Source organism: Cytobacillus sp. Bac17 (assembly GCF_024519925.1).
Taxonomy (GTDB): domain Bacteria; phylum Bacillota; class Bacilli; order Bacillales; family Cytobacillaceae; genus Cytobacillus; species Cytobacillus pseudoceanisediminis.
The window spans coordinates 1-55,892 of sequence record NZ_JALJRC010000028.1 but is presented as its reverse complement, the minus strand read 5'-3'; the positions used below and the strand labels follow the sequence as shown (position 1 = coordinate 55,892).

Below are 55,892 nucleotides of genomic sequence, written 5' to 3'. Positions count from 1 at the left end.
TCTAATAATGATATAAATGACTTTTTATTGGGATCAGACTTGCTCATTTTCTTTAATGGATCCTGAAGAGACATAACCCTAGCGCCTGCTTTGGCGATTCTTACATCAGGAATGGTGAAGATATCGTTGTATTTCTTATTGAATCTTTCTGCAAGATCGCGAGTTAATTCCAGGTGCTGCTTTTGATCCTCTCCAACCGGAACCAAGTCAGTATTGTATAGAAGGATATCGGCAGCCATCAAAGGGGGATAGGTCAGCAGTCCTGCAGATACGGCATCTTTACCTTCTGATTTGTCTTTGAATTGGGTCATGCGTTCGAGCTCACCGATGTAAGAAACACATTGCATCATCCATCCTGCCTGAGCATGGGCCGGAACTTCCGACTGAATGAATAGGGTGGATTTCTCAGGATCAATCCCAACAGCCAAATATAGTGCAGCAAGGCTTCGGATGTTTTTTCTTAATTCCAGTCTGTCCTGGGGTACTGTTATTGCGTGCTGGTCAACAATGCAAAAATAGCAATTGTAGTCATTCTGCAGTTCAACAAATTGTTTCATGGCACCGATGTAATTCCCAAGGGTAATTGTACCGCTGGGCTGGATGCCGGAAAATATAGTTTTCATGTTTTTCCTCCTTTAATCGGCTTAAAAGATCATGAATTGACAGGCGGTGAAGGGAAATTTTTGTGCTATAAGCATAAAAAAGCATAAAAAAGAACCATTCATCCCTATAAAATAGGGACGAATGGTCCGCGTTGCCACCCTAATTACTCAAATACTGAGTCACTCTGCCCTATGCAGAATAATGCATAGGTCCCCGATAACGCAGGGAAGCGCCTGGAAAATTCAGAAGCTCAAAAGTCCATTCGATTTACCGGGCTGCCTGTTTGCACCTGCCACAGACTCTCTGTTAAACCCTCAGTAAATGTACTACTCTTTTTTCATTGCCGACTAGATAATTAATTTTTATTTGTATTATATAATAAGTTAAACTATCCGGATACAAAAATCAAGTTAATAAAGGGAAAAATAAAAGTAAGCGATAGCCTCTATTTCAAGGCTGCATTTGACAATATATGGGTGATGATTCCTATTAAAATAGCAAAAAATCTTAAAAAGAAAAATTTTTTTAAATCTCAAAAATTCTTAATTTATAAGACTTTTTGACGAAAAATGTCATACTCGATTGGATTGCATGTACAAAAAGCCACTTGCAATAAGTTTTTAAACTATTTATAATAAACGTAACAAACATAATCTTTACGTTTTTGTTACATTTACAACAAAACTATATCACTCCAGATAGCGAGAGTATGGTGCATAATGAGTAAGTTTATAGCTTACATCTTATAGATTACTCCTTTTAATCTGAATTACCAGAATATAAGGATAATCTATCTTTAAGAGAATATAAACTTGCTTTTTTTGTTGCCTTCTAAATAGTCTGCAAATTTTTTAAATTGAATTAACAGACTATTTGAGCAATATATCTGGGGCGCACAGTTGTGTTTTTTGTGAAAGGCAAGCGTAAGGATATTGTTTGAGGAAATTTAATAGGGGGTTATACCGTGAACAAAAGATTATCGATCTTTTTTAGCATGCTGCTTGTGCTAAGCATGTTCCTTGCTGCATGTAACGGCGGCGGAGACAATGCTAACGGCGGCGAAAAAGGCGGAGACGACGGCGGAAAGTCTGATGTACCGCAGGAGTTAAGAGTAAACATCAACACTGAACCACCATCATTAAATCCAGGACTTGCAGAAGATTCGACTTCTGGAACTGTACTTCGTAACGTGTTAGAAGGTCTTACTCGCATCAATCAAGATGGTAAGCCTGAAAAAGCAATGGCAGAAGACATTAAAGTTTCTGAAGACGGAAAAACTTATACATTCACAATTCGCGATGCGAAATGGTCAAATGGCGATCCTGTAATCGCTCAAGACTTTGAATATGCTTGGAAATGGGCATTAGATCCTGCCAACAACTCAACTTATGCATACCAGCTTTACTACCTTGAAGGCGCTGAAGCATTCAACACGGGCAAAGGTGAAAAGGATGCAGTTGGTGTTAAAGCTATCGATGAGAAAACACTAGAAGTTAAATTAGTAAATCCAACGCCATATTTTGAAGAATTAACAGCTTTCTATACTTATCTGCCAGTCAACAGCAAGATTGCTGAAGCCAACCCAGATTGGGCAACTGACGCTGGTGAAAATTTCACTACTAACGGTCCTTTCCATTTAGTTGAATGGGCTCACAGTGACAAGATCGTTCTTGAAAAGAGCGAAACATACTGGGATGCTGAAACAGTTAAGCTGGACAGCATTGAAATGATCATGATCAATGATCCTAATACTGAATTATCAATGTTTGACAACGGTGAACTAGATTGGGCTGGAGCTCCAACAGGTGCCCTTCCAACTGACGCTATGCAGGCTCTTAAAGACGAAGGCCGCTTAGTTACTCAGCCAATCGCAGGTATTTACAATTACAAGTTTAATACAACTGTAGAACCATTTAATAATGTCAATATCCGTAAGGCTTTTGCACATGCTCTCAACCGTCAGGAGCTTATTGATAACATCCTTCAGGGTGAACAGCTTCCTGCAATGGCAATTGTTCCACCTTCAATGTTTGAAGAAAACGAAAAGGGTTATTTCCCTGATAACGATGTAGAAAAAGCTAAAGAATATTTACAAAAAGGTCTTGAAGAGCTTGGATTGAAAGATGCTTCTGAACTACCAGCAGTAACTCTTTCTTACAATACTTCAGAGGCACACCAAAAGATTGCTCAGGCAATCCAGGATATGTGGAAGCAGAACCTTGGCGTAGAAGTAACACTTGATAACGCTGAGTGGAATGTATTCCTTGATAATGTAAACCAAATGGATTACCAGGTAGCGCGTATGGGCTGGTTGGGTGACTTTAACGATGCAATCAACTTCTTAGAAATGTACCGTGACGCTGATGGCGGTAACAACAATACTGGATGGGAAAGCAAAGAGTTCCAGGATCTGCTTGCTAAATCTGCAACAGAAACTGACCCTGAAGCTCGCCAGCAGTTATTGAAGGATGCTGAAGCAATCTTCATGGAAGATATGCCAGTAGCTCCAATCTATTTCTATACTAACAACTGGGTACAGGCTGAGAACCTTAAAGATGTTGCAGTATCCGGTCTAGGTGATGTCCAATATAAGTGGGCATACTTCGAATAAACATAGCTAAACTTTACGAAAGGTATATGGGATGCTCAATCCCATATACCTTCGTTTCTGATTAAGGCATTGTAATAAATTGGAGGTGTTTGACAATGGCGAAATATATTGGAAAACGCTTGGTGTACATGCTTCTGTCTCTTTGGATGATTGTTACAGCAACGTTTTTCTTCATGCGCATTGCACCCGGAAACCCTTTTGCATCTGAGAAAAAACTTCCTCCCGAAATTGAAGCAAACCTGAATGCCCACTTTGGGCTGGACAAGCCATGGTATGCACAGTATTGGGAGTATCTCGTTCGAATTGTCAACTGGGATTTTGGACCATCATTTAAATATAAAAGCCAAACTGTAAACGACCTGATTAATGAAGGTTTCCCTGTTTCATTTCTTCTCGGAATGGAAGCCATTTTTATCGCCGTTGCAGTAGGAGTTCTATTAGGAATCATTGCGGCATTAAAACACAATAGATGGCCGGATTACACAGCGATGATTGTTGCTGTATTAGGTATCTCTGTTCCTTCCTTTATCATGGCATCATTCCTGCAATATTTCCTGGCAATAAAAATGGGTATTTTCCCTGTAGCACGATGGGAATCATTTATGCACAGCGTTCTTCCAGCCGTTGCACTGGCTTCCACACCGATGGCATTTATAGCCCGGTTAACTCGTTCCAGCATGCTTGAAGTTCTGGCGAATGATTATATTAAGACTGCTAAATCAAAAGGTTTAAGCAGGGGAGTAATTACAGTAAAACATACGATCCGTAATGCACTATTGCCTGTTGTAACTTATATGGGACCATTAACGGCAGGTATTTTAACTGGAAGTTTCGTTATTGAAAGAATCTTCGGTATTCCTGGACTTGGTGCACACTTTGTAACAAGTATCAACAATCGTGACTATACGGTAATTATGGGTGTAACAGTTTTCTACAGTATTCTGTTGCTTGTATCTATTCTCCTTGTTGACATTGCATACGGAATCATCGACCCACGCATCAAACTTGCTGGCGGGAAGAAAGGAGAGTAATTATGCAGATTTCGAAAGATAAGTTCAAATTAGTCGGAACACAGCTTGGTGAAGCTGAAAAAATTTCAAAACCCAGTCTTTCTTTCTGGAAAGATGTATTTATTCGATTTCGAAAAAACAAGCTTGCCCTGTTTGGATTAGTATTATTAGGACTGCTAATCTTCATGGCAATCTTTGGACCATATATGACTCCATATGATTATGCATCAAATGATCTGAGCAACAAGAACCAGCCGCCTTCTTCTGAACATTGGTTTGGTACAGATGATCTTGGCCGTGATGTATTTGCCCGTACATGGGAAGGTGCACGAATTTCCATCTTCATTGGAGTTGCTGCAGCTGTAATTGATTTAATTATTGGTGTGCTTTGGGGCGGTATTGCCGGTTATAAGGGCGGACGCACAGACGAGGGTATGATGCGCTTTGCCGATATTTTATATGGTGTACCGTACTTATTATTAGTAATCTTGTTAATGGTTGTGCTTGGACAGGGATTGTCTACTATGATCATTGCAATGTCTATTACAGGATGGATCAATATGTCCCGTATTGTACGCGGTCAGGTGTTATCTCTTAAAAATCAGGAATATGTACTGGCAGCCAAAACACTTGGTGCAAATACAAGCAGAATTATGGGCAAACACTTAATTCCAAATTCAATGGGACCTATACTAGTCACAATGACGCTAACGATCCCTTCTGCTATTTTTACTGAAGCATTCTTAAGCTTTATTGGACTTGGTTTAACACCGCCTATAGCGAGCTGGGGAACAATGGCCAATGATGGATTGCCGGCTATGCGTTACTACCCATGGCGCTTATTCTTCCCTGCTACGTTTATCTGTTTAACGATTTTTGCTTTTAACGTAGTTGGCGATGGCCTGCGTGATGCACTAGATCCAAGAATGCGTAAATAAAGGAGTGAGAACATGGAAAAATTACTTGAAGTAAAAAATTTAGAAGTCTCATTCCAAACATATGGAGGTACAGTAAAAGCAGTCCGGGGAGTCAGCTTTGACCTTCATAAGGGAGAGACGCTTGCGATTGTTGGTGAATCAGGTTCAGGCAAAAGTGTTACTTCCCAGTCTATTATGAAGTTAATACCTATGCCGCCAGGCCGAATTTCAGGCGGGCAAATCCTGTTAAATGGTGAAGACATCGTACCAAAAACAGAAAAACAAATGGAAAAAATCCGCGGCAAGGAAATCAGTATGATTTTCCAGGATCCGATGACGTCATTGAATCCAACGATGAGAGTTGGAAATCAGATAATGGAAGTGCTGATTAAACATCAAAATATGACGAAGACTGATGGCAAAAACAGAGCAATTGAATTACTGAGACTTGTTGGTATTCCGATGCCTGAGAAAAGAGTTAATCAATATCCTCATGAATTCTCCGGCGGTATGAGACAGCGTGCAATGATTGCGATTGCTCTTGCAGCCAATCCAAAGCTGCTTATCGCTGATGAGCCGACAACAGCTCTTGACGTTACTATTCAGGCGCAAATCCTGGAGCTTATGAAAGATCTTCAAAATAAAATGGATACATCCATTATCTTTATCACGCACGACCTGGGTGTTGTTGCAAATGTTGCGGACCGTGTAGCTGTAATGTATGCTGGCCAGATTGTTGAAATGGGCACTGTGGATGAAATTTTCTATGACCCTCGTCATCCTTATACATGGGGATTGCTGGCATCAATGCCAAGCTTAGAAAATGATGATAAAGCTGAATTAGCTGCGATACCTGGAACTCCTCCGGATCTGACAAATCCACCAAAGGGAGACGCATTTGCCGCCAGAAATCAATATGCACTTGCAATTGACTTTGAAGAAGAGCCGCCGATGTTCCAGATTTCAGAAACACATTTTGCAAAAACCTGGCTTCTTCACCCGGATGCTCCACAGGTTGAGCCGCCGGAAGCAGTAAAAAGACGTATGCGCCAATTATCCTCCACATTTGAAAAGCCTGTATTAGTGAAGGAGGGAAAATAATATGGCAGAAAAATTGCTTGAAATTAAAAATTTAAAACAGCATTTTAATGTAGGCCGTCCCAATATGGTGAAAGCAGTTGATGGAATTACTTTTGATATTTATAAGGGAGAGACCCTTGGACTTGTAGGTGAGTCTGGCTGCGGTAAATCAACTACTGGTCGAACCATTATCAGGTTATACGATGCAACAGACGGTCAAGTTCTTTTTGAAGGTGAAGATGTTCATGGTAAAAAGTCTGCAAAAGAACTAAAAAAGTTTAACCGGAAAATGCAAATGATTTTCCAGGATCCTTATGCTTCCTTAAATCCGCGTATGACTGTTGCCGATATTATTGCTGAAGGCATCGATATTCACGGTTTGGCAAAGAGCAAAAAGGAACGTATGGAGCGGGTTTATGAGCTTTTGGAAACAGTTGGTCTGAACAAAGAGCATGCTAACCGTTACCCTCATGAATTCTCTGGCGGACAGAGACAGCGTATCGGGATTGCCCGCGCGCTTGCGGTTGACCCTGATTTCATTATTGCCGATGAGCCAATTTCTGCATTGGACGTTTCTATCCAGGCTCAGGTAGTAAACCTTATGAAAAAACTGCAGCGTGAAAAAGGATTGACATACTTGTTTATCGCTCATGACTTATCGATGGTTAAGTACATCAGTGATCGTATTGGTGTAATGTATTTCGGTAAACTGGTAGAGCTTGCGCCAGCAGAAGATTTATATAAAAACCCGATGCACCCTTACACTCAATCACTGCTGTCAGCTATTCCGCTTCCTGATCCGGAAACGGAACGTTCCCGCAGAAGAAAATCATATGATACAGCAGTTCACAATTATGCTGACAATGAAAAGCTGGAAATGCGTGAAATTACTCCGGGACATTTTGTTTACTGTTCTGAAAAAGAGTATAACGAATTAAAAGCTCAATATGCCAAATAACAAAAAACGATCTCAACTGAGATCGTTTTTTACATCCTGGAAAAGTCAGTGTTTGCTAAACTTATGTTAATCCTTTTTTTTAGTAAAAAGGAGTTACCAAGATGTAAATGGCTCAGTCATATATGTAGATATTGGAAATATCTCTTTAACACGTTTATTCGCTAACGTAAGCTTTAGTATATAATACAACATTTTCTAGAATATTACTATTAGAATTTTCGATTATTTATATTTTTCCGTCAATTCATTTAACTATACTGTATTTTAATATTTTTTAAATATTATTGGTTTAAAGAACAGTTATTAAGATAATTTAGTATATAGATAGTTCTTAATTCATTGAAATAATTTTATAATGGGTAACAACAAGCAGAACTTAAATAAAGGGGGCATCACACATTTGAAAAAGCCAGTACATTTAGCTGCTGCCTTAATGTTAGTATCAGGTCTATTCATTTCTGCCCAGCCGGGGGAGGCAAAAGAACAGGAACACCAGGAACCAGGCCGAAACCCGCAAAGGGAACATGTTTCGCTTGTAAAGGCATTGCCAGAAAAAATAAGCCGATTCCAATTTGATTCCGGCTATCATTTTCAATATCCTGATGCTGTTAGGGGGATATATGTCACCGGACATTCTGCAGGCGGCACAAAGTTTAATACCTTGGTGAAATTGATGGAAGATACCGATTTGAATGCGATGGTAATCGATATTAAGGATGATTGGGGAAATCTTACTTATATTCCTGAAGACAGTTCACCATATAAAGAGATTGGAAAACCTTACATAAAGGATACAAAAAAAATCATGAAAGTCATGGAAGAGAAGCAAATTTATCCGATTGCCCGGGTAGTTGTTTTCAAAGATTCTGTCCTTGCAAATAAAAAGCCGGAATGGTCTTATAAAGAAGGAAATACAGTATGGAAGAATGGCAGAGGTGAATCATTTGTAAATCCATTTTTAAAAGAAGTTTGGGATTACAATGTGGGAATTGCAATTGAAGCTGCAAAAATGGGATTTCAGGAAATTCAATTTGATTATGTCCGGTTTCCTGAAGGCTTTGAACACCGCGACAGCTCTTTGAAATACAGTATGGGTGAATATGAAGATCTTAAGATTGAAAATGTTCAAAAGCGTGTAAGCGCGGTTACAGACTTTGTTGAGTATGCAAGGAAGCAGCTTGAGCCATATGGAGTAAAGGTATCAGTTGATATTTTTGGTTACACGGCTACCCTTCCTGAAGCTCCGGGAATTGGTCAGAATTTTTCTAAAATCTCAGAACATGTAGACGTAATTTCTTCTATGATTTATCCAAGCCACTGGACTTCCTATTTCGGAATTGCCAAACCAGATCTGGAACCTTATAAGCTGGTTTCTGAATATGCAAAACTTGAGAATAGGAAGTTGGAAGAGTTGGATAGTCCACCTGTTTCAAGACCGTGGCTGCAGGATTTTACTGCTTCATATTTAGGAGCCGGAAATTATAAGAAGTATGGAAGGGCCGAGGTTGAAGCTCAAATAAAGGCACTGAACGAACAGGGAATTAATGAATTCCTTTTATGGAATGCGGGTAATTCGTATACACCAAAAGTGGATTATACACCATAAAAGCCAGAAAGAGGCCGATTTTTTTGGCCTCCTTCTGGCTTTGTTTATCAATTAATTAAGTTACATATCATTTGACACCATTCTTGAATACGGTATCATAGTATAGAGGCATAGGTTACCGCTTTTTCTTTCCGCCTACGCTTTTCCATCCAGTCTGCACCCTTGCAGATTGATCCACGAATTCGGATTTATTTTTACCGCCAAATACCTTTTCTCCAATACCATTAGTTAGTACACCTAATAAGGCAGTAAATCCAATTATGAGCAGCGCAACAATTGTTAAATCAGTTATGTAACCAACCATGATAAACCTCCATCTTTCTTTTCACAGTTTCCTGTGATTAGTGTATAAACATCCCTAATCTTATTTTATTCGAAATTTTCCAGTATTAAAAGGGGTAATTCCACAAATACTTTATCTGATTGGAAATAGTATATAAGGCTTAAACTTAGAAGTGAGTGGAAAAGAAAGCTGGGAGCTTATCATGCTGGAATAAATATTCATGCTCTATTAACGGTTTATCGTTTGTGAGCAAAAAAAGGAGAAGATCCATGCATTGGTATGAAAAACTGAATCAATATTTCCCTATTGAAGAAATGAAATCCAGAGAACACATGGAAACCTTATTAAAGGAACGGTCAGACATTTATCATAAAGACGAAGGTCCATACCATGTTCTTATGTATGTGGAACTGGATAACTTTGTGTTTATTGATTATCTGTTTGTTTCGAAGGAATCCAGAGGACAGGGACTTGGCCATAAATTACTTCAAAAGCTGAAGGATAAAGGCAAGCCGATCATTTTGGAAGTTGAGCCGGTTGATTATGAAGACACGGATACAGAAAAGCGCCTTCGGTTCTATAAAAGGGAAGGGTTTGAGCATGCGCAATCAATTGGATACAGCCGCCGGTCTCTTGCAACCAATGAAATCAATTCAATGGAAATTCTATATTGGTCTCCTGAGAATGAAAGTGAAGAAATGATTTATGAAGCCATGAAGAAAACATATGAAATGATACACACATACAGAGATGCACATTTCTATGGGAAGTCCTATCAGCCTGTAGAAGAGGTCCTGACCTTTGAGGAAAATAAAAATGGGACGGATGTATTGGAGGATCTTTAAGAATTGGGAAAACACAGCCATTTTTGTAAATGGCTGTGTTTTCATTTTCATTTATTAATTGAGAAAATAATATTATCTATTTTAGGTTTAATCAAAATTCATATGGGTAAATATAGAATAATTTAGTATAAATAAAAGAATTTAATACATAAAATTCCCTTGAGCTAAATGCTTAAGAAACTTTATGGAAGAAATTATAGCAAAAATAATATAAAAAAATGAAACTTTTTGCTTGTTCATTCGTCTTATTAAGTAGATTCTAATTCTTAATCCATTTGTTTAATAAATGTTTAATACTTTTATCATATTTATAAAAAGTTATACCAAATAGATATTGTTTGGTGTATAATAAATAATATAAATTCCTTGATTAAAGTAATTTTAATCTAGAAGACTCTAGAAATATTTGATTAAACAAATATAAATCTCAGATTGTTTCATATATGTCTAATTTAAGGAGTGTGAATTTGTAAAATGGTCACATTATACACTTCACCAAGTTGTACATCTTGCAGGAAAGCTAAGTCATGGTTAGAAGAACATGAGATTGCCTATAAAGAAAGAAATATCTTTTCAGAACCGCTATCAATTGATGAAATTAAAGAAATTCTGCGCATGACTGAAGATGGAACCGATGAAATTATTTCTACTCGCTCAAAGACATTTCAAAAGCTTGATGTAAACCTTGAATCAATGCCTCTCCAAGACTTATTTGAGTTGATCAAGGAAAACCCTGGGCTGCTTCGCCGTCCGATCATTCTTGATGAAAAACGTTTGCAGGTTGGATATAATGAAGACGAAATAAGACGTTTCCTTCCAAGAAAAGTTCGGACCTACCAGTTGCGAGAAGCACAGCGCATGGTTAACTAAAACTGGTTTGATTTAAAACTGAACATTAGCTCAAGACCAGATTGTTAATGAACAAACTCACTCAATTATACTTATAATTAAGAGGCCTTCTTTCTGTTAACAGAAGAAGGTCTTTTTGTCTGTTATGTGAAAAAGAACAAGGAAAATGGATATAATAAGAGAATATATAGTTACAGTCAGATTAGATAAGAATGAAACCTTGCGACAATATAGGCATTTAACGGTTTTTCTAAACATACGACTTTTTAATTCCCTTTATGCTCAATTTGTCATAAAATAAAAGTACAAGGTACAAAATACAGTTTACCTTCAATTAAATCGGGGATTAACCAATTGGTTTACGGGTAAATGGATAACACATGACTGCTGGGGGTATTTAGTCCCTTCAATCATAGCCAGAAGGGAGAGTTGCTGCATGGAAATCGAACGTATTAATGATCATACAGTTAAATTTTATATTTCTTATCTTGATATAGAAGAAAGAGGCTTTGACCGTGAAGAGATTTGGTACAATCGTGAGCGGAGTGAGGAACTCTTTTGGGAAATGATGGATGAAGTCCATCAGGAGGAAGAATTTCTTGTTGAAGGACCTTTATGGATTCAGGTTCAGGCATTGGATAAGGGTCTGGAGGTTCTTGTAACAAAGGCCCAGCTTTCAAAGGATGGTCAGAAGTTTGAACTTCCTGTCCCGGATGAAAAAGTGAAAGATTTGCCTGTGGATGAACATATTGAGGAAATGCTCGATCATCATTTCCGTAAATCCGATGAAGATGAGCCTGGATATGAAGGCGATCTTGAGTTCTTATTATCATTTAAAGATTTTGAAGACGTTATTTCATTATCAAAGCGGTCAATTCTTGATTCCATTACTACAAAGTTATATTCCTTTGAGGGGAAGTATTATTTATTCGCAGAGTTCCCTGAAGAGCTTTTTGAAGAGGATGACATAGATAATATGCTAAGCATTCTTCTGGAGTACGGGCACGAAACGAGCACAACTATTCACCGTGTAATGGAGTACGGTAAATTGATTATAGAAAATGATGTTTTTGAAAATCTTAGAAAACACTTTAAATAGTAAAGCAAAGCCGATTTCATTTTTGAAATCGGCTTTAATTTGTTTAAGCGTTCGTGTCTGACACTGTTTTATTGCAGCGATGAACATAGGCATTTGGCTGCACAAAAAATCTCAAAAAGAATTTCAGTGTTATAAAGGAATTTAGCAATTTAATAAAGAACATTTAGCATAGAAAGGAGATGATCATTTGTTAGTTGCTGCAACAGAGAAAGGGATTCAAATAAGTCTTTTAGGTTCACAGAGTATCCCGGATTTACAACAGTATAGGGAAAAGCACACTTTTTTTTGCCCAGAATGCAAAGAGGAAGTAATTATGAAGATCGGTAATAAGAGAATCCCGCATTTTAGCCACAAAAAGGGTTCTGAATGTCCAGAAAGCTATGAAAGGGAGTCTGAATACCATATTTCTGGAAAGCTGCTTTTGTTTCAATGGCTAAAGAAAAAAGGGTTAGATCCAATTCTGGAGCCATACTATCCGGACATTTGCCAGCGGCCAGATATAGGTGTCCATTATGAAGGTGTAAATTATGCTCTTGAATATCAATGTTCAATCATCTCAGAGGAGTTATTTAAAAAACGGTCAGAAGCATATTTTCAGTCAGGTATAGTTCCAATATGGATACTTGCAGGAAAAAATATTAAGCGCATTGGGAAAACAAAAATTTCTTTATCTGGCTTCCAGTACTTTTTTCTTCGGCAAACCCCTTCTGGCAAATGGGTAATCCCTTCATTTTGCCCCAATACAAAGTCCTTTATCAATGTCAGCCAAATCCATCCCCTAACTGTCAGAAATGCCTATGCGCATTACGATGTGAAAACAATCTTCCATACTGATCCAGATTTTTTATTTGATCCGTATTTTAAAAATGAATTTAACATAAGTGAATGGAAAAAGGAAATTCGAAAAGTAAAGAATTTCCTGGCTCAAAGCAGCAGTGCTTATAAAAATATCTTTCTTCAGGATTTATACTCCCGCTCAATTGCTCCTGCTTCACTCCCACCTGAAATCGGCCTTCCTGTCCGTCATTCTCCTTTTATAGAGACGCCGCCCATACAGTGGCAAACATACTTGTACATGGATGTCATCGGCAAAGAAAGACCTTTTTCTCATGATCGGATGGTTGCAGCCTTTCGCAATAGGGTAAAGAATAATGATATTAGGGTCAGGTCTATTCCACTCATTCAAACCGGATCCGAAGTCTTGGCAGTTAAAGAATATCTGGATATCCTTATTAACCTCAACATTGTTAAACAGACAGGAAACGGTCTATATAAAAGAACTGCGTCATGTGGAGAGCCTGATAATTGCTTCTGTCTTCTCCAAAGAGAGGAGGATTTTTATAGGAGTATCACGCAAAGCACTTTGCAGGTCAATTAATGAAAATGATCTATTTAACATAAAATAATCTAAGATTTGCACATTCGCTATTTGAAAAGAAGGAATTTGTTTCTTGAAAGAGAAGATAGTGTAATGGGACTTTTGAATGGAGGATGAATGAATGGCTAATGAGACTACTGTGAAGAAACTGCCGGCAAGGAATGAGATTTCACCAGAAGATACCTGGCGTTTGGAGGATATTTTTCCTTCTGATGAAGATTGGGACAAGGAATATAATGAAGTGCAAAAGCTAATCCCTAATGCAGGCAAGTATCAAGGCAGGCTTGGGGAAAGTGCTGAAACATTATATGAAGCGCTGCAGTTTCAGGATCATATACTCTCGCGCCTTGGGAAGCTTTATACATATGCCCATATGCGTTATGACCAGGATACAACAAACTCATTTTATCAGAGCATGGATGACAAAATTAAAAATTTATATTCAGAAGCTGCAAGTGTTCTCGCGTATATTGTTCCTGAATTGCTTGCTGAGGATGAAGCGAAGATTGCAGGTTTTTTAGAGGAAAAAACGGAGCTGCAATTATATAAGCACTCCCTTGAGGAAATTAATCTCCAAAGGCCTCATGTATTATCTGCTGAGCAGGAATCCCTCCTTGCCCAGGCTTCCGAGGTGCTTGGGGCTTCAAGCAATACATTTGGCATGCTGAATAATGCTGATTTGGAGTTTCCGTCCATTAAGGATGAAAATGGCGAAGATGTTGAAATTACTCATGGAAGATTCATCCGTTTTCTCGAAAGTGATGAGCAGCGTGTCCGTCATGATGCATTCAAAGCGGTATATGAGACTTATGGGAAGTTCCGCAATACTTTCGCAAGCACTCTAAGCGGAAATATTAAAAAGGATAATTTCAATGCAAAGATCCGCAATTATGAATCTGCAAGACATGCTGCTCTTGCTGCGAACAATATTCCTGAAAGTGTTTATGAAAATTTAGTCAATACCATTAACGATAACCTGCACTTACTTCACCGATATGTCAAACTCCGTAAAAAGGTTCTTGGGGTCGAGGAGCTTCATATGTATGATCTTTACACTCCTTTGGTGAAGGAAGTAAAAATGGAAATCCCATACAAAGAAGCAAAAGATCTAATCTTAAAAGGACTAAAGCCGCTTGGTGGGGACTACTTAAATATTCTAAAAGAGGGCTTTGAAAATCGCTGGGTAGATGTTCATGAGAATAAGGGCAAAAGAAGCGGTGCTTATTCATCGGGAACATATGGCACAAATCCATATATACTGATGAACTGGCAGGACAATGTAAACAATCTATTTACACTTGCTCACGAGTTTGGGCATTCTGTTCACAGCTATTACACAAGAAAATATCAGCCATATCCATATGGAAATTATTCAATTTTTGTTGCAGAGGTTGCATCCACATGTAATGAAGCCCTCTTAAATGATTATCTGCTCAAAACAATAGATGATGATAAGAAGCGTTTGTATCTTCTGAATCATTATCTTGAAGGCTTTAGGGGAACTGTTTTCCGCCAGACAATGTTTGCAGAGTTTGAACATCTCATCCATAAAAAGGCGCAAAACAATGAAGCTTTAACCGCAGATTCATTGACAAAAGAATATTATGAGCTCAATAAGAAGTATTTTGGGGAAGAAGACATCGTTATTGATGAAGAAATCGGCCTGGAATGGTCCAGAATCCCGCATTTCTACTATAATTATTATGTTTATCAGTATGCAACAGGCTTCAGTGCGGCAACTGCATTAAGCAAGCAAATTCTTCAGGAAGGTCAGCCTGCAGTTGACAGATACATTGAATTCCTGAAATCCGGCAGCTCAGATTATCCAATAGAGGTGCTTAAGAAAGCTGGTGTTGATATGACGAGCAGCAAGCCGATTGAAGATGCCTGCAAAGTATTTGAGGAAAAGCTTAACGAAATGGAAAGCTTGCTTTCTTAGATAAGCGAAAGTGCCTTGCCCCAGGCACCTCGAGGGGCAGGCTGCGTGCTAAGAAGCAGTTCATAAAAAGGTGCCAGGCGTTTGTCTGGCACCTTTTAAGTATTGTTCAAAATCCCTTAAATCGCCTTCGGTCATTCAAATATAAAAATAGAATCAGGAGAGAAATAAAAAGAATAGGTGAAGTGATGAAAATGGGGATAAGCTTCATCAATCCGAAAATATTTAAAATAAAGGAGAGCAAGATGAGCATCAGCATTAATAATACAGGCAGTTTTTTCATATTGCATTCTCCTCCTTGGCAAGATTTCATCCCTATTATTTTATGCGGTTGTCCAGACAGTCATGACTTGATTTTGACAATATTGTGAAATAAGGCACAAACTTATTGTCATTTTCTGTTACCTCATGATATATTACAGATGTGAAGTTAATCACATACAAACATTTACCCCTTTTGTTTGTGACGTGAAAAATTTCTCCCATCCCCTTTGTTCGTATAAAACCCGAAAAAGCCGTGCGTATGAAATGCATGGTTTTTTCATTGAAAAAAATAAAGCTGTGCATTTTGCACAGCTTTACATTACCCTGAATATCTCCAGAAATTACCGTATTTTGCAGGTACATATTCAGCTATTTGCTTTAGCTGAAGCTTTTTCATTTCCCTGTTCACTTCGCTGTCTGACATATTATATACAACGGAGATTTCCTTGCTGGCCACTAGCTTAAAGTATTTTAAGAAATATTCCAGTGGCGGCAAAGCAGCACGCTCAGGTTTAGCAGGAAGCATTTCCTCCAAAATCTGTTCATAAATTTCATAGGGATAATAACCGGTGACTTTGATGCCTTCATCTTCTATATTTTCATTAAAAAAGACAAGAGTGGGTATTTCTTGAACATCCATTTCAGAAGTGATTTTTAAATCACATTGGAAAGCCTTTGCTGCACTATCTGAATGAATATCAGAAACAAATTCTACGACATCCAGGCCGACTTCCTTAGCACAATCCTTTAATACTTCAAAATTAGACACATTCTGCTTTTCAAGAAATAAGACCTCCTGAAGCTTGCGTAAAAATCTGATGCCTGCTTTTCTCCCTTGCAATTCAGCGGCTTTAATGGCAACTGAAGCCAAGTGGGGAGAAGAAATCGGATTTTCGAACCAGACGTTCCCGTCACAGGACATTCCAGAGCGGCTTGCTGTTTTCTCCCACAAATCAGCAATGTTTTCGTAGTTTTGCCTTTTACCCATATTTAACGTTGCCAGCCTGCCGCTTAATACGTGCTTTATGGAAAAATAGCGGCCATATTCAATCAGGAGCTTTTTTAAAATTGGCTCCAAAGCCCAGCATTCTGGGCAAAGGGGATCAACAAACATATAGACTTCTATTGGCTTTTTTTCACTGCCGTGGCAATGTGGAGATGTAAGCTTGTTTGCATTCGATTCTGGCTTATTCACGAGCTTTCACCTTTCACGCCGTTTTCAGGTGTATTGATCATATGCTGGGCTGTGAGCACAAGCCTTGCAAAAAAGTCTTCCCTCAAGTGCCCATCCAGCCTAATTTCGTCCATTGCTTCATTCATGCATGAAAGCCAGGCCTTTGCCCGTGTTTCCGTTATGGGAAAAGGCATGTGCCGAGCACGAAGCATCGGATGTCCGTGTTCTGAAGTATATAAAGGAGGTCCCCCTAAATACTGGGTCATAAACTGCTTTTGTATTCTGGCTGTCTCTGTCAGGTCATCTGGAAAAATAGGAACGAGATCAGGATGTTGTCCTACGCGCCGGTAAAAAGCGTCAATTAGCTGGTGAAGCTTTTCCTCACCAATAGCGTCGAAGGGAGTGTGCATTTTCTCGGCCATATTTAAAACTCCTTTTATGAGTTAATTCGTTTGAAAAAAACTTCCTATTTAATATTGAGTGATGTGATCTCTTTATATTCTATCAATGAGGGATTTATATCTCAAACAAATAGCTTACTGAGCCCTTTCGCCCGCTCTTTGATTCTTTTTTTAAAAAGAAAATGTTAAATTCTTAAGCAGATAACTGTCTGGAGCAATCAGCCTGCCACCTCGAGGTGAGGCACCCAGGATGGGGGTCATGCAGACGTTGCCACAGGACAGGTAAGCTGTGGCAGCGATAATCGTATGACTGAAAGCAGTAGCTTTTGGTAGAACGTGGCGTTCTTAGTCTGCGTTCCTTCATGGGCAAGGCGCTTGCGCTTTTCTTATAGTATGGATTAAGCACATGCCGTCAATCCGAAACATTCACAGAAAAGGATATGAAAAAGCCGCCCGGTAAATTCGGGCGGCGGAAATTAGCCTTAAGCCATAAAGGAAGAGGTCACTTTCTTTATGTAATTCAGTGTTTCTCTAAAAGGGGGGACTCCCCCGTATTTATCTACATTTCCAGGTCCGGCATTATAGGCAGCCAGTGCAAGTTCAACATTTTCACCATACCTGTCCATCATTTGCCGTAAATATTTGACTCCGGCAAAAATGTTCTCTTCAGGGTCGAAGATATTTTCAACGCCAAGCCCCTTGGCTGTATCGGGCATCAGCTGCATAAGCCCGGAAGCACCTGCATGACTGACTGCATTCGGATTAAAATTTGATTCCTGTTTAATGACTGACTTAATCAGGTTAACAGGTACATTAAACAAATCTGAGGCTTTTTGAATCAAATCATCAAAATCACTTTTGGAAGTTTCGGCAAATTTGGTTAGTTTAAGGGGTGGAAGAGCTGCAGCTGCAAGGGTATCTGTTTGTAAAGAACTAATATAAGGTTCCAGAGACGCAATTGCTCCTAGTCCTCCTGTGACTTGATGTGATGAACCGGGACTTTCCGTAACTAACCCGGCCAATAGCTCTTGAAACAGAGGGTTTGAAGTATTCGTTTGCGTAGAACTATTAAAACCTTGCAGTGCCTGCAGCTCCATTAATATTTTTAACTGATTTACGTTCATTGTATTGCTCCTTGGCAAAAGGTGTACTTCTGTTAATCCTTTTGCTGTCTGTATTTTTCGTTATAAAACCTCTTAATTTTATTTTCGGTCTTCCTGACAGGAATGTTAAGCTGTTTGAGCAAATTAAGAAATGTCAATTCACCTTCATTCCTGTTATCCACTTCATATTCTAACTCAAAATCTTCCTTATTTAAATATCGGCTGTGATCAAGAACAGCCAATCCTTTCATGTATTCCTTTTCGGCACGTTTTGTTGCGAGAGTGCCAAAGTATTGAAGTTTATCTGTCTCTATGCCCAGCTCTTTTATGGATCTTATTATCAGCTCAGCCGGGATTTTCCCAGTCCGGATCATCTCTGCAGCTTCGGACTCAGTAAGATTCTCATTGGTTTCCAATAGCCCTTCAGGGTGAGGCTGTTTAAGAGTCAATTCAAATGAGCCGTTTTTCTCCCTAATCCTTAAGGCACTTCCTTTAGCCTTCAATAAAAAATCCGGTGTATCGAAGTAATGATTCTCCTGTTCGGAAAAATCCTCGCTTCTTATATTAAAAAAATCTATTAATGAGGAAAATTCTTCTCTGTTGACCATGTTTTTAAATTCAATTTCAATATTTTTGTTAGACAAGCCACTACACCTCAGCTATAAGTAATTTCCTGTATTATCTCCTTAATCAGCATGGACTTCAATCTTTGAAGTTTTTTTTATTATTGTGATAAAGTCATCAGGGGAGTTTGCATGTTTAACTGAACTTTCGGGGTGCAGGACTGTGGGCAGTGAAAATTGAATCAGGGGTTTTACTGTCCATAAAATCTGCGATAGAATAGGTAGTGACAATGGAGGTAGAAAAATGAAACAGAAACTTACAGTTGTAAATGCAGAATGGATTGAAAATGAATTAATTTTGGGGATAGAAGCTGGAACAGTCTCAGGCTTAACTGCCATGCAGCAAATATTGGCTGATTCCGACAACCTTTCATTTATTTACATAGCAGAACAAAATGATGATTATACATATATATCGCTTCCGGAAATAGTCTGGCCGGAACTAAAAAAGGCACTGGATGGCCAGATGCGTGTATTTGCTTCAGATCGTAATCATGCTCGCATTGAACTGGCAGGCTTTCATGAGGAATTAGGAGATTTAGTAGAAAATATCCGTGGGAACAGCAATTATGGAAATGAAATGGTAGAAAAAGTAGAGAACTTATTTTAATTAAATGTTTCAATAACGAAAAACTTGGATAAAGAGATAGGCTGTGTTGCCCCCTCTCGAAGTCGGGGGTGAACGAGGCGCTTGCGCTTTTCTAACTTCGGATATTTGGTGGTGTTGCAGGTGAAGCATTGGGATTTATTTTTGGCGCCATATAAACAGGCCGTCGAAGAATTAAAAATAAAGCTAAAAGGCATGAGAAGCCAATTTGAAATGGATTCTACTCATTCCCCGATTGAATTTGTTACTGGGAGGGTAAAGCCTATTGCAAGCATTCTTGATAAGGCAAACCAAAAAGGCATTCCTCTCGACAAATTGGAATCTGAAATGCAGGATATTGCCGGTGTTAGAATGATGTGCCAATTTGTAGATGATATTAAGAGAGTGGTTGAACTATTAAGACAAAGAAATGATTTTGAAATAGTTGAAGAAAGAGATTACATATCTCATAAAAAAGCAAGCGGTTACCGCTCTTACCATGTCGTGATCCGATATCCTGTTCAGACAATAAAAGGAGAGAAGAAAATCCTGGCAGAGATTCAAATTAGAACGCTTGCCATGAATTTCTGGGCCACGGTTGAACATTCCTTAAATTATAAGTATAAGGGCCAATTCCCTGAAGATATCCAGATGAGGCTCCAGAGAGCGGCAGAGGCTGCTTTCAGGCTTGATGAAGAAATGTCACTCATTCGCGGTGAGATTCAGGATGCCCAGGCATTCTTTACAAGGAAAAAGGAAAAACAGCAAAAGGGAGAAAACTAACGTATAAAAGAGGAGCTTGGATAAGATGAAATTTGCCATTACCTCAAAAGGAGATTCAAAATCTAATACACTCATGCACAAAATGAGAACCTATTTATTGGACTTCGAGCTTACATATGATGAAGAAGAGCCTGATATAGTCATATCGGTAGGCGGGGATGGCACCTTGCTTTATGCCTTTCACCGATACAGCAGCCGTCTGGACAAGACCGCGTTTGTGGGTATACATACAGGGCATCTCGGGTTTTATGCAGACTGGGTTCCGGAGGAAATCGAAAAGCTTGTCATTGCAATTGCCAAAACCCCGTATCAGGTGATTGAATATCCGCTCCTGGAAGTGATTATCCGCTACCAGCATGGAGGCAAAGAAACCCGTTATCTTGCATTGAATGAATCGACAGTCAAAGCGGTGGAAGGTACATTAGTAATGGATGTGGAAATACGCGGCCAGCATTTTGAACGGTTCCGGGGAGATGGTCTTTGTGTTTCTACTCCATCAGGGAGTACAGCTTATAATAAGGCGCTGGGGGGTGCCATTCTGCATCCTTCCTTGCCTGCCATCCAGCTTGCTGAAATGGCTTCCATTAATAACAAGGTATTCCGTACAGTGGGCTCTCCGCTCGTACTGCCGGCACACCATACATGCATGCTGAAGCCTGTGAACGAGCCGGATTTTCAAATTACTATTGATCATTTGACTCTTCTTCATAAAGATGTAAAATCAATACAATTCAGAGTGGCGGATGAAAAAATCCGTTTTGCCAGGTTCAGGCCATTCCCATTCTGGAAAAGGGTACACGATTCCTTTGTTGCTGATTGAAAAAGAAACCCTGCAGTATTTAGAATCGCTTATTTTAATAAGCCCGTTACTTCTAACAGAACAGGAGCCTATAGCTCATGGCGCGTTTTGAATTACAATGGAAAATTACTGCCCCGCAGGCGGGCTCGTTAATCAGGGGATTTTTAAAAGAAAATGATATTTCTAAAACTGCACTCACTGACATAAAATTTGCCGGGGGCTTCATTAAAGTGAACAATCAGGAAGTCAATGTCCGCTATGAGCTAAAGGAAGGAGATATTCTTCAGGTTGGTTTCCCTGAAGAAGTTCCCAGTAAAGGTATGAAGGGGGAAGACTTGCCCCTTGATATTCTTTACGAAGATGCTTATCTTCTTATAGTAAATAAACCGGCAGGTGTGAGTACCATTCCTTCCAGAGAACATCCTTCGGGAAGTTTGGCTAATCGGCTGATTGGATACTATCAGCGAATAGACTTAAAGTCTGCTGCGCATATCGTGACTCGACTCGATCGAGATACTTCTGGCTTGGTTTTAATTGCGAAACACAGGCACGTGCATCATTTGTTTAGCCAGCAGCAGCGCTTCCGTAAAATCCAGCGGACGTATGAAGCCTTTGCAGAAGGGACAATCAGCCGGGATGCGGGTACTATAGAACAGCCGATTGCGAGAAAAAAAGACAGTATTATTGAGCGGGAAGTTAGTGAGGCAGGACAATATGCATGTACTCATTATCAGGTAATCAGCCGGCGCAAAGAATTTACACATGTAAAATTAAAGCTTGAAACTGGCAGAACTCATCAGATCAGAGTCCATTTGGCATGGCTTGGTTATCCTCTTGCAGGTGATGAATTGTATGGAGGCACAAGACAGTTAATCAGGAGGCAGGCACTGCACTGCTGCAGCCTTTCCTTCTATCATCCCTTTCTGCACAGAACCCTCATGTTTGAACAGGAGCTCCCAGAAGATATGAATTGTCTATTGTAAAAGCCGGCATTTGCCGGCTTTTTGGATTAAATCTTCCTAAACTTCTCTTCTGCATAAGGCATGCCTGATTGGACAGACATTAATTCCATTTCCGGATATCTAATTGCGGTTAATTTATTTCCAAAAACAGCACCTGTATCAATATTATAGGTGTTATTGATTTTCCTGACTTCCTTTACAGGAGTATGCCCATAGACGACCGCTGGCTTACCCTCATACTGTTTAGCCCAATCCCGTCTCACGGGGGTCCCGTCAGGATTTTTTTCTCCAGTTATATCTCCGTAAAGAACAAAGGTTTTAACTTTGGATGAATGCTTCCCAATGTAGCTTTCCTTAATTCCAGCATGGGCGATTACCAGTTTATTGTTGTCAAGTACATGGTATAGCGGTGCGCTTTCATATAATTTCATAAATTTACGTTTAATTTCCATCTGTGATTGCGGGTCCAGCTGCTCGTATTCAGCTGCTGTGGTTTCCAGGCCATGTGTAATTTGAACTTTATTCCCTAGAAAGTAGCGGTATAGTTTATTGCAATGATTGCCCGGGACATAGTACGCCAGGTCATTTGCGGCAAGGTTATATACTGATTCGACGACTGCCAGAGATTCTGGTCCTCTGTCTGTTAAGTCTCCAACAAAGGCGAGTTTTCTATTACTAGGGTGGACAGGAAATCCCCTCTTCCAACTATAGCCCATTTTCAAAGTCAGTTCTTTAAATTCAGCAAAGCAGCCGTGAATATCACCAATAATATCAAGTCTCATATATAGGCTCCTTTAATAGTTCTACTGTTATGATATCAATTTTCATAATATTTATCATGACGTTTATTTTCAGCCTGCAGAGAAAGCTTTAACGGTTTTAAGTTTAAGGAATGGGAAAATTAAAATTATGAAAAGTACATAACCGTTCATTTGAAGTTATGAATGTTCAGAGACGACAAAAAAACAAAGATTTGCTAGTATAGTGAAGTACGTTTTCCTGTGACGTTTTTTAACGGGCAAGAAGCTCGTGGTTCGTGTTTAACAAAAATACCGCTGGCAATATCAGTTCCACAGCAAGAATGAAATTGTTCCCATTTATCTCAGGTTCCTGTGCTGCGAATGAATTTCAAAAGGATGATTTCATTGTATGAGAGGAGGTAATCTCTATGGAAGATCACACAGTGGAAAGGGCAGATTCCCACATCAATACCAGTCTTTTAATCCAATCTTTACAAAATGAAGAAATTGATATCTTCAGGAAAGAATTTCTTGATATGCACCCTTATGATCAGGCTTCATTTTTTAAAGATCTGGATGAGGAAATCCGGGCGAAAATTTATCTTTATCTCTCTCCGGAAGAAATGGCAGCTCTATTTGAAAATCTGGAGATTGAGGAAGAAGATTATAAAGATGTCCTTGCTGAGATGAACCCCCACTATGCGGCGGATATGCTTTCAGAAATGTATGCCGATGATGCCGTTGATGTTTTAAATGAACTGGATAAAGACCAGGTTGTCAGCTATTTGACAATTATGGATGATGAATCGGCAAAAGAAATTAAGGATTTGCTTCATTACGAAGAATATACAGCAGGAAGTATCATGACGACGGAATTTGTCTCACTGTCAGCCAATCAGACGGTTCGTTCAGCTATGTATATCCTGAAAAATGAAGCGCCAAGAGCGGAAACCATTTATTATGTGTACGTTGTAAATGACGAAAAAAAACTTATTGGCGTTATTTCATTAAGGGATTTAATAGTAAGTGATGATGATACAATGATTTCGGAAATTACAAATGACAGGGTAGTTTCCGTATCAGTTGGTGAAGATCAGGAAGAAGTCGCAAGAAAAATTAAGGACTATAACTTCCTCGCCGTACCGGTTGTGGATTTTCAAAACCATTTGCTGGGTATTATTACAGTTGATGATGTCATGGATGTCATGGAAGAAGAAGCATCTGATGATTATTCCAAATTGGCTGCTGTATCGGATATGGATCATATTGACAGGAATCCAGTTTCTGCAGCACGTAAACGGCTCCCCTGGCTTATCATCCTGCTGTTTTTGGGTATGTTAACTGCAAGCCTTATCGGAAGATTTGAGGATACCCTGGATAAGGTTGCCATTCTGGCTGTTTTCATTCCTCTTATTGCAGGGATGGCAGGAAATACAGGGACTCAGGCATTGGCTGTTGCTGTCCGGGGTATTGCTACAGGTGACCTGGAGAAAGAAAATAAGTGGAAACTGGTGATAAGGGAAGCCGGGACTGGGTTAATTAATGGCGGAATTTGCGGCGTTCTTGTAACTTTCATTGTTTACTTCTGGAAAGGAAATTTCTTTCTTGGTGTTTTAGTTGGCGTTTCAATTTTGTTTACGTTGATAGTCGCCACCCTTGCCGGTGCGCTGATCCCATTGCTAATGCACAGGATGAAAATTGACCCGGCTGTAGCCTCAGGTCCATTTATTACAACTATTAATGATCTAATCAGTATTTTAATTTATTTTGGAATGGCGACATTATTTATGAGCTACTTAACAGGTTAAGGGGGTTATGTTATGGAACATGGAGCATCGGTAGCTTCGCTGGTCATTGTGATATTGGCTGCTTTTATCACGCCCATTTTGCTGCACCGGCTGAAAATTAATTTCATCCCTGTAGTGGTGGCAGAGATTCTTATAGGTTTGATTATCGGTAAAAGCGGCTTTGATATCGTGCATGAGGATATGTGGCTGGAAACTCTTTCGACTCTTGGATTTATATTTCTAATGTTCTTGAGCGGTCTGGAAATTGACTTTACAGCTTTCTCTTCGGCAAAGAAGAGAGTAAAGCTCCCAAGCGGGAAGCTTGAGCCAAACTCTTTTGCTGTGTCTTCTATTGTATTTATAGGAATATTTTTGGTTTCATTAGGTCTATCGTATTTATTTGTCTGGGCAGGATTCATTGATAATGCCTTTTTAATGACATTAATTATTTCGACCATTTCTCTGGGAGTAGTGGTTCCAACACTTAAGGAAGCCCATTTAATGAAAACAGGCATAGGCCAAATCATTCTGCTGATTGCCGTTATTGCTGATTTGGCTACGATGATTCTTCTGGCTGTGTTTGTTTCTTTAAATGACACAGGCGGAGGGAATACCTGGCTGCTTCTCGTCCTATTTGGCGTAGGAGTATTGCTGTATTTCCTAGGCAGAAGGTTCAAAAACCTTAATTTTCTTGAAGCGATGTCTACTGGGACTGTTCAGATTGGAACAAGAGCAGTATTTGCACTGATCATTTTCCTGGTGGCGTTATCAGAAACAGTTGGGGCAGAGAATATATTAGGTGCTTTCCTGGCCGGAGTGCTCGTATCATTGCTGGCGCCAAATCAGGAAATGATCCATAAACTGGATTCCTTTGGATATGGATTCCTCATCCCTATTTTCTTTGTGATGGTAGGGGTGGATCTCGACGTATGGACATTGTTTGGAGATCCTAAATTGCTAATGCTTATTCCGTTGCTGCTGATTGCACTGCTGCTTTCAAAACTTTTACCAATCTATATTTTAAAAAGATGGTATGACATTAAAACTGTTATTGCTTCAGGGTTTTTATTAACGTCAACTCTTTCCCTTGTTATTGCTGCAGCAACTATTGGTGAAAGAATGGATGTCATTACCGCCGAAATGAGCGGAACCTTGATTTTAGTCGCTGTCATAACGAGTATATTTACTCCTGTAGTCTTTAAAAAGCTATTCCCTATGGAAGCGGCCGAAGAGAAAAAGCTAAAAGTATCGTTCATTGGTGCTAATCAAATGACGATGCCGATCTATAATGAACTTAAATCATCCCTTTACGAACCAGCTTTGTATCATAAAAAGCAGGAAAAGGCGGAAAAGCAGATAGCTGATTCTTTGTTTGATATCATTGAAATTGATGAATTTGATATTGAAAATTTTGAAGGTACAGAAGCAGTTGAGTCAGATATTGTAGTAATCTCGACAGGGGATGAAGAGACAAATGCCACATTATCTATTGCTTTTAAAGAAAAAGGAGTGGATCGTGTCATTTGCCGGATGGAAAGCCCTGATATGGAAGAAACATTACGGGAACATGATATTGAGCTGTTTTCAACCATTCTTTCGTCTAAGGCGCTGCTTCGTGCTTTAATCGAATCACCGAGTGTGGTAAACATTTTAACGAACCAGGAAACAGCTTTATACGAGATCCGATTAAAGAATGAGCAGTTTGAAGGCATGATGCTTCGGCGATTCCCGTTTACAGGGGATGTAATATTCGTACGTATATTTAGAGGAAAGGATTCTATTGTTCCGCACGGGGATACTGAACTGCATGTTAATGACCGCCTGATTGTTACGGGATCTAAGGAGTACGTTGATGAATTAAAAAGGGAACTTGAATTTTGTGAATGGTGTTAGGGCTCTCCGGCATCTTTCTTGCCGATAAAGTTCTGCTTTAATAGCAGGATTTTTTCGGCTTTTCTTTTCAGGTAAATTGATGTACAATTAGTACTAGGTACTAATAACATGTAATAATAAATCAGGAGGATTTTAAAATGACTCTTTCACTAAATGGCAAAACATTCGTTGTAATGGGTGTGGCAAATAAAAGAAGTATTGCATGGGGAATTGCCAAATCCCTTCATGATGCTGGTGCCCGTTTAATTTTTACATATGCGGGAGAAAGACTTGAGAAAAGTGTGCGTGAACTGGCTGAATCATTGGAGGATGCACATTCATTAGTTCTTCCTTGTGATGTAACAAGTGATGAAGACATCGCGAAATGCTTTGGCACGATTAAGGAGGAAGCTGGTGTAATTCATGGAATTGCCCACTGCATCGCCTTTGCCCATAAAGAAGAACTTCAGGGAGAATATATGAACACCACAAGAGACGGGTTTCTTTTAGCTCACAATATCAGCTCTTATTCATTGACTGCCGTTGCCAAGGAAGCAAAAGGCTTAATGACAGAAGGCGGAAGCATTGTGACTCTCACATACCTTGGCGGTGAAAAGGTTGTGAAAAATTATAATGTTATGGGTGTAGCAAAAGCCTCCCTTGACGCAAGTGTCAAATATTTGGCAAACGACCTCGGTAAAGATGGAATTCGGGTCAATTCCATTTCAGCAGGTCCAATCAGGACTCTTTCTGCAAAAGGAATCAGCGAGTTCAATTCTATCCTGAAAGAAATTGAAGAACGGGCTCCTCTACGTAAAACAACAACACCGGAAGAAGTAGGGGATACAGCTTTATTCTTATTCAGCAGCCTGTCCCGAGGAATAACGGGTGAAAATATTCACGTAGATTCCGGTTATCATATTCTGTAATAGAAATTGCCTGCTCCAATGTGAGCGGGCTTTTTTTATTTCCATCAGAAACGAAAGCCCATCTTCTGCATACATATAATACGACGAACAATAAGATTAGCGGAGGTGGGCAAAAAATGGCTGAGAAAAAAGTGAAGGAACCATTATTTTATATACAGCAGCCGAGTTTTCAATTTCCAGAAACCAGGATGCAAACAGTCTACTCCAGCAGAAAAGCAGAGCTGGATCGTAAACTGGAACAAAAAGAAAGTGTACCGGAACCCGCAGACAAAATAAATGAACAGGCGATGCCCGAAGAAAAAAACGAAAATATGACCGAAATAAAGGTGAAGGAAGCTATTGAAGAATTCCAAGCAGGCAGGGAAGAGAAAAAAGAAAGTGCATCCTTTGCGTTTACGTCGGAAAAAAGAAAGCCGGCTTTCAATCGTGTAAAAAGCTTTAAGGAAATGGACACTCTTGAGCGCCTGGATTACTTAATTGATTTTCCTAAACAGCTTCCGCCTATACCCTGTATATTTGAAACCGGCGAGAAGGCAATAAGAGGATTTCTGGTTTCAAAAAATGAAGAATGGATCGAGATTAAGTTGTTCGATGATACAATTGAGCAATTAAATCTTCAATCTTTAAATACAGTTAAAATGATTGGACTAAGAAGGTAAAACTAAACTCTGGCGGAAATCGGCCAAAAAAATAGCCAGCCGAATGGTCGGCTGGCTGCATTTAATTAGTCTTCACAGATATCCAGGTCAACATCTGCAATACATTGAACAGCGCAGAAACATGTTAAATCAACGGTAACACAGTCATTTGTACTGCGGAAGTAGTCAACTTCGCAAACCTTTCTTAAGTCGATGCAGCAGTCATCTGCAAGGTTTACTGTCTTGTCAGGGCCTTCTTTTCTGTTAACCGGCTCCAGTACACGAAGCACCGCGCAGCAGTTATCGAATACTTCTTCTACTCTAAAAAAGATCGAAACACATGCACAGTCATTTCCTGTAAAGAATGCATGGAATGGTGAACCGTCCGCAGTTTTTAATGTGAATACGCGTGTATCCGGACGCTTATGGCGCTTTCTGTTTGAAGGTGATATCGCTCCAAGCGGCTCCAGGAAACAGTTGGAAGGGCATTCGCACACATCTTCTGCGTTATCTTGAATATCTTTTATAGCACGAACTACTTCACATACACAGCTTTTGCCTTTGAAGTCGTCTTTTTTTCCACAACCCATTTTTGTTTTCCTCCTTGTTTGTTTCTTGTGGTCTACACTACTAACATATTGCCGAAGTGCCCTATGGGTTACGGACAAACGCCTTGTTTTTTGAAAAAATAGGCTATTTTTTTACATTGGAGGTGAAAAAAATGGACATAACACCTATGGAACTGCTGATTTTTGCTCTTGCAAGCTTCAGGCTGACCAGACTGATTGTATTTGATAAAATTACCGAGTTTTTGCGCAAGCCTTTTTTGGAAGAGGTTGAAGAAAAGGATGAAAACGGCGAAATTGAAGTTTTTTTGGTTGTGAAAGATGGAAAATTGCGAGGTTTCTTGGGAGAACTTTTAAGCTGTTACTGGTGTACTGGTGTGTGGAGTGCGGTTTTTTTATATTTGTTATATTACTTCTATGCATCATTGGCAGCTCCGGTGCTGCTGATTTTAGCAGTTGCCGGACTTGCAGCTATTATAGAATCTCTGGTGCAAAAATTAATTAATTAATTTGCTTATAGCTATTTGTTCCAGCATGTGGGCGTTTGTTTTACACAAGCTTTGAGGCTCAGCATAAATTAAAAAGAGGAAAATTATTGTTAATGGAGGGCCTCAATGATGTTAAAGAATCATAAGGATCAGCACGCGGAAAAAACACAGCCGGTCAGCAAGAAAAAGAAAAAGGGGTGCGGCTGCGGAAAAAAAACGAAGAAAGCTCAATAGCCGGAGGTCCCGGCTTTTTTTTATTGTTTTCTTCTGGGAAAAATAGGATGGGAAGTAATATTCATAAATCCAAAACTATTCGAGGACAATATAATTAAAGATTCTACATAGGAAGGGACTATTATGAAAAAACTTTTATCGTTTATTGCATTTTCACTGATCTTATTATCAGGCTGCAGCGGAGATGGAAAGGTGACAGAGAGCGACCTTGCGCTGCTCAAAACGACTAATCCCCCTGCTGTATTAATTGATAAAAATACAAAGGGAAATTTGGATTTAGTTGAAAACATTGAACATGACGTCGAAAAAATGAAAGAACTTTATGATGTTGCAGTGGTAAAGAGCAATGGGGATACTCTAGTTGCTTACAAAGTGAAGCATTTGCAGCGATTCCACATGAAAAAAATTGAAAAGAAAATGACAAAAATGCTTGAGGAGAAATACCCTGATGAGAACTTCATTGTTTCAAGCGATTATAAAATCTTTATTGAGGCAGTAGAGCTCCAGGAAAAAATGAAAGATCCCAATTTTACAGACAAAAAGGCTAAAAAGAAACTTGATAAAATCATAAAGCTTAAAAATGAAATGACATAGGAAGGGAGCAGCGGCATGAGTAAAAAAACAAAAACACCGGAACAGCAGCAATATGAGAAGCTTGAGCAAAAGCATGAGCTGAAGCGCCCAGTCCTGAAAAATTGCATTCGTGCTTTCTGGGTGGGAGGTCTCATCTGTGTTGTTGGACAGGCAATAACTTATTTTTATATCTACTTTTTTAACTTTACCGAACAGACAGCCGGAAATCCAACTGTTGCTACCATGATCTTTATCTCCATGCTGCTGACAGGTTTTGGCGTTTATGACCGTTTGGGCCAGTTCGGCGGAGCAGGCAGTGCAGTTCCTGTAACGGGATTTGGAAATGCTGTAATTTCAGCTGCTATTGAGCATCGAACGGAAGGCTTTGTCCTGGGTGTAGGGGGAAACATGTTCAAGCTTGCAGGGTCGGTTATTCTTTTTGGTGTGTTTTCGGCTTTCGTCGTGGCCCTAATTAAAACGCTATTAATTATTTGGGGGGTTATTTAATGCTAAAGGGAAAACAATCCTGGGTCTTTCAAAACCGTCCGGTAATTGCAGCTGCAGGTGTTTCCGGCGGGCCATTTGAGGCAAACGGCAATCTGTCAGAGGATTTTGATGTTCTGCATGATGATTTGTGGATGGGTGAAGACTCTTATGAGAAAGCACATCGGATCCTTTTGGAAGAGGCGGGACAGACTGCCTTAAATAAGGCAAATGTCCAAAAGGAGGATGTACAATTTTATATTGCCGGGGATTTAATCAATCAGATAACACCTTCAAGTTTAAGTGCAAGAACGATACAAATCCCATATTTCGGGGTTTTCGGAGCTTGTTCAACTTCAATGGAAGGACTTGCGCTGGCATCCTTCATTGTTAATTACCGTGGTGCTGATCACGTTTTGACAGGAGCTTCCAGCCATAATGCGGCTGTTGAAAAACAATTCAGATACCCGACAGAATACGGAGGCCAAAAGCCTCCAACAGCACAGTGGACAGTAACTGGTGCAGGTGCGGCACTGGTCTCAGCAAACGCAGCTGGTGCGAATTTGCCGGTTACCACTTCTGCTACAATCGGCAAAGTAATCGACATGGGTCTGACAGATCCTTTTAATATGGGAGGAGCTATGTCGCCGGCAGCAGCAGATACCATTACTGCACACTTCAAAGACATGCAGCTGGATCCATCTCATTACGATCTGATTGTCACAGGGGATCTTGGGAGAATAGGCCAGGAAACAGCTTATGAACTGCTCAAAAATAATGGATTGAACATAGATAGAGAGAAATTTAAAGATTGCGGATTAATGATTTATAAAGATGATCAGCCAGTCCAGTCTGGAGGAAGCGGCGCAGGGTGCTCGGCTGCTGTTTTGTACGGACACCTTTTGAATCAAATGAAACAAGGGACTTACAGAAGAATCCTTGTTGTCGCGACGGGCGCTTTATTATCACCATTGACATTCCAGCAGAGTGAAAGCATCCCCTGTATTGCACATGCAGTTTCAATCGAAATGACTTAAAGAGGATGTTAAAAGGAGGAATATTTGTATGCTGCCTATGTTTTTTTGGGCTTTTGTAATTGGAGGCCTATTTTGCGTATTTGGACAAATATTATTTGATGTTTTTAAGTTAACACCTGGCCATACATTAAGTCTTTTGGTTGTATTGGGAGCTGTTCTTGATGGTGTTGGCCTTTATGAACCGCTTGCGGACTTTGCGGGGGCCGGAGCGACAATCCCTATAACAAGCTTTGGCAATTCCCTCGTCCATGGAGCCCTTCAGGAAGCTGATCAGCACGGGCTTGTCGGCGTATTGACCGGAATGTTCGAAGTAACCAGCTCCGGTATTTCAGCTGCGATAATTTTCGGTTTTATCGGTGCACTAATTTTCAAGCCAAAAGGGTAAATGATATGGTAAATACACAAGAATGCCTTCAAGTTATTTAAAAACAAGCCTCTTATTTCAATCTGACTGAATAAGCCAAGCCTGCCTTGGGAGCTTGCCCATACCCCTGCTTTATTTTCACATATGTTGTAGGAAGAAATCCAAGTGAGGTGAGAGGCATGGGCTATGGCTATGGAGGCTGCGGATATGGCGGGGGCTATGGGAATACGTTTGTTCTAATCGTCGTCCTATTCATTTTACTCATTATCGTCGGCGCAAGTTTCTACAATTAGATACACAAAGGCTGACTCAGAACCGGCAGCAGGTTTTGTGTTGGCTTTTATGCGTATCAGTACATAAATTTTTAATACATTTCACGTTTTTCGCCCACCTTCATAAGATATAAAGGAGTAAATGAAGGAGCGTGATTGAGCAGGATGGATAACAACTTTTTTAAAAACCTTGAAAAGAAAACAGGCGTAAATATGAAGGATGTATTGGAACTGGCCGGCTCATTGCAGAATGCAAATTTTAAAGATGAAAAAACAGTACGAAATGTAATCAAAAGAGTTTCGCAAATTGCTAATAAACCCGTTTCCAAGGATATGGAAGATAAGATTGTGAAATCGATTGTTGCTGATGGAAAGCAGCTTGACTTTAATACAATTTCCCAGATGATGAATAAAAAATAACAGAAGGACCTGGCCGGGTTGCAGCCAGGTCTTCTGTTTATTTTCCGCCTTTATTCCTGCCGCTTCTTGTAATGGGGGCAAGGAACCTTGAGGCATATGCCTTCCGTCCCCGCCTTTTTTCCGGCACAGAAATGTATAAGTCCTTCCTTGCCCTTGTAACGGCAACGTACATTAACCTTCGTTCTTCCTCCAGCGGTGCAGACTCACCTGAACGGTAAGCTTCCAGTGCATGATCATGCGGGAGGTTTCCTTCAACTGCACCGGCAACATATACCACATTATATTCAAGCCCCTTTGAACGGTGGATAGTGCTTAATGTAATGGCATTATCATTATTCCTGCTGAGGCGCTTGATTTCTTTGTTCATGGCTCTCATATGTTCAGTGTGCTCCAGAAACTCATGAAGAGATTGAAAGTTGCGCGCAGCGACCTTCAAATCTTTTATATCATCAGAGCCTTTATCCATTTTATTGCCTTCATTGCCGCGTTTTTTTATAAAGTCCTGGAAGCCCAGTTCTTTTTCAACAGTTTCAATTGCAGTGATGGGACTAAGTCCTGAGATTGATCTGGTAACAGGGATCACTTTTTTTAACTTGCTTTCCTGAAAAGCAAATCCTGTTTTTATAAACTTTAGGCACTCCAGCATTGAGCAATCCTGCAAGATGCTTTCTGCCTTAATATCCTGAAGGACTGATTGTTTAACAAATAGAGAAGGGAGCATATCTTTCAAGGCATTCTGGTCATCCTCATTTAATGATAACTTTAGAAAAGCAAGCATGCTCCGAACAATAAACCGATCATAAAATGATTCGGCATCCTGATCCAATTTAAACGGAAGGCTGGAATTGGCCAGCCTTTCAAAAATGGCCCTGCTGCCAGTATGGGTGCGGAATAATACTGCAAAATCCCGCGGCTCATATCCTTCTTCAATTTTTTCCTGAATATCAGTCATAATCATCGTTGCTTCTTCTTCCTCATCAAAAGGAAAAAAGAGGAAAGGGTGCTGCCCGCCAGAAAATTGGGCATTCATGCTTTTGACACGTCTATGTTTATTTAAAGAAATGATTTGGTTCGCTGCTGATACGATTTCGTGAGCAGAGCGGTAATTCTGATTCAATGTTATAACTTTAGCACCAGGGAAATCTTTCTCGAAATCTAAAAGATATTGGGGATCGCTTCCTCTGAAAGCATAAATAGATTGATCATCGTCACCCACTGCACAGACATTCTTTGTTTTATCGGACAGCATTTTCATAAGCTCATATTGAACATTATTAATATCCTGGAACTCATCGATCAGAAAATAATGAAAGCGATTTTGATATTGTTCAAGAATTTCAGGCTTTTCATGAAAAAGAGCATGGCAGCCCGTCAGCATATCATCAAAATCAAATAATTCTCTTCTTAATTTTGTTTGTTCATACCTTTCATAAAGAATCGCGGTCTGTTCCTCCCAATCATTCTTTGGATGAACCCTCCCAGGTACGGTAAGAGAGTTTTTCCAATAGCTAATTTGCTGGAGGGCAAGGTCAAAGGCAAATTCCTTTTCATCGAGCTTTAAGTCTTTGCTGGATTCCTTAATGATCTGTTCCCGCTGCCATTCTTTATTAAGGAGTTTGCCGGAAGACCATTTTTCCGGATTGTGGAAGGAGAGAATCCGGTAAAACAAGCTGTGAAAAGTGCCGGAAACGATTTGCCTGACTTTTCGTGAATCCATTCCGGGATATTGGGTAAGGCGCTCCTTCATTTCAGCCGCAGCCTTAGCTGTAAAAGTAACGAGCATTATTGATTTAGGATCGATATCTTTCTCGCGGAGCATAAAAGCAGTCCTGGTTGTTAAAACTCGGGTCTTGCCGCTCCCTGCTCCTGCAAGAACGAGCAGAGGCCCATCAATATGTGAGACAGCCGCTGCCTGCTGTTCATCCAAAAAGACTCCTGCTTGTGATAGGGACTTTAGGTATTCATCAGGGAAACTAGGATTGTGAGTGCTTTCCTGGATATAAGGGGGGATATTTTTTGCCGGCTGAGCTTTTTTAAAGGCTGATTCGATTTCTTTTACAGCAGCAGAAGCAATGGGCCTTGAAACAGGAACTTTAAAGCCGTTTCTTTCTATATATTCTTCAGTTTCAATCTTAGCTGATTCTTGTTTCATTATTATATCCTTGCACATCCTGCTGCTTTGCTGAATATGATAAAAATGAGGCTCATCCATAATTCCTAAATACAAACGGACAGAAGCTCCGCAATCAGGGCAATGCAGCTTTCCTTTTTTGCCTTCTTCATAAATATGCTGAAAACTTTCTCGATTCAATTGTTCCAGATTCACTGCTTTATTATGTAAAATTGCTGTCTTCATAAAAAATACCCCATTTTTATAAATTGCCGAGTTTAAATTATTTATCATCCTTATAACAAGACAAATTTTATCATAACAAACCGGTAAAGGATTCTAAAGTGCTTTTCTGTTTATAATTTTATGTAAACGGGTACATAAAAGTAAAGATTGTTTCGTATACCTTTAATAATTACATACATAGAGAATAGAGAGGGGAGCATTCATGGGCTACATTTTACCTGTACCTTCATATCAGTATAGTCAGTATGCAGAAAGAGAGATTGGCACAAAATATGATCCATTTCATTTCGTTCCAGTTTCCAAAATATCGGCACAATCCAATTCAAAAGATTTCCGTCATGAGCTTCCTCTTAATATTCAAAGAAGGCTAACCAAATCAAATCCTCAGCAGCGGGCGGACAACCAAACACGGAGCACCAGAAAAAAGGCAGAAGAAACATACGGAGAGCTGACGGGTAAAGGCCGCTATATTAGTGAATGCATATAAGAAAAGAAGGAGAGGCTCAGTACGTTTGCACGTGCAAAGCCTCTCCTTTTTTCCACTCTGCGTATAAGACATCTTTGACATTATTGGCGCCATTGTTTTTAATTTCATTAATAAGCTTTGTTTCGTCCCAATTGATGCTTTTGAGATTATCCCAAATCACTTCCCCGTCTAAAATTAAAGTTACTGGCAGCTCGATATTAATTATTGGGAGTTTTAAATCTCCAATGGTTGGGGTCGAGTAAAGTGTTTTTTTTAATGCACTGACCGTTCCATCTGTTTCAAGAATGGCATATTCGCATTCCCTGATTGAAAAGACATCCTTTGAACGGAGGAGGTGCTGGAGCTGATTAAGGTCGAGATGATTTTTCTTCAGTTCTTCATAGACGATTTTTCCTTTTTTTATAACAATAGAGGGTTCACCTTCAAGAAGCTTGCGTGCCCGTTTAAATTTTTGGGTAAGGATTTCTGTTGTGTAAATGAGAATCCCCCATACTGCAACAGCAAAGAATATTTCGGGGATTCCAGTCTCCTGATCATATAGGGCATTTCCCACCAGCTCGCCTAACACGATGGCCGAGATGAAATCAAAAGGAGTAATCTGTGTGATCTGTGTTTTGCCCAGGAGTTTTGCCATAATAAATAAGAAAAAATATCCTATCACAAGTACACTTACGATATGCAAATATTCCATTCAAACCACTCCTTAAAATGCTGTATCTGGAATAGTGTTTGCAGAATGCCCCAAATTATTGCATACAAAAAAGCTCCTGCCATCCTGGCAGAAGCTTTTCCGCTATATCGTTTTTTTCATTGTACGGTGGGGAATCCCGGCATCCATGAATTCTTCCGAGATTACCTGATAGCCGAGCTTTTCATAAAAAGGGATAGCCTGCGTCTGGGCATTTAATTTTAAGGCAGGCAAGCCTTGTTTCTTAGCATGCTCTTCGATTTTATCCATTATTGCTTTTCCTGAGCCGCTCTGACGGTTCTCCTTCAGAACGCATATTCTTTCCACTTTGCCATTGCCGTCAACAGTGCGAAATCTTCCGGCACCTGCAGGCATGCCATTATTATATAGTACAAAATGGACTGCTTCGTCTTCGAACTGATCGATTTCCTCTTCTTCAGGAACATTTTGCTCGTTGATAAAAACTTGTTTCCTTACTGAGAAGGCATCGTGCAATTCTTGTTCAGATGAGACTATTCTTACTTCCACTTTTCACTATTCCTTTCCTAGCCTGAATGTTTCATAAACGGTCCATGAGCCGTTTTCCAGCTGATATAGAAGATGAAAACGATCCACAACCTCTTCGTGATTAACAGGCTGCATTCTTAAGCTCCCATATACATCGGAATGTTCATCATTGGAGAGTTTTTGTCCGATGGTAATATGGGGAACAAAATTATATTCAGGTGTATCGCCGCTAATATGATCATTCAGTTCAATATGTAACTCTTCGAGCTGGGCTGAAGGCTCAATTTTAAAATAAATGACATTGTTGACAGGCTGGAAAGAGCTGATTTTTGTAGCATTTATATGAAATGGCTCGTGTTTCTTCGCTATTCCATGAAGTGTTTCCGTCAGCTGTTTTATTTCTTCTTCAGATGCTTCAAAGCGTGATCTTAATGTTACATGCGGAGGAATTAAAGCATAATGCGGATCATACCGCTTTCTATAAGAATTGGCCAAATCCTGCAATTTTTTTGACGGGAAAATAACTATGCCGTAATTAGTGTTCATACAACAACCTCCATGTTCAGTATTTTTTATAACTGGCAGGCTAAAATGAAATGAAAAACACTTGGTTGGTCTATTATAGCAAATTTTCTAAATTCATTATATAATTATACCTTTTTTCATAATAAAAAACAGTATGTCAAGATAATCTTTTTATAGCGAATGAATAGGTCTTTTTACACATCAAAGTTAAAACATAGACTTTAGCGCCCTTTTTAAATCAGGCTGCCAGTAGGTCCATGTATGATTTCCATCAAATTCATCATAGAAGTAAGGGAATTGTTTCTGCTTAAATAAACTGGAAAGCTCCCGATTTGGAGTAAGAAAATCTTTCTCTTCACCCCCTGTGGTCTTTACAGATGTTTCGCCTTTCCCGATAACGTGATAAATATTAAGAAGGTGGGCCTGCGTAAATTCCTGCACTGCCTCTGTAACGGAGGTGTCAACATAAGGTGATTGAAGAATTAACCTCCCAAAAGTATTAGGGTATTGCAGGGCCGCCATTAATGAAACAGTTGCCGCAAGTGAGTCTCCCATAAGGGCACGTCCCATCCCCATTTGATAAGTAGGGAATTCTCGGTCAAGATATGGAACCAGCTCGTGTGCAAGGAAACGAATATAAGCATTATGCTGTTCGCCGTCCGGATGATATTTCTTCCATCTGTCTTTGACGTTTTTATAAGGGACACCAACAATGATGATATTTTCAATTTCTTTATCTTTTAGTAATTCATCCGCGATGCGCCCGACTCTGCCAAGCTGGAAGTAATCTTTGCCATCCTGGGCTATGACAACAGTGTATTTATATAAAGGTGAGAAGGATGCGGGCAAATAAATGAGCAGCTCGACCTCTTCACCCAGTTCCTTGCTCTCGATTGCAATATCTTGTATTGATCCTCTAGGGTAATCCATCATTTTTGTTCCTCCGTATAGTTCTGTTATGTTATGTAAGAGTTTACAATGTGATTTTATCATATATATATAGGAATTGCTTTTTACATGCATTCTCATTCATGGGTCATGCCGCTTTATTTTGGATAAAATTAACAGATAGGGTGAATCAGCGTGCAAAAAGACAATTAACAGCAATTTTAAAAGCAAGGAGGGATCATTTGACAATTCAGATAAGGTTTATGTTAGTATATAATTGATAAAATCTAATCTTTATAAGGGGGAAATAGGATGAAAAAGAGAAGTATATTCCTAGCCATAGCTCTGCTGTTAGCGCTTTCTATGGTTCTAGCAGCCTGCGGCGGCGGAAAAGATGAAGGCGGCGGCGATGGAGAAGGCGGCGGCGCAGACAAGCCTAAATTCATGAGCATCGTGACTGGTGGAACAGGCGGTACATACTATCCGCTGGGCGGATCATTCGCTGAGATTATTTCTGATGCTACAGGCATTGATACAAATGCTGAAGTTTCAGGTGCATCTGCAGAGAACATGAACACACTGAAAGATGGCAATGCTGAGATTGCTTTCTCTCAAACAGATATTGCTTCATATGCACAAGAAGGAAAATTAATGTTTGAAGGTGCAGCAGTGGATAATGTGAGTGCGATCGGCACGCTTTATCCGGAAACGATCCAGATCGTTACTACTGCAAAATCTGGCATTAAATCTGTTGAAGACTTAAAAGGCAAAAAAGTTTCAATAGGAGCTCCTGGTTCAGGAACTGCTGCGAATGCAGAACAGATTCTTGAAGTGCACGGAATCAAATTGGATGACATTCAAAAGCAGGATCTTTCTTTTGATGAGTCAACTGCCGGAATACAGGATGGCAATATTGATGCAGCATTCGTTACAGCAGGAACTCCAACAGGTGCTGTTGAAGGACTTTCTGCAACTGAAGATGTTGTGATCGTTCCGATTGAACAGGATAAAATCGATGCATTAATCGAAAAATATCCTTACTATGTACAGGATGAAGTGCCATCTGGAACATATAAGCTTGCAGAAGCTGTGCCAACAGTAGCAGTACAGGCAATGCTTGTTGTTTCTAATGACCTTTCAGACGATGTAGTTTACGATGTTACAAAAGCAATCTTTGAGAACCTTGACAAAGTTACACATGCCAAAGGAAAAATGATTAAGGCTGAAAATGCTGTCAAAGGTACTGGCATTGAACTGCACCCTGGTGCTAAAAAGTACTTTGACGAAAAAGGCTTTAAAGCTGAATAATCTTTCAATAACATAATCCAATGATGAAATTTGGCCGGCTGTAAAACCTTTTAAGGTGATTGCGCCGGTCAATTAATTTTTAATTGAAATGGCAATCAATTGTAAAAGATGACAATATTTTTTAGGTGGAGGTTCCATGAACTTTAATAAGCCAGGGAATAAAAAAGCGGTCCTGGCACTCCTCGTAATCTTAACCATCGCAATCATGTTCTTCATACCCATTAAGCAGGCAGTTGTTTTTGAGTATCAAAACAAAGGAAAGGTGATTGCTTATTTCCTGATTAAAGAGGACAGAACCTTTAAGATAAAGTATACACATTCCATCCACCTTACAGATGTTGTAGAAAGCTATACTATAACCGAGGATGGAAGGATTAAATTGTTTGAACTCATGTATGAGGATTTTGCCATCGGCATGCCTGAGAATGCTTCAGATGGAGAAACATTTGAACAAAAGGACGGCAAATATTATATTAAGAATATGAAAAGGTTTTTTCCTTCATTTGACTTAAGGCTGGGTAAGGTCAGAGCGAATCACAGAATGATCTTGCAAGGCGAAGAATATGTCCTTACAGATTATATCGAACCTGGCACATGGGTACGGATAAAGGCAAAAAAAATAAACTTATTCGAGGTGTTGAAAGGAGTGAATATCCTTGGAAAATAAAGGGGAAACATTATCTCTTGAGGAGCAGCAGAAATTGCTGGAAAAATACGATCCAGAGGCTGGTACAAGGAAATTAGGAGGAGTATTAGGCTGGATCGTCTTTTTTGGGCTTTTAGCATTTTCACTGTTCCATTTATATACAGGGGTTTTCGGGATGCTTACAGCCCAGCTGCAGCGTTCGATTCATTTAGGTTTTGCCTTAGCCCTAATATTTCTGTTATTCCCTGCAAGGAAGAAAGACAGGGGACGAAAGCATAAAGTTGCCTGGTACGATATCATTTTAGCTATACTGGGTATTGCGGTAGGAGCTTATTGGCCGCTTTTTATTGATGAAATTGTCATGAGGGCTGGCCGTCTGACCGAGATTGATTTTTATGTAGGACTAATTGCAGTTCTTCTGGTACTGGAAGCGACCAGGCGAGCGGTTGGACTTCCAATAACCATTATTGCCGTCATTTTTCTTGCTTATGCTATGTTCGGGCCATATATGCCGGCATTTTTGGCGCACCGCGGTCTTGATTTAGAAAGATTGGTGCAGACCATGTTCTTTACGACTGAGGGAATCCTAGGTACCCCATTAGGCGTATCTGCTACGTTTATATTCCTATTCTTGTTATTTGGTTCATTCCTTGTAAAAACAGGTGTAGGGCAGTATTTTAATGATTTGGCTGTTTCCATCGCCGGAAAGAGAACTGGCGGACCGGCGAAGGTTGCCATTTTCTCAAGTGCTCTACAGGGAACAATCAGCGGTAGTTCTGTAGCTAACGTAGTAACTTCAGGCTCTTTTACCATCCCAATGATGAAAAAGCTGGGCTACAAGAAAGAATTCGCCGGCGCAGTTGAAGCGACTGCATCAACCGGCGGCCAGATTATGCCTCCAATCATGGGTGCTGCTGCATTCCTGATGGTTGAGTTTATTGGCGGCGGCATTACATACTGGGATATTGCCAAGGCAGCTGCTATTCCAGCCCTTCTATATTTTGCCGGGGTCTGGATAATGACTCACTTCGAAGCAAAACGTGTAGGACTTAGAGGGCTGAAAGATGAAGAGATGCCTAACCGTAAGGAAGTATTGAAGAAGATTTATCTGCTGCTGCCGATTTTGGCAGTTATCATCCTGCTAATGAGCGGAATGAGTGTAATACGTGCAGCTCTTTGGTCAATTGTAATTACGGTTGCAGTAAGTATGATTAGCAAGGAAACGCGCATTGGATTCAGAGATGCTATCGATGCTTTAGTTGATGGTGCACGCACGGCTTTGGGCGTTGCTGCAGCAACTGCTGCGGCAGGTATTATTGTTGGGGTAGTTGTAAAGACAGGTCTTGGATTAAAGATGGCGAATGGCCTCCTTGATCTTTCAGGCGGACTGTTGATCCCGACTTTGATGCTGACAATGGTTGCAGCGATTATCCTTGGAATGGGATCACCAACAACTGCAAACTATGTTATTACATCAACTATAGCTGCCCCAGCAATCATCCTTCTGGGCGTACCTGATTTATCTGCTCACTTATTTGTGTTCTACTTCGGTATTGTGGCAGATGTCACACCTCCAGTTGCTCTTGCAGCATTTGCGGCTGCTGGTGTATCCGGCGGAGATCCGATAAAGACAGGAGTAACAGCATCAAAGCTTGCCATCGGGGCTTTTATTATTCCATACATGTTTGTCCTTTCACCGGAGTTATTGATGATTGATACAACCTGGTATTATTTAATCTGGGTAGTATTCACTGCTTTGGCAGGTATGATGGCAATCGGCGCTGGGGTAATTGGCTACTGGCTGCGTAAATTGAATATTTTTGAAAGACTGCTGGGAATTGCAGGGGGACTATTGCTTATCTACCCTGAAGGGGTTACTGATATAGTAGGATTAGTTATTTTTATCCTGTTGATTGCATTGCAGGTCTTCATTAAAAAAGACGATCAGGCAAAGCCGCAAACAGCATAATAATTAAAGAAGGAAGGATGCTCACATGATGAGATCCTTCCTTTTTGCTTCTGCAGCTTATAGCCTGTCAGGATCCCTGATCGCTATGGCCGATTGAAAGGGTGGCATTAACATAATCATCTTCGCTGCTGGTTAATAACACAGAGAATGTACCGGGTTCATCTCCTTCATATACTTCATCACTGAGGGTTTCTTTTAATAGTTCGCTTTTATATTCAATGATTTCACGCTCATTGTTATCTTCTTTAAATCTGTTAACCTCTTCAGCATCTTTCGGAATGCGTTTTTCGACAAAAGCAAGAACCTCTTCATTACTCATATCTTTTTCCATATCTTCAAATTGCAGCTCAACATTTACTGCCCGATGCGTTTGAAACTCTACCAGCATACTGTCTCCATTGAAGCGGGCAATTTCATCATTATTTTTATTTTCCCCATAAGCCTTTGTGAAAAGATCCCGTGTGTCTCCTAAACCAACTTCTTCAGTGATCTTTTTGTTATCTTCCGGAGCTTCCTCTGTTTCCGCCCGCTGTTCTTCCGTAGAAGGATTATTCTTGTCTTCATCCTCTACAATTTGCTCTTCATTCTGATTACAGCCTGCCAGTATAAGGGTTGCTGAAAACAAAGCAGCAATCAATGAGTAGCTTTTCATAAAATCCTTCCTTTCTTTAGCTTAAATTATTTAAGGGCCAAATCCCGTTTAGAGAGTATATACCCGAATGAGGACCAGATAATCGGAGAAAGAAAGGAGCATAATAAAAAGCCGTACTTCCATGTGAAATACAGGCTTTGATGAATATAATGAAATATTTTGAAAGAAGGCTCCTTTTAGCTGATCTGGCGAGCTTTCTTTTCGGGCAAAATGGACATGATATGGTTCAAGTTGAAAATGCGCATTTGTTTTCTATATAAACAATAGGCTAAAATCGTGCTGCCCCGAAGTTCTTTTATTAATATTCTTCTTTGTGTAAATGAATTCCGTTTGGAGAGATAAATGATTTCCACAGGCTTTCTCTCTTCCATAGCTCGATAAAGAATTCCTTTCATAGAGAAATCCCCCCTTACTTTTATTTACATTATACACGAACACGTGTTCCTTATCAAGTAGAATGCGAAAATTTGTTCGTATAAAAAAAGACTTCACAAGTGAAGTCTTTTAAATAATCTTTAAACCCTTATTTTTCAAGTGATTAAGCAAAACAGTGCCGTATTGTATGGCATAGCCTAAAAAGACGGCAACGAACAATGTGCCTAATCCAACTGGACCGCCTAAAATAAGGCCAATGGCCAATGCCAATAATTCATTAATTATACGTGCGGTCTTAATGCTGATATTTAGCCTTTTGGCAGTTGCGATCATTAATCCATCAATTGGGCCGCTGAATAATTGCGGACGGATATATATAGATACCCCGAAGCCCAGAAATGAGACACCTGTGATGAAGGCAAGGATCTGAAGGGAAAAGCTTGTAACTGTGATGCCGCTGAAAACAAGCTCCATCCAAAAATCGATCCCCACACTCGCTAAAATGGTTCCAATAAATGATTTAAACTGGGGCTTTTCCCAGGTCAGCAGAGCATTGAAGAATATAAGGGATGCTGTTACCAGAAATGACCATGTTCCGATTGTCAGACCGAACTTATTAAAAAGGCCAACATAAACAGTGTCCCAGGCACCTGCACCGAGATTGGATAAGATAATTAATGAGACACCGAGAGTAAGAATAAAATAACCTGCAATTACTTGAATGAATGTTGTGTGTTTAATCATGTTGTATCCTCCCCAATAAATATTACCGTAATTAAATAAATTCTCAAGGGAAAGAAAAGGAAGAAACTTATTGAGTATTCATAACAGGCCAGTATGGGGAATAGCACTTTTATTAATACTCTAACACATAAAAACAGCTCCCAAATGGGAACTGTTTTAAAGATACTTATACCTTAATATCAATTTTTGCACTTTTCTTCAATTCTTCTACATGCTTAACCAGCATATCCTGCTGTTTTTGCTGTTCGAGCTGCTGCTTGATCTGAGGCTTTACTTCCTCCAATTTAGGCGGCTCCTGTCCTTCAGCACCACCCTGGCTGGCATATTCATCATAGAATTTCTGAATTTCAGCATCTGTAACTTCCCCTGGTTTAATCTCGCCATTAATATATTTCGTATATTTAATATTGTTGGCAATTTCCTTCTCTAATGAGTCAGGGTTAAGGCCAGCCTGTTTCATTGCTGTTTCGAATTCCTTGTCGTCCTTGAATTGTCCTTTTGTTTCTTCCAGCTGCTTTTTGACTTCTTCATCAGAAGCTTTGTAGCCTTTTTTGTCTGCCTCTTGGAGAAGAAGTGTCTGGCCGACTAGACTGTCGAGTGTCTGCTCCTTGATTTTATCTGCAGCATCTTTGGTAGTAGGGTCTTGTCCCATTTGCTGATACATCATTTGTGATGAAGTAAGCACGCTGTTATACTCGCGGCCAAGGATTTCCTGGTCATTAACGATTGCAACAGTCTTTTCTTCATCAAGCTTTTGTTTGTCCATTTTCTTTTGCATTTCTTCCATTTGCTTCTGCTGGTCCTGCTGGTCGGTTTCAGCTGTTTTCGCTTCCTCTTTTTTATCTGCACTCTTGCTTTCATCATCAGCTCCACAAGCAGCTAAAACGGCAGATATTAATACTAGTAAAAAGGGATACATTAGTTTTTTCATTAATATTTCTCCTTCCGTAACCCTGTATGATTTGATTCAGCTAACAAAAGAATCATATAGAGGGCATTATAAAGCATATACTCTTAAAAAGATACCTTTAAGGCATAAATGCAGAATTTGTAATGGGAATGTAATCTAGTTTCCAAGCTGATAACCTTATAGTTTATGGATGAAATATAGGTATTGACTTTTATGTTAGAAGGAAGTATATTTTATATTGTCCCCAATACAGGGAATATCATAACGATTCCGTAGCTCAGCTGGGAGAGCGCTACCTTGACAGGGTAGAGGTCGCTGGTTCGAACCCAGTCGGAATCATCAGTTAAAAGCCTAGAGCCTCAATGGTTCTAGGCTTTTTCTATATTCTTAAAAATATAGAGTAAACCCCAATTGTTGACGAATTGTTGACGAAATTTTTAAATGCTATTTTTTTTCCGTGTGAAAAGTGAGTCTAATTTGTTTGCTGCTTCCTGATCTGCAGTTTGTAAAGCATGTCCATATGTATCCATGGTTATACGGATATTGGAATGACCCAGTCTCTCTGAAATGATTTTTGCGTGAACACCTTGATTTATTAGTAGGGTTGCTGATGTGTGTCGTAGATCATGTAACCTGATAAATCGGACACCAGCCCGGTCGGTAAATCGTTTCCACCAGGTAGTAGGAGTGGTGGGGTAATAGTGTTTTCCGGTTTCATTGCAAAAGACAAATTCATGCTCATGCTCAATCCATAAATCTCGCATACGCATTTTTTCTTTTTTCCAGTGAATATGGTATTTTTTAAGCTCCTCGACCATCATTGACGGCAAAGAAATAACCCGTATTGAATTCTTGGATTTTGGACCTTTCAAAATCGGTCTTCCTCCGGTACCACGTGTTATAATCTGTTTAATTTGAACAATTCCTTTCTCCAAGTCAATATGAGACCATTCTAGCCCTAATAATTCTCCACGTCTTAATCCCGCAGCAAGAGCAAGAGAAGTAAATACACGCCAATGTATCGCTTCTTCCTGAACAGCATCAAACAATATGGCTACCTCATTTTCATCATAAACGTTGATTTCTTTATCTAAAATACCTCGTTGGCTAGGTTTGCTGACATCTGCTGCAGGGTTATTTTTTATTATCTTCCAATCTGCAGCTCGCTGAAGAATGTTTCTTAGTACGCGATATACATATTGAGCAGTGGAGACAGTCATGGGGCTGCCGTCTACTTTTTTTAATTGAGATAAAAAGTTAACAATATGAATCGGCTTTATCTGATCTAGTCGCATATGTCCAAGAGCAGGGAGGATGTGGTTTTTAAAATGAGTAAGGTACACATCTAATGTTTGTTCACTTAGCCCGCCTTTTTCGGCATATTTCTTCTGCCAGTCTTTTACGAATTCTGCAAGAATCATTTTTTCTGGAGTAATGTACGCACCTGACTCAATTTCTATTTGGAACTTCACTAACTCTGACTGCAGGTAGTCATTTAATTTCTTTTTTGTTTTTAGTAAAGACTGATCCTTAATTCGTATAGTTTTGGTTTTCTTCTTTCTTTTGCCTTTTGAATCATAACCGATCTCTACAACAAGCATAAAAGAGTTTGCTCCTCGTTTTTGAACACTTGCCATTAATTTTCCTCCTCTATTATGTTCAAGCATATCAAAAGGGAATATATGTTCTATTTTAGATTGAAAAGAAAAGCCCAAAAGGGCTAATCATTGAATCTCTGAATTATAAATTTTCCAATGGTAATTTAAATCGTAGTCCCCACGTGATTCTAAAGTTCCTTTTACTGTAACACTATCACCTGGTTTTAGATCGGTGAGGAGATTACTCGTAAAATCTGCAACAAAAACATTGTAAGCTTCGTTACCTGATGTACTAACATTATCCCACGTTTGACCGGTGTATTCTCCTGCACCTAGTACCCAAATTTGTGAAGAACCTATCTCCATTATAGTTCCTGACCAAGTTACTTCTCGACCATATAGGTAATTATCCCAAGTAGGCGTTTTTTCTTCACCGAGTTCTTTATAATTGTTTATGAACTCTGGGAAGTTATTTAGAGAGTCAATAGTTTTCTGTTGTTGCTCGGATATTTGTTTTTCCTTGTCACTCGGTTCTTCTGGCTTTTCATTAACTTCATCAGTAGGCTTATTTACCGGCTCTTTAGTTTCCTCTGTACCTGAACATGCACCTAAGATAAAGCTTAGAGATAGAACAGAGATAACTAGTAAAAACTTGTACTTCATCTTATCCAATCTCCTTTTTAATAAATTTATGTATTTATGGGTGAATTACCCATTAATACTCAATATAAAAACACGCAAATATATACGTGTCACTTGGTTTGGTTTTATGAGAAATATACCTATCTATTGTTAAAATTTTTTAAGTGAGCAAGTTCTCTTGGCACACCATAGATTTCTGCAATTTCATAGATTGAAAAATGCGAATCTTTAAATTCACTTAGACATTCATCAGGAAATAACAACTCTACAGCGAATTGACTTGCTTGCCTTTCATATTTTCTCTCTGGAAAGAAAGTATTTTTCTTAAGAAATGAAGCATTATGTTTGGGGTGAAGAACCGAATGACCTAATTCATGTCCCATGACAAAATTACGGACTTTGCCTAAGTTATTATTTATGAAAATAAATTTATTTTTTCTCTCATATTTGTACATTCCCTGGACTTCATCCGTAAAATCCCATGGTACAACATGGACACCAAGTTTCTCAGCGATTAGAAAAGGATCTCTTGTCTTGAATTTCTTAATTAATCTTTGAACTTCAGCAACAATAAAATCCTTCATCTAATCAGTCCTGTTTATCACGATATTTCTTTGGAATGTATTTTTTGTTAATCCTGGTGGCTTGTCTAATTGCATATTCCATGGCATCCATGATTGATTCCTTTGCTTCCTCGCTAATTGGTTCCCCCATTAACATATAGCCATCGTCTTCAGAAAGGTCTTGACGAATTTTCTCCATTCTTTTTGCGATGTCTTTTTCGTCTTTGCTTTGTACATTTGCATTTGATTTTTGGAAAGCAGACCTACCTAATAAATAATCTGTTTCCACTTCATAAAGATCTGCAAGCTTTTTTAGAGTTTCAGTATCTGGGTCCCTGTAATCCCGTTCATAATTTGATAGGACTGTATTGGTTATTCCAATTTTCTGAGCAACAAAGATCTGAGACCAATTTCTTCTCTCTCTTTCTGCTTTCAATCGCTTGCCTAATGACATAATCCATCTTCCTCATAATATTAAATTATTTAATAATAAAATCATAACAAGATTTCACGCTACGTTAAATAATTTCCACTAAAAGTTGAATTTATTTATTGACTTTCACGAAAAGTGGATTTATAATCAAAACATAAAGTTTCACGTTACGTGGAAAGGTGGTGATAACTTGCACTTAAATGAATGTATTAGAAACTATAGAAAATCTAAAGGAATTTCTCAAAAATATATAGCTAAGGAGCTTAACATCAGTGTTTCAGGATACAACATGAAAGAACTTGGTAAGAGGCCTATAAATACTGATGAATTGCAAATAATAGCAAAATCATTAGGTGTATCTCCTTCATGTTTTTTTGAAGAGAAATTCCACGTAAAGTGTAATAGGACCACAGCTTAATAGGAGGTATAAAAATGGATCTCAAAAAGCTAATAGCCCAGGATCATTTTAAAGTGCAGCGAAAAACACTTACAGCTCAGGAAGTGGCTGATTATATTGGTGTCCATCCTGACACGATTTATACGATGGTCCGTGAAAAGCAAATCCCGCATTTCCGGGTTAGGCGAAGAATTTTCTTTTCTCTGGAAACGATCAATGCCTGGATGCGAGACCAAGAACAAAAAAGTCTGGAGGCGATGTAAATGAATCAATTGCAGCCTATTTGCCAGAGAGGTAAGCGAGTATTAACCACCACTCAGCTTGCAGAAGCTTTTGGTACAGAAGCAAAAATTATTAACCGTAACTTTCAAAGAAATGCTGATCGGTATGTTCAAGGCAAACATTATTTTGCCTTATCCGGAGAAGAATTACGGGAATTCAAAGGGTCACGTCAATTTGACGACAGCCTTAAATTTACTTCTATTCTATATCTTTGGACAGAAAAAGGAGCTTGGCTTCACGCTAAATCACTTAATACTGAACAGGCATGGGATGCTTACGAAAGGCTGGTCGATGAATACTACACCATTAAAGAAGACATGGTTCCTCTTTCAAAAGATCAGGCTCTTGTCACAGTGCTGAGAACAACTGCAGATCTTATGGAGGATACTCAAACCATTAAAGCTGAACAACATAAAATCAGAAAGCTAGTCTATGAGATTGATCATAAAGTCGAAGAACATATCACTCTTACCAGTGGCGAACAACGCCGTGTGCAAAAAGGAATCGCTCAAAAGGTTTATGAGCTGGAAAGTAATCCAGAGTGTCGTTCAAAGCTATTCAGGGAACTACATCGGGAAATAAAGGACCGTTTTGGTGTAGCGAGCTACAAAGACATTAAGAGAAAGGAACTTCAATCAGCTCTCCACTACATAGAAAACTGGTTTCCTAGAAAAGTTTCATGAGTGAAGGCACCGAACGAAGCTGCCAGGCCAAAAAGATTCGGTGCACTTCCTTTCATCTATTAATTTTAATAGCAATCTATTAATTTGTCGGTTCCATACTGGAACGTTTCCAAATTGGAACATAGAAGGGAGGGAGAAAGGATTGACTTTCGGCGCAGTATTGAAAGCATGCCGGGAGCGAGCAGGTCTTACCCAGGAGGAAATCGCAGAAAAGCTTCATCGTTCACGGAGTTGTATTTCAAAATTTGAAACAGATAAAAAGACACTGGATGTCGCTACTTTAATCAAGTGGGCAGATGTTACTTCAGCTAAAGATGTGGCATGTGCCATTGTGACAGGGGTAGATCCAGTGATGATAATACAGCAGTTAATGCCGTTGATAGGAGGAATAATCCAATGGTTCTGACCAGAAAAGAGAAGCTGGAACAATTAATTAAAAAATTGAAGAGCCAAGGAGTCAAGATTGATTGGGCTGTTAGGATCAGTACTCCAAAGGAGGGTTCATAAGTGGACTTGGGTTATGTCCTAGCTATGATTTTCGGAACCTATTTTATTTTCATCATGGGAATTTTAATTGGAGATTTTACTTCAAATCAAAAAGAAAAGCAGTAAGCTCACCACAGCTCACTGCCACTTAATCGTCGATACTTCTATTCTAACATCCATAGAATAGAGCGGCAAGAACCTTTGTTCCTGTCGCGATAAGTCGGAACGAATATCTACCATTCCCCCATCATCTACGTTTCGGCTTATCGCGGTGTGAATAAAGCACCTAATACATAGAGAGGAGGGTAAAAATGAATCATCCTATAATCGAACAGATTGAGCGGTCCGGATATCCGAATATGGCAGCACAGCCTGAACATGTAGGAATTGATTATTTTGGTGACGAGATCCTTGATGGTGACGACATAGTGGAATATGAAGGTGAAATCATCTTAAAGGACAACTTGGATCGGTTCTTAACAGAAGTCATGGAATTTGAATTTAGAACAGCATAAAAAATGACTCCTGTTGGCGCAGGAGTCGGTAATGATTGGCTAATTATTTTATACCGTCATTTTAGCATATAGGCTCTTGGCGGTAAAGGGGGGACTAGAATTGGCGTTATACAATGCAGTTCCTACAAAGGAAATGAGCCGGTCCGAATGGCTGCAAGAACGGGCTAAAGGAATCGGCGGGAGTGATGCTGGAATTATTCTTGGAGTTAATAAATTTCGTACACCTTTTGAACTTTGGCTTGAAAAAACAGGCCAGGTCGAACCACAGGAAACTGATAATGAAGCAATTTACTGGGGAAATCAAATGGAAAATGTGGTTGCCAAGGAGTTTGAAAAGCGTACAGGTAAAAAGGTACGCCGAACAAATTTCATGTACAGTCATCCCAAGTATCCTTTTATTAAAGCAAACGTTGACCGTTTAGTTGTTGGAGAATCAGCGGTTTTGGAATGCAAGACAGCCAGTGCGTATCTCGCTAAAGAGTGGGAAGGTGAAGAAGTTCCGGCAAGCTACCTTGTGCAGCTCCAGCATTATCTTGGAGTTACAGATAAGGAAAAGGGTTATATCGCTGTACTTATCGGTGGCAACAAGTTCATCTGGAAGGAAGTAAAGCGAGACCAGGAGCTTATCGAGATGATTTTCAATGCTGAAAAGCACTTTTGGGAATATCACGTACTGCAAGGGCATGCTCCTGAGCTTGATGGATCCAGCGCTGCTGAGAAGTATTTGAGAGAGAAGTACGATCGTGCTGAGAAGGATAAAGAGATTGTCCTCCCATCTGATTATAAAAATTTGCTGGTTCAATATGAGAAAGTGAAATCCGATGAAAAGCTGATTAAATCAGCAAAAGCGGAAATTGAAAACAAATTAAAAGAAGTATTGAAGGATGCTGAAACAGGTATAACTGATCAATTTATTGTCACTTGGAAGAATCAGAGTAGAAAAAGTGTGGATTCGAAAGCTCTTAAAGAGAAGTATCCGGACATTTACAAAAAAGTTTTGAAAGAATCTACGTTCCGAAAATTCGCTGTAAAGGAGATAAATTGATGGCGACCAATACAGACTTGAAGAATCAATTAGCAAATAGGCAGGAGACAGCGGCAAAGCAAGTATCAGCTCAATCACTTGGACTTAAAAGTCTACTAAATACGCCAACCATGCAAAAGAAATTTGAGCAGGTATTGGCCAATAAAGCTCCGCAATTTATGGCATCCGTCCTTAATTTATATAACGGAGATCCTGGCCTAAGAGAAGCTGAGCCTATGTCCATAGTATCCAGTGCAATGGTTGCTGCGTCGTTGGATCTTCCGGTTGATAAAAACTTAGGTTACGCCTGGATTGTTGCTTTTTACGATTCTAAAAAAGGGTATAAGGCAGCACAGTTCCAACTGGGCTACAAAGGCTACATTCAGCTGGCATTAAGAAGCGGCCAGTACAAGGCCATAAATGTAATACCGGTATACGAAGGGGAACTTCTAAAGTGGAATCGTCTGACGGAGGAAATTGACCTTGATTTGGACGCCAAGAGAAGTGATAAGGTTATCGGTTACTGTGGCTACTTTAAGTTGGTCAATGGCTTTGAAAAAACAGTCTATTGGACCCGGGACGAAGTAGAGGCGCACAGAATTAAGCACAACAAGGCAAAAGACAAGAAATCTCTTAATAATGTTTGGCGTTCTGATTACGATGCCATGGCAATGAAAACAGTTCTTAGGAACATGTTAGGCAAATGGGGTATCTTGTCCATCGATATGCAAAAAGCATTCTCAGAAGACGAGCAGTGGCGTGAGGTAAAAGATATTACGGATGAGGCTAATGAGTATGAAGAGTCCATTCAATTCGATCCACCAAGCCAAGAAGATCAAGAATCAGCTTCCGAACCAGAAATTATTGATGTGAATCAAAAGAAGAAAAAAACTAGCAAAAATATGTCCGCCCAGGAATCATTGGACATAGATTTTGAAGATGCAGAGTAACAAAACAAATGTCCTCCTTCCAGCATGGATCTGGGAGGAGGCAAGAGGTAAAGAACATTTGAAAATGCTTGTTTTAGAGTATATGCGGCGGTATCCAGATTACAAAGTAAAAGGTGTAAAAAACGGATTTGCTGTCTGTGAGAGAAGGTAATTTGAGGGGAGGAGGTACAAAGGTGCAAGGCTGGATAAAGCTTCATAGGAAAATACTTGAAAACGAGATATGGCATGATGTTACCACTTTTCGGCTTTTTACATTGCTTCTTTTACAAGCTGTTCATAAGGATGGAGTTAAGGTAAAGGGCATTGAGTTAAGGAGAGGTCAGTACCTCCGTTCCTATTCAAAGTTAGCCGAAGATCTCGAATACAAAGAAAAAAGAGGATTTAAAAAAGTTTCCAAAAGCACGGTTTTACGTTCGGTTAAGAAATTAGTTGATGAAGGAATAGTATCCGTTAACGAAACGGATTACGGAACGGTGTTCACCATCCTTAAATACCACGAATACCAAGGGTTTGACGATGATAACGAAACGCCAATCGAAACGGATAATGAACCTTTATCAGAGCGAAATCGAAACGTTATCGAAACGTTATCGAAACAAGAACAAGAATTAAAGAATTTAAGAATTAAAGAATTAAATACTTCTACTAAGGATCCAGTGGATGTCATAGCAGAAAAATTTATTGATTTACGAACAGTTGCTGAAGGACGTTCGGTTTACCCAACAACAAAAGATTATGAAGCAATCGCCCGGATTGTCGCCCGTGGTATGCCGTTGCCACAAACAATCAAATTGCTTGAACAGTGTTTTGCTGAATATAAAGAACGTCAGCCAAATGGAGCCATTAAAGCCTTCGGTTACTGTGAAAAATACATCATGGATCATTATGAGGCCTTAGTAGCAAGAGAACAGGCGAAAGAGGCAGCTAAAAACGTTAAGCCTTTTAAAAACACTAATTCTTATAAGACTAAGGGTATGCGAGCCAAGCCAATACGTACGGAAATGCTGCCAGATTGGTTTTCTGATGAGGACCAACAGCATGAAAAGCCTAAACTTTTAAAGAATGAGCAGCAGGAACTTGCTAAGAAGAAAGCAGATTTGCAGGAAAAACTAAAACTATTGAGATCAGGGAGTTGATACTATGGGGATCCTTTATGAATCCGTTATGCAACAGAAAAGGAATATCCTCATCAAGAGATTATCAGAACTGAATATTTTTAAGGCTCAGTCAGGAAAGAGTATTAACGATTGTGATTACGAGGAACTGAAATATGAGCTTGTACTGGCATCCTTTCGGGAGATTGATGCGGAGGCTGCACCAAATAAATGGTTTTGAAGGGAGATATGAAAAATGACTATCACAAATGTTAAGTTAGTTACTCGCTGTCCAAAATGTCTGGCCAAGGGGACTGTGATCGGCCATCGAAATAACCTCTTATTACTTGAGTGCAGGGACTGTAATAAACGTTGGAATACTTACTCCAAGACTTGCAAGAATTGTGGAAAGCCAAATTATTTCTACGTTGAAGGTCCCTGCGTGAAATGCTATTCAGAAAAACACAGCGCCATATGAATTTAAAAGCAGCGAACCTGAGCTAGCTGCTAAGTTTCCTCAAAAAAAAGACCTCTATAAAGAGGTTGTTTAGCTGACAAGCTTATTTAATGCGGGAATTAATTCATTAAAGTATGGTTTTACAATAAAATCTTTAGCACCATAATTTAAAGCTTCCACGATTAATTTAGATTGTCCCATTGCGGAGCATATAACAACTTTTGCACTTGTATCAAGGTTCTTAATCTCTTTTAAAACAGCCATTCCATCTTTACATGACATTGTTAAGTCTAGTAATACGATATCTGGGGAAGATTCCTTGAAAAGTGATATAGCTTCGCAACCATCAGAGGCTTCAGCAATTACATGATAATTGCCTTCAGACAAGGTTCTTTTAAGTACTTGTCTCATAAACATTGAATCGTCAGCAATAAGTACTTTTTTAATCATATCAAACTCCCTTTTAGAAATTAGGCAAATTAAAGAAAGGAGTTATAAGAGATTTACGAGATTGATAAATCTCGGTAACCCGGCTGCCTTAGCTTTGCCTTAGGCCCGTGGCTTTGCGTCTTTTACTTTCGTAAAATTTGCCATTATAGCTATATTAACACAGTGAATATAGTGGAAAACGACAAAATGTGACAAAAAATTGATGATTTCGTGACTTATGGATTATAAATTTCGTTGGTGGTGAGGGAATGAAGCAATTAGACTTATTCTCCTTTGCCCTTGAAGATCAGATAGCTGAACTAAAACAAGGCGAAGAGTTGGAGTTTTACAGAGGGATGGAACGGCTTCTGATCCGTCATCATGAAAAATACAAGGGCGTTTGTCATTATCAGGGACCTGATTTCTCTGGTGTAGCATTTCATCTTGATGAAAGGGAAGGATTAGATTTGTTTTTTGCCAAGATAAATAGGTGGCTGGAAGAGTAAGACAAGGAAGCAAAAGAGTAAACTAGGTATTCTTTCGAATTCTAAAAGTATACTCCCTACATTTTTTGTAAATGTTAAGAGAAAAACAAGGGAGGATTTTTAGTTGGAATGGATTTTTTATCTATACCTGATAAATACGTTTTTTATCTTAATCATAGCAATTCGGGATGTACGTAGGCCTGCCAAGGCTTTGAATTGGATAATAATCGTCCTTCTTTTTCCTATCATTGGTTTCTTGCTTTATCTTAGCATATCAAATCCTAAGTTTATTCATCGGAAAAGATTGACCTCTTCTAAAAGTGAATCTAATAAATTACCTGATACATTTGGTGATTCAGCATCGGTAATCGCCGATGCTTTACGGCACTTCACTGTGAATGGGCTACGAACGGGCCAAGTCCAAGTATTTGACAATGGAATAGCAAAATATGACCAACTCCTTGAATCCCTCCAAAAAGCACAAAAAACGATTGATCTGGAATATTTCATATTTAGGAATGACCAAATTGGTAATCGCATCACAGAACTGCTAATCGAAAAAGCAGTAAATGGAGTGCGGGTTCGTTTTATGAGAGATGGCTTGGGGAGTTATAATTTCCCGCGTAAAAAAATCCGGCAGATGGTTGAAGCAGGGATAGAATGCAGGACAATATTTCCTTTACGATTTCCTTGGATCTTTTCTTATTGGAATTATCGGGATCATTGTAGAATTGTCACAATTGACGAAAAAGTAGCTTTTACTGGATGCATGAACGTAGGATATGAATATACAGGATTGAAGCCTGACGTTGGCTTCTGGCGAGATACCCACTTGCAAATCATAGGAGATGCATTGGTCGATTTACAGACTGTCTTTGATGTTCATTGGAATATGGCAGTGCCGGAAAAAATAAAATCAAAAACTAACCTGAAAACAAAGTCTGATGTAATCAATCCAATCGGCAGAGAAGATCATGTCAGATGGTCAGCCGAAATGGGATCAGAGTTGAGCACCCTAGATTATAATGAGATAGACATATCACCAAAAACAAGGACATTGCAAAAAGCGTATATCCATACGTTGGAAGGAAACCCTGGAATTCCTACCCCATTTATTCGTCAAACTTACTTTATATGTATAACACAGGCGACTAAGACTATTGATATAACAACACCCTATTTTGTACCGGAAACAGATATTATCATGGCATTAAAGACAGCAGTAGCTCGAGGTGTCAGCGTAAGATTGCTGGTTCCTCGCCACAATAATCAAAAAATCGTGGGATTTGCAAGTCGTACTTATTATGGGGAACTTTTAGAAGCTGGTGTACAAATCTACCAGTACGACAAAGGAATGATTCATACCAAGGTGTTGACTATAGATGAGGAGATTGCTGCCGTAGGCTCAGCAAACTATGATATGAGAAGTTTTCGCCTGAATTATGAGGTATGTCAAGTCTTGTACAGTGCAGATGTGGCGAGGGAACTCACAGATCAGTTCGAACGTGATCTAATTGACTCTATTC

Annotated in this window: 64 protein-coding genes, 1 tRNA gene, 1 riboswitch and 1 other annotated feature (1 of these 67 running past the window's edge); of the genes, 42 read left to right on the top strand and 23 right to left on the bottom strand. The window is 39.5% G+C overall.

Features of this window, described 5'->3' with window-relative positions; translation table 11 throughout:
• Positions 1-623, bottom strand: partial view of a tryptophan--tRNA ligase gene (trpS, locus tag NR125_RS23580; protein WP_256816217.1) — the 5' portion only. 367 nt of this gene lie to the left of the window's left edge; 623 of the gene's 990 nt are visible here — the first part of the coding sequence; the start codon lies at positions 621-623; its stop codon lies off the left edge, out of view.
• Positions 624-733: 110 nt separating this feature from the next.
• Positions 734-953, bottom strand: a binding site (T-box leader).
• Positions 954-1,567: 614 nt separating this feature from the next.
• Between trpS and NR125_RS23575 the strand changes: the two genes are divergently transcribed.
• The 6 genes from NR125_RS23575 to NR125_RS23550 all read left to right on the top strand — a co-directional run bounded on the left by NR125_RS23575 (position 1,568) and on the right by NR125_RS23550 (position 8,785).
• Positions 1,568-3,214: a peptide ABC transporter substrate-binding protein gene (locus tag NR125_RS23575; protein ID WP_071156841.1), complete on the top strand. Its 1,647-nt coding sequence runs from the start codon at positions 1,568-1,570 to the stop codon at positions 3,212-3,214.
• 95 nt (positions 3,215-3,309) lie between these two features.
• Positions 3,310-4,245, top strand: a complete 936-nt coding sequence (locus NR125_RS23570) for an ABC transporter permease (protein ID WP_009331211.1) — start codon at positions 3,310-3,312, stop codon at positions 4,243-4,245.
• Positions 4,245-5,162 (top strand): ABC transporter permease, encoded by a 918-nt coding sequence (locus NR125_RS23565; protein ID WP_026041682.1) that lies wholly within the window; start codon positions 4,245-4,247, stop codon positions 5,160-5,162. Before NR125_RS23570 ends, NR125_RS23565 begins: the two co-directional genes overlap by 1 nt.
• Positions 5,163-5,174: 12 nt before the next feature.
• Entirely contained in the window at positions 5,175-6,242 is a 1,068-nt protein-coding gene (locus NR125_RS23560; protein ID WP_009331209.1) for an ABC transporter ATP-binding protein, read from the top strand.
• Between the two features lies 1 nt (position 6,243).
• Complete coding sequence (locus NR125_RS23555) at positions 6,244-7,179, top strand: ABC transporter ATP-binding protein (RefSeq protein WP_009331208.1); 936 nt, start codon at positions 6,244-6,246, stop codon at positions 7,177-7,179.
• A 400-nt stretch (positions 7,180-7,579) separates the two neighbouring features.
• Positions 7,580-8,785 (top strand): putative glycoside hydrolase, encoded by a 1,206-nt coding sequence (locus NR125_RS23550; protein WP_217027893.1) that lies wholly within the window; start codon positions 7,580-7,582, stop codon positions 8,783-8,785.
• Positions 8,786-8,900: 115 nt separating this feature from the next.
• Here NR125_RS23550 and NR125_RS23545 read toward each other — a convergent pair whose 3' ends face one another.
• A complete protein-coding gene (locus NR125_RS23545) occupies positions 8,901-9,089 on the bottom strand; it encodes a hypothetical protein (protein ID WP_009331206.1) in 189 nt (62 codons plus the stop codon).
• Positions 9,090-9,337: 248 nt separating this feature from the next.
• On the opposite strand from NR125_RS23545, the gene NR125_RS23540 reads away from it, so the two are divergent.
• From NR125_RS23540 to pepF, 5 genes are all read left to right on the top strand, one after another.
• Positions 9,338-9,913 (top strand): GNAT family N-acetyltransferase, encoded by a 576-nt coding sequence (locus tag NR125_RS23540; RefSeq protein ID WP_009331205.1) that lies wholly within the window; start codon positions 9,338-9,340, stop codon positions 9,911-9,913.
• A 474-nt stretch (positions 9,914-10,387) separates the two neighbouring features.
• Positions 10,388-10,783 carry a transcriptional regulator SpxA gene (gene spxA, locus NR125_RS23535; protein ID WP_009331204.1) on the top strand — a complete coding sequence of 132 codons (396 nt, stop codon included), beginning with the start codon at positions 10,388-10,390 and terminating at the stop codon, positions 10,781-10,783.
• A 415-nt stretch (positions 10,784-11,198) separates the two neighbouring features.
• On the top strand, positions 11,199-11,861 hold the full coding sequence (gene mecA / locus NR125_RS23530) for an adaptor protein MecA (RefSeq protein ID WP_009331203.1): 663 nt from the start codon (positions 11,199-11,201) through the stop codon (positions 11,859-11,861).
• Between the two features lie 187 nt (positions 11,862-12,048).
• Positions 12,049-13,239, top strand: a complete 1,191-nt coding sequence (locus NR125_RS23525; protein ID WP_071156845.1) for a competence protein CoiA — start codon at positions 12,049-12,051, stop codon at positions 13,237-13,239.
• Between the two features lie 121 nt (positions 13,240-13,360).
• Positions 13,361-15,178, top strand: coding sequence for an oligoendopeptidase F (gene pepF / locus NR125_RS23520; RefSeq protein WP_009331201.1), 1,818 nt, complete (start codon positions 13,361-13,363; stop codon positions 15,176-15,178).
• Between the two features lie 106 nt (positions 15,179-15,284).
• Here pepF and NR125_RS23515 read toward each other — a convergent pair whose 3' ends face one another.
• The 5 genes from NR125_RS23515 to NR125_RS23495 form a co-directional block, all read right to left on the bottom strand.
• Positions 15,285-15,458, bottom strand: a complete 174-nt coding sequence (locus NR125_RS23515; protein WP_019381491.1) for a hypothetical protein — start codon at positions 15,456-15,458, stop codon at positions 15,285-15,287.
• Positions 15,459-15,758: 300 nt separating this feature from the next.
• A complete protein-coding gene (locus NR125_RS23510) occupies positions 15,759-16,634 on the bottom strand; it encodes a ClpXP adapter SpxH family protein (protein ID WP_019381492.1) in 876 nt (291 codons plus the stop codon).
• Entirely contained in the window at positions 16,631-17,035 is a 405-nt protein-coding gene (locus tag NR125_RS23505) for a globin domain-containing protein (protein WP_256816216.1), read from the bottom strand. Before NR125_RS23505 ends, NR125_RS23510 begins: the two co-directional genes overlap by 4 nt.
• A gap of 461 nt (positions 17,036-17,496) precedes the next feature.
• Positions 17,497-18,138 (bottom strand): lytic transglycosylase domain-containing protein, encoded by a 642-nt coding sequence (locus tag NR125_RS23500; protein WP_009331198.1) that lies wholly within the window; start codon positions 18,136-18,138, stop codon positions 17,497-17,499.
• Positions 18,139-18,170: 32 nt separating this feature from the next.
• Positions 18,171-18,761 carry a CYTH domain-containing protein gene (locus tag NR125_RS23495; protein ID WP_009331197.1) on the bottom strand — a complete coding sequence of 197 codons (591 nt, stop codon included), beginning with the start codon at positions 18,759-18,761 and terminating at the stop codon, positions 18,171-18,173.
• A gap of 223 nt (positions 18,762-18,984) precedes the next feature.
• Here NR125_RS23495 and NR125_RS23490 point away from each other — a divergent pair, with 223 nt between their 5' ends.
• From NR125_RS23490 to NR125_RS23475, 4 genes are all read left to right on the top strand, one after another.
• Entirely contained in the window at positions 18,985-19,350 is a 366-nt protein-coding gene (locus NR125_RS23490; RefSeq protein ID WP_009331196.1) for a UPF0738 family protein, read from the top strand.
• 120 nt (positions 19,351-19,470) lie between these two features.
• Positions 19,471-20,109, top strand: coding sequence for a GTP diphosphokinase (gene yjbM, locus NR125_RS23485; protein WP_009331195.1), 639 nt, complete (start codon positions 19,471-19,473; stop codon positions 20,107-20,109).
• Between the two features lie 25 nt (positions 20,110-20,134).
• Positions 20,135-20,929, top strand: coding sequence for an NAD kinase (locus tag NR125_RS23480; protein ID WP_009331194.1), 795 nt, complete (start codon positions 20,135-20,137; stop codon positions 20,927-20,929).
• A 77-nt stretch (positions 20,930-21,006) separates the two neighbouring features.
• On the top strand, positions 21,007-21,891 hold the full coding sequence (locus tag NR125_RS23475; protein WP_071156851.1) for an RluA family pseudouridine synthase: 885 nt from the start codon (positions 21,007-21,009) through the stop codon (positions 21,889-21,891).
• A gap of 26 nt (positions 21,892-21,917) precedes the next feature.
• Here NR125_RS23475 and prpE read toward each other — a convergent pair whose 3' ends face one another.
• On the bottom strand, positions 21,918-22,652 hold the full coding sequence (prpE, locus tag NR125_RS23470) for a bis(5'-nucleosyl)-tetraphosphatase PrpE (RefSeq protein ID WP_251263760.1): 735 nt from the start codon (positions 22,650-22,652) through the stop codon (positions 21,918-21,920).
• Between the two features lie 386 nt (positions 22,653-23,038).
• Here prpE and mgtE point away from each other — a divergent pair, with 386 nt between their 5' ends.
• The 4 genes from mgtE (at position 23,039) to NR125_RS23450 (ending at position 27,857) form a co-directional block, all read left to right on the top strand.
• The gene (gene mgtE, locus NR125_RS23465) at positions 23,039-24,418 is read left to right on the top strand and encodes a magnesium transporter (protein ID WP_071156855.1); all 1,380 of its coding nucleotides are present in this window, start codon (positions 23,039-23,041) and stop codon (positions 24,416-24,418) included.
• A gap of 12 nt (positions 24,419-24,430) precedes the next feature.
• Entirely contained in the window at positions 24,431-26,290 is a 1,860-nt protein-coding gene (locus tag NR125_RS23460) for a monovalent cation:proton antiporter family protein (protein ID WP_009331189.1), read from the top strand.
• 137 nt (positions 26,291-26,427) lie between these two features.
• Entirely contained in the window at positions 26,428-27,198 is a 771-nt protein-coding gene (gene fabI / locus NR125_RS23455) for an enoyl-ACP reductase FabI (RefSeq protein WP_019381498.1), read from the top strand.
• Between the two features lie 116 nt (positions 27,199-27,314).
• Positions 27,315-27,857, top strand: coding sequence for a CotO family spore coat protein (locus NR125_RS23450; RefSeq protein ID WP_071156857.1), 543 nt, complete (start codon positions 27,315-27,317; stop codon positions 27,855-27,857).
• A 65-nt stretch (positions 27,858-27,922) separates the two neighbouring features.
• Here the strand turns inward: NR125_RS23450 and NR125_RS23445 are convergent, their stop codons facing one another.
• Entirely contained in the window at positions 27,923-28,426 is a 504-nt protein-coding gene (locus NR125_RS23445) for a CotY/CotZ family spore coat protein (protein WP_009331183.1), read from the bottom strand.
• Between the two features lie 131 nt (positions 28,427-28,557).
• Here NR125_RS23445 and NR125_RS23440 point away from each other — a divergent pair, with 131 nt between their 5' ends.
• From NR125_RS23440 to spoVIF, 7 genes are all read left to right on the top strand, one after another.
• Entirely contained in the window at positions 28,558-28,911 is a 354-nt protein-coding gene (locus tag NR125_RS23440) for a DUF1360 domain-containing protein (RefSeq protein WP_071156859.1), read from the top strand.
• A gap of 336 nt (positions 28,912-29,247) precedes the next feature.
• Positions 29,248-29,718 carry a YhcN/YlaJ family sporulation lipoprotein gene (locus tag NR125_RS23435; protein WP_009331180.1) on the top strand — a complete coding sequence of 157 codons (471 nt, stop codon included), beginning with the start codon at positions 29,248-29,250 and terminating at the stop codon, positions 29,716-29,718.
• Positions 29,719-29,733: 15 nt separating this feature from the next.
• On the top strand, positions 29,734-30,204 hold the full coding sequence (gene spoVAC / locus NR125_RS23430; RefSeq protein WP_009331179.1) for a stage V sporulation protein AC: 471 nt from the start codon (positions 29,734-29,736) through the stop codon (positions 30,202-30,204).
• Positions 30,204-31,217 (top strand): stage V sporulation protein AD, encoded by a 1,014-nt coding sequence (gene spoVAD / locus NR125_RS23425; protein ID WP_256816214.1) that lies wholly within the window; start codon positions 30,204-30,206, stop codon positions 31,215-31,217. Before spoVAC ends, spoVAD begins: the two co-directional genes overlap by 1 nt.
• A 28-nt stretch (positions 31,218-31,245) precedes the next feature.
• Positions 31,246-31,602, top strand: coding sequence for a stage V sporulation protein AE (gene spoVAE, locus NR125_RS23420; protein WP_009331177.1), 357 nt, complete (start codon positions 31,246-31,248; stop codon positions 31,600-31,602).
• A gap of 158 nt (positions 31,603-31,760) precedes the next feature.
• Positions 31,761-31,874 (top strand): YjcZ family sporulation protein, encoded by a 114-nt coding sequence (locus NR125_RS23415; protein WP_019381501.1) that lies wholly within the window; start codon positions 31,761-31,763, stop codon positions 31,872-31,874.
• A 144-nt stretch (positions 31,875-32,018) separates the two neighbouring features.
• Positions 32,019-32,273, top strand: a complete 255-nt coding sequence (spoVIF, locus tag NR125_RS23410) for a sporulation-specific transcription regulator SpoVIF (RefSeq protein ID WP_009331176.1) — start codon at positions 32,019-32,021, stop codon at positions 32,271-32,273.
• A gap of 37 nt (positions 32,274-32,310) precedes the next feature.
• Here spoVIF and NR125_RS23405 read toward each other — a convergent pair whose 3' ends face one another.
• A complete protein-coding gene (locus tag NR125_RS23405; RefSeq protein ID WP_071156861.1) occupies positions 32,311-34,629 on the bottom strand; it encodes a UvrD-helicase domain-containing protein in 2,319 nt (772 codons plus the stop codon).
• Positions 34,630-34,831: 202 nt separating this feature from the next.
• On the opposite strand from NR125_RS23405, the gene NR125_RS23400 reads away from it, so the two are divergent.
• Complete coding sequence (locus NR125_RS23400; RefSeq protein ID WP_019381502.1) at positions 34,832-35,116, top strand: hypothetical protein; 285 nt, start codon at positions 34,832-34,834, stop codon at positions 35,114-35,116.
• Positions 35,117-35,132: 16 nt separating this feature from the next.
• On the opposite strand, the gene NR125_RS23395 is transcribed toward NR125_RS23400, so the two are convergent.
• The 4 genes from NR125_RS23395 to NR125_RS23380 form a co-directional block, all read right to left on the bottom strand.
• Positions 35,133-35,807: a DUF421 domain-containing protein gene (locus NR125_RS23395; protein ID WP_071156863.1), complete on the bottom strand. Its 675-nt coding sequence runs from the start codon at positions 35,805-35,807 to the stop codon at positions 35,133-35,135.
• A 102-nt stretch (positions 35,808-35,909) separates the two neighbouring features.
• Positions 35,910-36,332, bottom strand: coding sequence for a GNAT family N-acetyltransferase (locus NR125_RS23390; RefSeq protein WP_019381504.1), 423 nt, complete (start codon positions 36,330-36,332; stop codon positions 35,910-35,912).
• 6 nt (positions 36,333-36,338) lie between these two features.
• Positions 36,339-36,857 carry a YjcG family protein gene (locus NR125_RS23385; RefSeq protein WP_009331171.1) on the bottom strand — a complete coding sequence of 173 codons (519 nt, stop codon included), beginning with the start codon at positions 36,855-36,857 and terminating at the stop codon, positions 36,339-36,341.
• Between the two features lie 186 nt (positions 36,858-37,043).
• A complete protein-coding gene (locus tag NR125_RS23380; RefSeq protein WP_009331170.1) occupies positions 37,044-37,769 on the bottom strand; it encodes an alpha/beta hydrolase in 726 nt (241 codons plus the stop codon).
• A gap of 267 nt (positions 37,770-38,036) precedes the next feature.
• Between NR125_RS23380 and NR125_RS23375 the strand changes: the two genes are divergently transcribed.
• The 3 genes from NR125_RS23375 (at position 38,037) to NR125_RS23365 (ending at position 41,647) form a co-directional block, all read left to right on the top strand.
• On the top strand, positions 38,037-39,032 hold the full coding sequence (locus tag NR125_RS23375; protein WP_256816213.1) for a TAXI family TRAP transporter solute-binding subunit: 996 nt from the start codon (positions 38,037-38,039) through the stop codon (positions 39,030-39,032).
• A 136-nt stretch (positions 39,033-39,168) separates the two neighbouring features.
• Positions 39,169-39,699 carry a DUF1850 domain-containing protein gene (locus NR125_RS23370; protein ID WP_009331168.1) on the top strand — a complete coding sequence of 177 codons (531 nt, stop codon included), beginning with the start codon at positions 39,169-39,171 and terminating at the stop codon, positions 39,697-39,699.
• Positions 39,689-41,647 (top strand): TRAP transporter permease, encoded by a 1,959-nt coding sequence (locus tag NR125_RS23365; protein WP_019381507.1) that lies wholly within the window; start codon positions 39,689-39,691, stop codon positions 41,645-41,647. Before NR125_RS23370 ends, NR125_RS23365 begins: the two co-directional genes overlap by 11 nt.
• Before the next feature lie 67 nt (positions 41,648-41,714).
• Here NR125_RS23365 and NR125_RS23360 read toward each other — a convergent pair whose 3' ends face one another.
• From NR125_RS23360 to NR125_RS23345, 4 genes are all read right to left on the bottom strand, one after another.
• Positions 41,715-42,299, bottom strand: coding sequence for a hypothetical protein (locus NR125_RS23360; protein ID WP_251174397.1), 585 nt, complete (start codon positions 42,297-42,299; stop codon positions 41,715-41,717).
• Positions 42,300-42,475: 176 nt separating this feature from the next.
• A complete protein-coding gene (locus NR125_RS23355; protein ID WP_009331165.1) occupies positions 42,476-42,694 on the bottom strand; it encodes a hypothetical protein in 219 nt (72 codons plus the stop codon).
• Between the two features lie 109 nt (positions 42,695-42,803).
• Positions 42,804-43,418, bottom strand: coding sequence for a YczE/YyaS/YitT family protein (locus NR125_RS23350; protein ID WP_009331164.1), 615 nt, complete (start codon positions 43,416-43,418; stop codon positions 42,804-42,806).
• Between the two features lie 166 nt (positions 43,419-43,584).
• Positions 43,585-44,349 carry a SurA N-terminal domain-containing protein gene (locus NR125_RS23345; RefSeq protein WP_009331163.1) on the bottom strand — a complete coding sequence of 255 codons (765 nt, stop codon included), beginning with the start codon at positions 44,347-44,349 and terminating at the stop codon, positions 43,585-43,587.
• Positions 44,350-44,594: 245 nt separating this feature from the next.
• Between NR125_RS23345 and NR125_RS23340 the strand changes: the two genes are divergently transcribed.
• Positions 44,595-44,667 (top strand) — tRNA-Val (locus NR125_RS23340).
• 98 nt (positions 44,668-44,765) lie between these two features.
• Here NR125_RS23340 and NR125_RS23335 read toward each other — a convergent pair.
• The 4 genes from NR125_RS23335 to NR125_RS23320 form a co-directional block, all read right to left on the bottom strand.
• Positions 44,766-45,965, bottom strand: coding sequence for a tyrosine-type recombinase/integrase (locus NR125_RS23335; protein ID WP_256816212.1), 1,200 nt, complete (start codon positions 45,963-45,965; stop codon positions 44,766-44,768).
• 87 nt (positions 45,966-46,052) lie between these two features.
• Positions 46,053-46,589: a hypothetical protein gene (locus NR125_RS23330; RefSeq protein ID WP_256816211.1), complete on the bottom strand. Its 537-nt coding sequence runs from the start codon at positions 46,587-46,589 to the stop codon at positions 46,053-46,055.
• Between the two features lie 119 nt (positions 46,590-46,708).
• Positions 46,709-47,152: an ImmA/IrrE family metallo-endopeptidase gene (locus NR125_RS23325; RefSeq protein WP_256816210.1), complete on the bottom strand. Its 444-nt coding sequence runs from the start codon at positions 47,150-47,152 to the stop codon at positions 46,709-46,711.
• A 4-nt stretch (positions 47,153-47,156) separates the two neighbouring features.
• Entirely contained in the window at positions 47,157-47,585 is a 429-nt protein-coding gene (locus NR125_RS23320) for a helix-turn-helix domain-containing protein (RefSeq protein ID WP_256816209.1), read from the bottom strand.
• 169 nt (positions 47,586-47,754) lie between these two features.
• On the opposite strand from NR125_RS23320, the gene NR125_RS23315 reads away from it, so the two are divergent.
• The 9 genes from NR125_RS23315 (at position 47,755) to NR125_RS23275 (ending at position 53,236) form a co-directional block, all read left to right on the top strand.
• Positions 47,755-47,982: a helix-turn-helix domain-containing protein gene (locus NR125_RS23315; RefSeq protein ID WP_256816208.1), complete on the top strand. Its 228-nt coding sequence runs from the start codon at positions 47,755-47,757 to the stop codon at positions 47,980-47,982.
• A gap of 53 nt (positions 47,983-48,035) precedes the next feature.
• Positions 48,036-48,224 (top strand): helix-turn-helix domain-containing protein, encoded by a 189-nt coding sequence (locus tag NR125_RS23310; RefSeq protein ID WP_026041684.1) that lies wholly within the window; start codon positions 48,036-48,038, stop codon positions 48,222-48,224.
• Positions 48,225-48,926 (top strand): ORF6N domain-containing protein, encoded by a 702-nt coding sequence (locus NR125_RS23305; protein WP_256816207.1) that lies wholly within the window; start codon positions 48,225-48,227, stop codon positions 48,924-48,926. It begins immediately after the preceding gene.
• A 142-nt stretch (positions 48,927-49,068) separates the two neighbouring features.
• A complete protein-coding gene (locus NR125_RS23300) occupies positions 49,069-49,332 on the top strand; it encodes a helix-turn-helix domain-containing protein (RefSeq protein ID WP_214725341.1) in 264 nt (87 codons plus the stop codon).
• A gap of 391 nt (positions 49,333-49,723) precedes the next feature.
• Positions 49,724-49,927, top strand: coding sequence for a YqaI family protein (locus NR125_RS23295; protein ID WP_483863892.1), 204 nt, complete (start codon positions 49,724-49,726; stop codon positions 49,925-49,927).
• Positions 49,928-50,060: 133 nt separating this feature from the next.
• Positions 50,061-50,972: a YqaJ viral recombinase family nuclease gene (locus NR125_RS23290; RefSeq protein ID WP_256816218.1), complete on the top strand. Its 912-nt coding sequence runs from the start codon at positions 50,061-50,063 to the stop codon at positions 50,970-50,972.
• Positions 50,972-51,901: a recombinase RecT gene (locus tag NR125_RS23285; RefSeq protein ID WP_256816206.1), complete on the top strand. Its 930-nt coding sequence runs from the start codon at positions 50,972-50,974 to the stop codon at positions 51,899-51,901. The genes NR125_RS23290 and NR125_RS23285 overlap by 1 nt, the downstream gene beginning before the upstream one ends.
• Before the next feature lie 173 nt (positions 51,902-52,074).
• A complete protein-coding gene (locus tag NR125_RS23280) occupies positions 52,075-53,037 on the top strand; it encodes a hypothetical protein (RefSeq protein WP_256816205.1) in 963 nt (320 codons plus the stop codon).
• Positions 53,038-53,065: 28 nt separating this feature from the next.
• A complete protein-coding gene (locus NR125_RS23275) occupies positions 53,066-53,236 on the top strand; it encodes a hypothetical protein (protein WP_256816204.1) in 171 nt (56 codons plus the stop codon).
• 306 nt (positions 53,237-53,542) lie between these two features.
• Here the strand turns inward: NR125_RS23275 and NR125_RS23270 are convergent, their stop codons facing one another.
• Positions 53,543-53,902, bottom strand: coding sequence for a response regulator (locus NR125_RS23270; RefSeq protein ID WP_256816203.1), 360 nt, complete (start codon positions 53,900-53,902; stop codon positions 53,543-53,545).
• 70 nt (positions 53,903-53,972) lie between these two features.
• Positions 53,973-54,054: riboswitch (cyclic di-GMP riboswitch) on the bottom strand.
• 96 nt (positions 54,055-54,150) lie between these two features.
• Between NR125_RS23270 and NR125_RS23265 the strand changes: the two genes are divergently transcribed.
• Positions 54,151-54,387: a hypothetical protein gene (locus NR125_RS23265; protein ID WP_251156918.1), complete on the top strand. Its 237-nt coding sequence runs from the start codon at positions 54,151-54,153 to the stop codon at positions 54,385-54,387.
• 103 nt (positions 54,388-54,490) lie between these two features.
• Positions 54,491-55,892 (top strand): phospholipase D-like domain-containing protein (locus NR125_RS23260; protein WP_256816202.1); only part of this gene is annotated, 1,402 nt, incomplete at its 3' end.

What these genes read in the sequence shown, in the direction of transcription:
- NR125_RS23570 (WP_009331211.1), top strand. Translation starts at nt 3,310, where the DNA reads ATGGCGAAATATATTGGAAAACGCTTGGTGTACATGCTTCTGTCTCTT.
- NR125_RS23560 (WP_009331209.1), top strand. Translation starts at nt 5,175, where the DNA reads ATGGAAAAATTACTTGAAGTAAAAAATTTAGAAGTCTCATTCCAAACA.
- NR125_RS23555 (WP_009331208.1), top strand. Translation starts at nt 6,244, where the DNA reads ATGGCAGAAAAATTGCTTGAAATTAAAAATTTAAAACAGCATTTTAAT.
- NR125_RS23545 (WP_009331206.1), bottom strand. Translation starts at nt 9,089, where the DNA reads ATGGTTGGTTACATAACTGATTTAACAATTGTTGCGCTGCTCATAATT.
- NR125_RS23540 (WP_009331205.1), top strand. Translation starts at nt 9,338, where the DNA reads ATGCATTGGTATGAAAAACTGAATCAATATTTCCCTATTGAAGAAATG.
- spxA (WP_009331204.1), top strand. Translation starts at nt 10,388, where the DNA reads ATGGTCACATTATACACTTCACCAAGTTGTACATCTTGCAGGAAAGCT.
- mecA (WP_009331203.1), top strand. Translation starts at nt 11,199, where the DNA reads ATGGAAATCGAACGTATTAATGATCATACAGTTAAATTTTATATTTCT.
- pepF (WP_009331201.1), top strand. Translation starts at nt 13,361, where the DNA reads ATGGCTAATGAGACTACTGTGAAGAAACTGCCGGCAAGGAATGAGATT.
- NR125_RS23515 (WP_019381491.1), bottom strand. Translation starts at nt 15,458, where the DNA reads ATGAAAAAACTGCCTGTATTATTAATGCTGATGCTCATCTTGCTCTCC.
- NR125_RS23505 (WP_256816216.1), bottom strand. Translation starts at nt 17,035, where the DNA reads ATGGCCGAGAAAATGCACACTCCCTTCGACGCTATTGGTGAGGAAAAG.
- NR125_RS23500 (WP_009331198.1), bottom strand. Translation starts at nt 18,138, where the DNA reads ATGAACGTAAATCAGTTAAAAATATTAATGGAGCTGCAGGCACTGCAA.
- NR125_RS23490 (WP_009331196.1), top strand. Translation starts at nt 18,985, where the DNA reads ATGAAACAGAAACTTACAGTTGTAAATGCAGAATGGATTGAAAATGAA.
- NR125_RS23480 (WP_009331194.1), top strand. Translation starts at nt 20,135, where the DNA reads ATGAAATTTGCCATTACCTCAAAAGGAGATTCAAAATCTAATACACTC.
- NR125_RS23475 (WP_071156851.1), top strand. Translation starts at nt 21,007, where the DNA reads ATGGCGCGTTTTGAATTACAATGGAAAATTACTGCCCCGCAGGCGGGC.
- prpE (WP_251263760.1), bottom strand. Translation starts at nt 22,652, where the DNA reads ATGAGACTTGATATTATTGGTGATATTCACGGCTGCTTTGCTGAATTT.
- mgtE (WP_071156855.1), top strand. Translation starts at nt 23,039, where the DNA reads ATGGAAGATCACACAGTGGAAAGGGCAGATTCCCACATCAATACCAGT.
- NR125_RS23460 (WP_009331189.1), top strand. Translation starts at nt 24,431, where the DNA reads ATGGAACATGGAGCATCGGTAGCTTCGCTGGTCATTGTGATATTGGCT.
- fabI (WP_019381498.1), top strand. Translation starts at nt 26,428, where the DNA reads ATGACTCTTTCACTAAATGGCAAAACATTCGTTGTAATGGGTGTGGCA.
- NR125_RS23450 (WP_071156857.1), top strand. Translation starts at nt 27,315, where the DNA reads ATGGCTGAGAAAAAAGTGAAGGAACCATTATTTTATATACAGCAGCCG.
- NR125_RS23445 (WP_009331183.1), bottom strand. Translation starts at nt 28,426, where the DNA reads ATGGGTTGTGGAAAAAAAGACGACTTCAAAGGCAAAAGCTGTGTATGT.
- NR125_RS23440 (WP_071156859.1), top strand. Translation starts at nt 28,558, where the DNA reads ATGGACATAACACCTATGGAACTGCTGATTTTTGCTCTTGCAAGCTTC.
- NR125_RS23435 (WP_009331180.1), top strand. Translation starts at nt 29,248, where the DNA reads ATGAAAAAACTTTTATCGTTTATTGCATTTTCACTGATCTTATTATCA.
- spoVAC (WP_009331179.1), top strand. Translation starts at nt 29,734, where the DNA reads ATGAGTAAAAAAACAAAAACACCGGAACAGCAGCAATATGAGAAGCTT.
- spoVAD (WP_256816214.1), top strand. Translation starts at nt 30,204, where the DNA reads ATGCTAAAGGGAAAACAATCCTGGGTCTTTCAAAACCGTCCGGTAATT.
- spoVAE (WP_009331177.1), top strand. Translation starts at nt 31,246, where the DNA reads ATGCTGCCTATGTTTTTTTGGGCTTTTGTAATTGGAGGCCTATTTTGC.
- NR125_RS23415 (WP_019381501.1), top strand. Translation starts at nt 31,761, where the DNA reads ATGGGCTATGGCTATGGAGGCTGCGGATATGGCGGGGGCTATGGGAAT.
- spoVIF (WP_009331176.1), top strand. Translation starts at nt 32,019, where the DNA reads ATGGATAACAACTTTTTTAAAAACCTTGAAAAGAAAACAGGCGTAAAT.
- NR125_RS23405 (WP_071156861.1), bottom strand. Translation starts at nt 34,629, where the DNA reads ATGAAGACAGCAATTTTACATAATAAAGCAGTGAATCTGGAACAATTG.
- NR125_RS23400 (WP_019381502.1), top strand. Translation starts at nt 34,832, where the DNA reads ATGGGCTACATTTTACCTGTACCTTCATATCAGTATAGTCAGTATGCA.
- NR125_RS23395 (WP_071156863.1), bottom strand. Translation starts at nt 35,807, where the DNA reads ATGGAATATTTGCATATCGTAAGTGTACTTGTGATAGGATATTTTTTC.
- NR125_RS23385 (WP_009331171.1), bottom strand. Translation starts at nt 36,857, where the DNA reads ATGAACACTAATTACGGCATAGTTATTTTCCCGTCAAAAAAATTGCAG.
- NR125_RS23380 (WP_009331170.1), bottom strand. Translation starts at nt 37,769, where the DNA reads ATGATGGATTACCCTAGAGGATCAATACAAGATATTGCAATCGAGAGC.
- NR125_RS23375 (WP_256816213.1), top strand. Translation starts at nt 38,037, where the DNA reads ATGAAAAAGAGAAGTATATTCCTAGCCATAGCTCTGCTGTTAGCGCTT.
- NR125_RS23370 (WP_009331168.1), top strand. Translation starts at nt 39,169, where the DNA reads ATGAACTTTAATAAGCCAGGGAATAAAAAAGCGGTCCTGGCACTCCTC.
- NR125_RS23360 (WP_251174397.1), bottom strand. Translation starts at nt 42,299, where the DNA reads ATGAAAAGCTACTCATTGATTGCTGCTTTGTTTTCAGCAACCCTTATA.
- NR125_RS23355 (WP_009331165.1), bottom strand. Translation starts at nt 42,694, where the DNA reads ATGAAAGGAATTCTTTATCGAGCTATGGAAGAGAGAAAGCCTGTGGAA.
- NR125_RS23350 (WP_009331164.1), bottom strand. Translation starts at nt 43,418, where the DNA reads ATGATTAAACACACAACATTCATTCAAGTAATTGCAGGTTATTTTATT.
- NR125_RS23345 (WP_009331163.1), bottom strand. Translation starts at nt 44,349, where the DNA reads ATGAAAAAACTAATGTATCCCTTTTTACTAGTATTAATATCTGCCGTT.
- NR125_RS23335 (WP_256816212.1), bottom strand. Translation starts at nt 45,965, where the DNA reads ATGGCAAGTGTTCAAAAACGAGGAGCAAACTCTTTTATGCTTGTTGTA.
- NR125_RS23330 (WP_256816211.1), bottom strand. Translation starts at nt 46,589, where the DNA reads ATGAAGTACAAGTTTTTACTAGTTATCTCTGTTCTATCTCTAAGCTTT.
- NR125_RS23325 (WP_256816210.1), bottom strand. Translation starts at nt 47,152, where the DNA reads ATGAAGGATTTTATTGTTGCTGAAGTTCAAAGATTAATTAAGAAATTC.
- NR125_RS23320 (WP_256816209.1), bottom strand. Translation starts at nt 47,585, where the DNA reads ATGTCATTAGGCAAGCGATTGAAAGCAGAAAGAGAGAGAAGAAATTGG.
- NR125_RS23305 (WP_256816207.1), top strand. Translation starts at nt 48,225, where the DNA reads ATGAATCAATTGCAGCCTATTTGCCAGAGAGGTAAGCGAGTATTAACC.
- NR125_RS23295 (WP_483863892.1), top strand. Translation starts at nt 49,724, where the DNA reads ATGAATCATCCTATAATCGAACAGATTGAGCGGTCCGGATATCCGAAT.
- NR125_RS23290 (WP_256816218.1), top strand. Translation starts at nt 50,061, where the DNA reads ATGAGCCGGTCCGAATGGCTGCAAGAACGGGCTAAAGGAATCGGCGGG.
- NR125_RS23285 (WP_256816206.1), top strand. Translation starts at nt 50,972, where the DNA reads ATGGCGACCAATACAGACTTGAAGAATCAATTAGCAAATAGGCAGGAG.
- NR125_RS23275 (WP_256816204.1), top strand. Translation starts at nt 53,066, where the DNA reads ATGCAACAGAAAAGGAATATCCTCATCAAGAGATTATCAGAACTGAAT.
- NR125_RS23270 (WP_256816203.1), bottom strand. Translation starts at nt 53,902, where the DNA reads ATGATTAAAAAAGTACTTATTGCTGACGATTCAATGTTTATGAGACAA.
- NR125_RS23265 (WP_251156918.1), top strand. Translation starts at nt 54,151, where the DNA reads ATGAAGCAATTAGACTTATTCTCCTTTGCCCTTGAAGATCAGATAGCT.